This window comes from Nocardiopsis sp. NRRL B-16309 (assembly GCF_001279585.1).
Taxonomy (GTDB): Bacteria; Actinomycetota; Actinomycetes; order Streptosporangiales; family Streptosporangiaceae; genus Nocardiopsis.
In genome coordinates, this window is the sequence record NZ_LGEC01000027.1 from 115,036 (window position 1) to 171,071 (window position 56,036).

54 protein-coding genes (2 of these 54 only partly in view) are annotated in these 56,036 nt (G+C 72.5%); 28 read left to right on the forward strand and 26 right to left on the reverse strand.

Features of this window, described 5'->3' with window-relative positions; all coding sequences use genetic code 11:
• The 4 genes from ADL05_RS05155 to ADL05_RS05170 all read left to right on the forward strand — a co-directional run.
• Positions 1 to 882 carry the 3' portion of a hypothetical protein gene (locus ADL05_RS05155; RefSeq protein ID WP_231640600.1) on the forward strand. The gene continues 135 nt to the left of window position 1, outside the view, so only the last 882 of its 1,017 coding nucleotides appear in the window; the start codon falls outside the window, past its left edge; its stop codon occupies positions 880 to 882.
• Between the two features lie 17 nt (positions 883 to 899).
• Positions 900 to 2,225, forward strand: coding sequence for a histidine--tRNA ligase (gene hisS, locus ADL05_RS05160; protein ID WP_231640601.1), 1,326 nt, complete (start codon positions 900 to 902; stop codon positions 2,223 to 2,225).
• An 888-nt stretch (positions 2,226 to 3,113) separates the two neighbouring features.
• Complete coding sequence (locus tag ADL05_RS05165; protein ID WP_053615705.1) at positions 3,114 to 3,542, forward strand: hypothetical protein; 429 nt, start codon at positions 3,114 to 3,116, stop codon at positions 3,540 to 3,542.
• Entirely contained in the window at positions 3,539 to 4,009 is a 471-nt protein-coding gene (locus ADL05_RS05170) for an ATP-binding protein (RefSeq protein ID WP_053615706.1), read from the forward strand. Before ADL05_RS05165 ends, ADL05_RS05170 begins: the two co-directional genes overlap by 4 nt.
• A gap of 69 nt (positions 4,010 to 4,078) precedes the next feature.
• On the opposite strand, the gene ADL05_RS05175 is transcribed toward ADL05_RS05170, so the two are convergent.
• From ADL05_RS05175 to ADL05_RS05190, 4 genes are all read right to left on the reverse strand, one after another.
• The gene (locus ADL05_RS05175) at positions 4,079 to 4,870 is read right to left on the reverse strand and encodes a succinate dehydrogenase/fumarate reductase iron-sulfur subunit (protein WP_053615707.1); all 792 of its coding nucleotides are present in this window, start codon (positions 4,868 to 4,870) and stop codon (positions 4,079 to 4,081) included.
• Complete coding sequence (locus ADL05_RS05180; RefSeq protein ID WP_231640602.1) at positions 4,867 to 7,047, reverse strand: fumarate reductase/succinate dehydrogenase flavoprotein subunit; 2,181 nt, start codon at positions 7,045 to 7,047, stop codon at positions 4,867 to 4,869. The genes ADL05_RS05175 and ADL05_RS05180 overlap by 4 nt, the downstream gene beginning before the upstream one ends.
• Positions 7,048 to 7,073: 26 nt before the next feature.
• Positions 7,074 to 7,886, reverse strand: a complete 813-nt coding sequence (locus ADL05_RS05185; RefSeq protein ID WP_053615780.1) for a hypothetical protein — start codon at positions 7,884 to 7,886, stop codon at positions 7,074 to 7,076.
• Positions 7,887 to 8,257: 371 nt separating this feature from the next.
• Entirely contained in the window at positions 8,258 to 9,340 is a 1,083-nt protein-coding gene (locus ADL05_RS05190; RefSeq protein WP_231640603.1) for a LysR family transcriptional regulator, read from the reverse strand.
• A gap of 131 nt (positions 9,341 to 9,471) precedes the next feature.
• Between ADL05_RS05190 and ADL05_RS05195 the strand changes: the two genes are divergently transcribed.
• Genes ADL05_RS05195 through ADL05_RS05205 form a run of 3 tightly spaced genes read left to right on the forward strand, consistent with a single transcriptional unit; the run spans position 9,472 to position 12,818 of the window.
• The gene (locus tag ADL05_RS05195; protein WP_082376124.1) at positions 9,472 to 10,128 is read left to right on the forward strand and encodes a succinate dehydrogenase cytochrome b subunit; all 657 of its coding nucleotides are present in this window, start codon (positions 9,472 to 9,474) and stop codon (positions 10,126 to 10,128) included.
• A complete protein-coding gene (locus ADL05_RS05200; protein ID WP_053615709.1) occupies positions 10,129 to 12,075 on the forward strand; it encodes a fumarate reductase/succinate dehydrogenase flavoprotein subunit in 1,947 nt (648 codons plus the stop codon).
• Complete coding sequence (locus tag ADL05_RS05205; RefSeq protein WP_053615710.1) at positions 12,072 to 12,818, forward strand: succinate dehydrogenase/fumarate reductase iron-sulfur subunit; 747 nt, start codon at positions 12,072 to 12,074, stop codon at positions 12,816 to 12,818. Before ADL05_RS05200 ends, ADL05_RS05205 begins: the two co-directional genes overlap by 4 nt.
• A 50-nt stretch (positions 12,819 to 12,868) precedes the next feature.
• Here ADL05_RS05205 and ADL05_RS31550 read toward each other — a convergent pair whose 3' ends face one another.
• The 5 genes from ADL05_RS31550 to ADL05_RS05225 all read right to left on the reverse strand — a co-directional run bounded on the left by ADL05_RS31550 (position 12,869) and on the right by ADL05_RS05225 (position 15,798).
• Positions 12,869 to 13,063: a hypothetical protein gene (locus ADL05_RS31550; RefSeq protein ID WP_231640604.1), complete on the reverse strand. Its 195-nt coding sequence runs from the start codon at positions 13,061 to 13,063 to the stop codon at positions 12,869 to 12,871.
• A 149-nt stretch (positions 13,064 to 13,212) separates the two neighbouring features.
• Positions 13,213 to 13,350 (reverse strand): hypothetical protein, encoded by a 138-nt coding sequence (locus ADL05_RS31555; RefSeq protein WP_231640605.1) that lies wholly within the window; start codon positions 13,348 to 13,350, stop codon positions 13,213 to 13,215.
• On the reverse strand, positions 13,347 to 13,547 hold the full coding sequence (locus tag ADL05_RS05215; protein ID WP_053615711.1) for a hypothetical protein: 201 nt from the start codon (positions 13,545 to 13,547) through the stop codon (positions 13,347 to 13,349). The genes ADL05_RS31555 and ADL05_RS05215 overlap by 4 nt, the downstream gene beginning before the upstream one ends.
• Positions 13,548 to 13,570: 23 nt before the next feature.
• Entirely contained in the window at positions 13,571 to 14,269 is a 699-nt protein-coding gene (locus ADL05_RS05220; RefSeq protein ID WP_053615712.1) for an MBL fold metallo-hydrolase, read from the reverse strand.
• Positions 14,266 to 15,798 carry an FAD-dependent monooxygenase gene (locus ADL05_RS05225; RefSeq protein WP_053615713.1) on the reverse strand — a complete coding sequence of 511 codons (1,533 nt, stop codon included), beginning with the start codon at positions 15,796 to 15,798 and terminating at the stop codon, positions 14,266 to 14,268. The genes ADL05_RS05220 and ADL05_RS05225 overlap by 4 nt, the downstream gene beginning before the upstream one ends.
• Positions 15,799 to 15,888: 90 nt before the next feature.
• Between ADL05_RS05225 and ADL05_RS05230 the strand changes: the two genes are divergently transcribed.
• Positions 15,889 to 16,485, forward strand: coding sequence for a TetR/AcrR family transcriptional regulator (locus ADL05_RS05230; RefSeq protein ID WP_053615714.1), 597 nt, complete (start codon positions 15,889 to 15,891; stop codon positions 16,483 to 16,485).
• Between the two features lie 12 nt (positions 16,486 to 16,497).
• Here the strand turns inward: ADL05_RS05230 and ADL05_RS05235 are convergent, their stop codons facing one another.
• The 5 genes from ADL05_RS05235 to ADL05_RS05255 all read right to left on the reverse strand — a co-directional run bounded on the left by ADL05_RS05235 (position 16,498) and on the right by ADL05_RS05255 (position 19,447).
• A complete protein-coding gene (locus ADL05_RS05235) occupies positions 16,498 to 17,157 on the reverse strand; it encodes an N-acetyltransferase (protein WP_053615715.1) in 660 nt (219 codons plus the stop codon).
• 105 nt (positions 17,158 to 17,262) lie between these two features.
• Entirely contained in the window at positions 17,263 to 17,898 is a 636-nt protein-coding gene (locus ADL05_RS05240; RefSeq protein ID WP_053615716.1) for a GNAT family N-acetyltransferase, read from the reverse strand.
• Between the two features lie 51 nt (positions 17,899 to 17,949).
• The gene (locus tag ADL05_RS05245) at positions 17,950 to 18,618 is read right to left on the reverse strand and encodes a TrmH family RNA methyltransferase (RefSeq protein ID WP_053615717.1); all 669 of its coding nucleotides are present in this window, start codon (positions 18,616 to 18,618) and stop codon (positions 17,950 to 17,952) included.
• Between the two features lie 10 nt (positions 18,619 to 18,628).
• Entirely contained in the window at positions 18,629 to 19,024 is a 396-nt protein-coding gene (locus ADL05_RS05250; protein ID WP_053615718.1) for a hypothetical protein, read from the reverse strand.
• A 48-nt stretch (positions 19,025 to 19,072) separates the two neighbouring features.
• The gene (locus tag ADL05_RS05255) at positions 19,073 to 19,447 is read right to left on the reverse strand and encodes a DUF3054 domain-containing protein (RefSeq protein WP_053615719.1); all 375 of its coding nucleotides are present in this window, start codon (positions 19,445 to 19,447) and stop codon (positions 19,073 to 19,075) included.
• 141 nt (positions 19,448 to 19,588) lie between these two features.
• On the opposite strand from ADL05_RS05255, the gene ADL05_RS05260 reads away from it, so the two are divergent.
• Both ADL05_RS05260 and ADL05_RS05265 read left to right on the forward strand, forming a co-directional pair.
• Positions 19,589 to 21,442, forward strand: coding sequence for a serine/threonine-protein kinase (locus ADL05_RS05260; RefSeq protein ID WP_231640606.1), 1,854 nt, complete (start codon positions 19,589 to 19,591; stop codon positions 21,440 to 21,442).
• A gap of 23 nt (positions 21,443 to 21,465) precedes the next feature.
• Positions 21,466 to 23,430, forward strand: a complete 1,965-nt coding sequence (locus ADL05_RS05265; protein WP_053615781.1) for a serine/threonine-protein kinase — start codon at positions 21,466 to 21,468, stop codon at positions 23,428 to 23,430.
• A gap of 65 nt (positions 23,431 to 23,495) precedes the next feature.
• On the opposite strand, the gene ADL05_RS05270 is transcribed toward ADL05_RS05265, so the two are convergent.
• Entirely contained in the window at positions 23,496 to 25,703 is a 2,208-nt protein-coding gene (locus ADL05_RS05270) for a prolyl oligopeptidase family serine peptidase (protein ID WP_053615721.1), read from the reverse strand.
• A 102-nt stretch (positions 25,704 to 25,805) separates the two neighbouring features.
• On the opposite strand from ADL05_RS05270, the gene mshB reads away from it, so the two are divergent.
• Complete coding sequence (gene mshB / locus ADL05_RS05275; protein WP_197285690.1) at positions 25,806 to 26,672, forward strand: N-acetyl-1-D-myo-inositol-2-amino-2-deoxy-alpha-D-glucopyranoside deacetylase; 867 nt, start codon at positions 25,806 to 25,808, stop codon at positions 26,670 to 26,672.
• A 32-nt stretch (positions 26,673 to 26,704) separates the two neighbouring features.
• The gene (locus ADL05_RS05280; protein WP_231640607.1) at positions 26,705 to 27,187 is read left to right on the forward strand and encodes a hypothetical protein; all 483 of its coding nucleotides are present in this window, start codon (positions 26,705 to 26,707) and stop codon (positions 27,185 to 27,187) included.
• Positions 27,188 to 27,359: 172 nt separating this feature from the next.
• On the opposite strand, the gene ADL05_RS05285 is transcribed toward ADL05_RS05280, so the two are convergent.
• On the reverse strand, positions 27,360 to 28,457 hold the full coding sequence (locus ADL05_RS05285; RefSeq protein WP_053615723.1) for a site-2 protease family protein: 1,098 nt from the start codon (positions 28,455 to 28,457) through the stop codon (positions 27,360 to 27,362).
• Positions 28,458 to 28,644: 187 nt separating this feature from the next.
• Here ADL05_RS05285 and ADL05_RS05290 point away from each other — a divergent pair, with 187 nt between their 5' ends.
• Positions 28,645 to 28,941: a DUF4287 domain-containing protein gene (locus tag ADL05_RS05290; RefSeq protein WP_053615724.1), complete on the forward strand. Its 297-nt coding sequence runs from the start codon at positions 28,645 to 28,647 to the stop codon at positions 28,939 to 28,941.
• Between the two features lie 295 nt (positions 28,942 to 29,236).
• Here the strand turns inward: ADL05_RS05290 and ADL05_RS05295 are convergent, their stop codons facing one another.
• Positions 29,237 to 30,598: a hypothetical protein gene (locus tag ADL05_RS05295; protein WP_053615783.1), complete on the reverse strand. Its 1,362-nt coding sequence runs from the start codon at positions 30,596 to 30,598 to the stop codon at positions 29,237 to 29,239.
• A 101-nt stretch (positions 30,599 to 30,699) separates the two neighbouring features.
• The gene (locus tag ADL05_RS05300; RefSeq protein ID WP_053615725.1) at positions 30,700 to 30,957 is read right to left on the reverse strand and encodes a hypothetical protein; all 258 of its coding nucleotides are present in this window, start codon (positions 30,955 to 30,957) and stop codon (positions 30,700 to 30,702) included.
• 181 nt (positions 30,958 to 31,138) lie between these two features.
• Between ADL05_RS05300 and fdxA the strand changes: the two genes are divergently transcribed.
• Together fdxA and dapC are read left to right on the forward strand one after the other, a co-directional pair.
• Entirely contained in the window at positions 31,139 to 31,459 is a 321-nt protein-coding gene (gene fdxA, locus ADL05_RS05305) for a ferredoxin (RefSeq protein WP_053615726.1), read from the forward strand.
• Between the two features lie 140 nt (positions 31,460 to 31,599).
• On the forward strand, positions 31,600 to 32,706 hold the full coding sequence (dapC, locus tag ADL05_RS05310) for a succinyldiaminopimelate transaminase (protein WP_053615727.1): 1,107 nt from the start codon (positions 31,600 to 31,602) through the stop codon (positions 32,704 to 32,706).
• Positions 32,707 to 32,923: 217 nt separating this feature from the next.
• On the opposite strand, the gene ADL05_RS05315 is transcribed toward dapC, so the two are convergent.
• Positions 32,924 to 33,799 carry a hypothetical protein gene (locus ADL05_RS05315; protein ID WP_053615728.1) on the reverse strand — a complete coding sequence of 292 codons (876 nt, stop codon included), beginning with the start codon at positions 33,797 to 33,799 and terminating at the stop codon, positions 32,924 to 32,926.
• A gap of 162 nt (positions 33,800 to 33,961) precedes the next feature.
• On the opposite strand from ADL05_RS05315, the gene ADL05_RS05320 reads away from it, so the two are divergent.
• The 7 genes from ADL05_RS05320 (at position 33,962) to ADL05_RS05345 (ending at position 40,485) form a co-directional block, all read left to right on the forward strand.
• On the forward strand, positions 33,962 to 34,798 hold the full coding sequence (locus ADL05_RS05320) for a 2,3,4,5-tetrahydropyridine-2,6-dicarboxylate N-succinyltransferase (RefSeq protein WP_053615729.1): 837 nt from the start codon (positions 33,962 to 33,964) through the stop codon (positions 34,796 to 34,798).
• A 121-nt stretch (positions 34,799 to 34,919) separates the two neighbouring features.
• On the forward strand, positions 34,920 to 35,984 hold the full coding sequence (gene dapE, locus ADL05_RS05325) for a succinyl-diaminopimelate desuccinylase (protein WP_053615784.1): 1,065 nt from the start codon (positions 34,920 to 34,922) through the stop codon (positions 35,982 to 35,984).
• 115 nt (positions 35,985 to 36,099) lie between these two features.
• Complete coding sequence (locus tag ADL05_RS05330) at positions 36,100 to 36,885, forward strand: TIGR00730 family Rossman fold protein (protein ID WP_053615730.1); 786 nt, start codon at positions 36,100 to 36,102, stop codon at positions 36,883 to 36,885.
• 42 nt (positions 36,886 to 36,927) lie between these two features.
• A complete protein-coding gene (locus ADL05_RS32370; protein ID WP_369800891.1) occupies positions 36,928 to 37,686 on the forward strand; it encodes a hypothetical protein in 759 nt (252 codons plus the stop codon).
• A 140-nt stretch (positions 37,687 to 37,826) separates the two neighbouring features.
• Positions 37,827 to 38,426 carry a hypothetical protein gene (locus ADL05_RS05340; RefSeq protein WP_053615731.1) on the forward strand — a complete coding sequence of 200 codons (600 nt, stop codon included), beginning with the start codon at positions 37,827 to 37,829 and terminating at the stop codon, positions 38,424 to 38,426.
• Positions 38,427 to 38,720: 294 nt separating this feature from the next.
• On the forward strand, positions 38,721 to 38,888 hold the full coding sequence (locus ADL05_RS29385) for a DUF3117 domain-containing protein (protein WP_017596980.1): 168 nt from the start codon (positions 38,721 to 38,723) through the stop codon (positions 38,886 to 38,888).
• A gap of 97 nt (positions 38,889 to 38,985) precedes the next feature.
• Positions 38,986 to 40,485: a leucyl aminopeptidase gene (locus ADL05_RS05345; RefSeq protein WP_053615732.1), complete on the forward strand. Its 1,500-nt coding sequence runs from the start codon at positions 38,986 to 38,988 to the stop codon at positions 40,483 to 40,485.
• A gap of 259 nt (positions 40,486 to 40,744) precedes the next feature.
• Here the strand turns inward: ADL05_RS05345 and ADL05_RS05350 are convergent, their stop codons facing one another.
• Complete coding sequence (locus ADL05_RS05350; RefSeq protein WP_053615785.1) at positions 40,745 to 41,335, reverse strand: O-methyltransferase; 591 nt, start codon at positions 41,333 to 41,335, stop codon at positions 40,745 to 40,747.
• A gap of 316 nt (positions 41,336 to 41,651) precedes the next feature.
• On the opposite strand from ADL05_RS05350, the gene sigE reads away from it, so the two are divergent.
• From sigE to ADL05_RS05370, 4 genes are all read left to right on the forward strand, one after another.
• Positions 41,652 to 42,269 carry an RNA polymerase sigma factor SigE gene (sigE, locus tag ADL05_RS05355; protein WP_053615733.1) on the forward strand — a complete coding sequence of 206 codons (618 nt, stop codon included), beginning with the start codon at positions 41,652 to 41,654 and terminating at the stop codon, positions 42,267 to 42,269.
• A complete protein-coding gene (locus tag ADL05_RS05360; protein WP_053615734.1) occupies positions 42,266 to 42,949 on the forward strand; it encodes an anti-sigma factor in 684 nt (227 codons plus the stop codon). Before sigE ends, ADL05_RS05360 begins: the two co-directional genes overlap by 4 nt.
• Complete coding sequence (locus ADL05_RS05365; RefSeq protein ID WP_053615735.1) at positions 42,946 to 44,028, forward strand: transcriptional regulator; 1,083 nt, start codon at positions 42,946 to 42,948, stop codon at positions 44,026 to 44,028. The genes ADL05_RS05360 and ADL05_RS05365 overlap by 4 nt, the downstream gene beginning before the upstream one ends.
• Before the next feature lie 316 nt (positions 44,029 to 44,344).
• Entirely contained in the window at positions 44,345 to 45,916 is a 1,572-nt protein-coding gene (locus ADL05_RS05370) for a S1C family serine protease (RefSeq protein ID WP_231640608.1), read from the forward strand.
• Between the two features lie 80 nt (positions 45,917 to 45,996).
• On the opposite strand, the gene ADL05_RS05375 is transcribed toward ADL05_RS05370, so the two are convergent.
• Positions 45,997 to 47,136: an Mrp/NBP35 family ATP-binding protein gene (locus ADL05_RS05375; RefSeq protein ID WP_053615736.1), complete on the reverse strand. Its 1,140-nt coding sequence runs from the start codon at positions 47,134 to 47,136 to the stop codon at positions 45,997 to 45,999.
• 632 nt (positions 47,137 to 47,768) lie between these two features.
• Between ADL05_RS05375 and ADL05_RS05380 the strand changes: the two genes are divergently transcribed.
• Positions 47,769 to 48,782 carry a type II CAAX prenyl endopeptidase Rce1 family protein gene (locus tag ADL05_RS05380; protein ID WP_053615737.1) on the forward strand — a complete coding sequence of 338 codons (1,014 nt, stop codon included), beginning with the start codon at positions 47,769 to 47,771 and terminating at the stop codon, positions 48,780 to 48,782.
• 36 nt (positions 48,783 to 48,818) lie between these two features.
• Here the strand turns inward: ADL05_RS05380 and sph are convergent, their stop codons facing one another.
• The 3 genes from sph to ADL05_RS05395 form a co-directional block, all read right to left on the reverse strand.
• Complete coding sequence (gene sph / locus ADL05_RS05385) at positions 48,819 to 49,766, reverse strand: sphingomyelin phosphodiesterase (RefSeq protein ID WP_231640609.1); 948 nt, start codon at positions 49,764 to 49,766, stop codon at positions 48,819 to 48,821.
• Between the two features lie 311 nt (positions 49,767 to 50,077).
• Positions 50,078 to 51,736 carry an amidohydrolase gene (locus ADL05_RS05390; protein ID WP_053615738.1) on the reverse strand — a complete coding sequence of 553 codons (1,659 nt, stop codon included), beginning with the start codon at positions 51,734 to 51,736 and terminating at the stop codon, positions 50,078 to 50,080.
• On the reverse strand, positions 51,736 to 53,346 hold the full coding sequence (locus ADL05_RS05395; RefSeq protein ID WP_082376118.1) for an APC family permease: 1,611 nt from the start codon (positions 53,344 to 53,346) through the stop codon (positions 51,736 to 51,738). Before ADL05_RS05395 ends, ADL05_RS05390 begins: the two co-directional genes overlap by 1 nt.
• 123 nt (positions 53,347 to 53,469) lie before the next feature.
• Between ADL05_RS05395 and ADL05_RS05400 the strand changes: the two genes are divergently transcribed.
• On the forward strand, positions 53,470 to 54,183 hold the full coding sequence (locus ADL05_RS05400; protein WP_053615739.1) for a TetR/AcrR family transcriptional regulator: 714 nt from the start codon (positions 53,470 to 53,472) through the stop codon (positions 54,181 to 54,183).
• Positions 54,184 to 54,303: 120 nt separating this feature from the next.
• Here ADL05_RS05400 and ADL05_RS05405 read toward each other — a convergent pair whose 3' ends face one another.
• Entirely contained in the window at positions 54,304 to 54,984 is a 681-nt protein-coding gene (locus ADL05_RS05405) for a TetR/AcrR family transcriptional regulator (RefSeq protein ID WP_053615740.1), read from the reverse strand.
• A 29-nt stretch (positions 54,985 to 55,013) separates the two neighbouring features.
• A protein-coding gene (locus ADL05_RS05410; protein WP_156365720.1) for an ABC transporter ATP-binding protein crosses the window boundary here: on the reverse strand, positions 55,014 to 56,036 show its 3' portion. 738 nt of this gene lie beyond the right edge of the window; the window shows 1,023 of its 1,761 coding nt (coding positions 739-1,761); the start codon falls outside the window, past its right edge; its stop codon occupies positions 55,014 to 55,016.

The window sequence follows — 56,036 nt, forward strand, 5'->3', positions numbered from 1 at the left end:
GATCAGCTCCGCGAGATCGTGTTCACCAAGATCGCCGATTTCCTGAGCGTGTACCGGGTAACGCCTCCGCTCGTTGCGGGGATCTCCGGGGGCGGGGATTCCAGCAGCATCGTGCGCGGCCTGGTCCGCTACGTCTCCGCAGAAGAGCTTTGCTCTGACCAGGTGCTGTGTTTCACGGTGGTCCTGGACCCCCTGTGGCGAGGGACCGCCGCCAACCGGGCTCGTGACCTGTGTGAGGGGTACGGGTTCGGCCACCGAGTGCTCCACCCCGAGGACATCGCCTCCCTGTTGGGCATGTCCGCTTCCCCCGAGGCCCTTTGGCGTGAGATCAGGTCCACCTACGGCGCGGACGCCAGTCATTTCTTCGGGACCTGGTTGCTCAACCTGGTCGGACGGGCATTGAACCGGGAAATCGGCGGTAGTTCTCTGCTGATGGGCTACAACCGGGAGGACGTCATGGCGGAGCTTCTGTTCTGTCTGATGAACGGCCGCCGCCCACTGCCGTACCCCAAACGCCGTACCGGTGACGTGGACTGTCTCATGCCGGTCTGGGACGTGCCCAAGGTGCTGCTGGACTCCTGCTACCCCCAGGTGAGCGAGGTGAACTACTCCGAGCGGATCGACAGCACCGCCCCGCGACGGTCCTCGATCTACTACCAGGCCCACGCCCTGGACGCGATCGTCCCCCAGATGTCCATGTCGCTGATGACTGGAGTACGCGACCTCATGGACTCCCTCAACGGCTGGGAGACGTTGGAAGCGATTGACGGCACACCTCTGCTGCACACCGGTCATGGAGATCCTGAGGAACGGAAAGCGCTGGTGAACATGCTCGTCCGGTACTTCCCGGACTGGTCGGTCGGCGAAGCGGACCCGCAGTAGTCTGGCGCTGTCCAAACATGCACGACGGCACGGGAAGCGGCATCAACATGGCTAAGGCGCAGGCACCCTCAGGAACGCGGGACTTCCTCGCGGACGACCTGAGGCGCAGGAGGGCGGCCATCGCCGACGTCTCAGAGGTCTTCGAGCGTTACGGGTTCGACCCGTTGGAAACCCCCGCGTTCGAGCGGATCGAGGTGGTCACCGGCAAGTACGGTGAGGAGGCGTCCAAGCTCCTGTTCAAGATCCTGCGCCGGGGCGTTCACGAAGCCAGCGGTCAACCCGACCTGGCGCTGCGTTACGACCACACTGTGCCGCTGGCCCGCGTCATCGGCACCCACGGCTCCAAGCTCCCCTCGCCCTTCAAGCGGTACGCGATCGGGCCGGTGTGGCGGGCCGACCGCCCCCAGGAGGGTCGGTTCCGCGAATTCGTTCAGTGCGATGTCGACACGGTGGGTTCTACGTCCCCACTGGCTGATGCCGAGGTCGTGCGCGCCATCGCCGATGGCCTCGACGCCTTGGGAGTAGAGCGCTTCCGGTTCCTCGTCAACAGCCGCGAGGCCCTGCGCGGCTTGTTGGAGGTCTACCAGGTGGAGGAGAACCGCGGGGACGGGGTCCTGGCAACACTGGACAAGCTCGACAAGGTCGGTGTGCAGGCCGTCGCCAAGGAACTCGTTGACGAACGCGGCCTGGACATGTCCACCGCTGAGAACCTGGCCGAAGACGTGGCCGCCGACGACGCGGACCTGATCCGCGCCAAGCTCGCCACCACCGAACGCGGACAGCGGGGCCTCACCGAGATCGACAGCCTGTTGGAACTGACCGCAGACCTGGGAGGTCGTGTCGTCTTCGCCCCGCGCATGGTGCGCGGTCTGGACTACTACACCGGTGCCATCTGGGAAGTCGAAGCCGAAGGCTTCCCCGGTGCGATCGCGGCCGGCGGCCGCTATGACGGCCTGGTGGCCTCCCTCGGCGGTCCCGACACACCCGCCTGCGGTGGCTCTATCGGAATCGAACGCATCCTGGCCATGCAGGGCCCGGAAGACACCGAGCCGCGCGGTCTGGACGTAGCCCTGACCGTGTTGGGCGGCGAATCCGATCTGATGCGTCTGGCGGGCGAGCTGCGCTCACACGGTCGGCGCGTGGGCCTATTCCTGGGGTCGTCACGCAAGCTCGGCAAGCAGCTCCAGTGGGCCAACGCTCAGCACGCCCGGTTCGCCATCATCTACGGTGCCGACGAACAGGCCGCCGGCGAGGTGACCGTCCGCGACATGGAATCCGGCGAACAGACCCGCAGCCCCATCGCCAATGCCTCCTCGTACCTCCAGGAGCTGATCGAGAGGTAGGCCCCTTGGCCGCGCCCGCCCTCCACCCCGCACGGTCACCTTCACCGGCATTCCGGCGCGGCCTCTTGCATGAGGCCGCAGCGCGACTCGGGGCCGATCTCATCGAATCGAGGCAGGCTCCTGCGGGAACACGCCCCTCGTTGGGGATGCCGACAGATCGAGGCACGTGGGCGCGGATCAGTTGGCACCGCCCCGGCGACATCTTTCCGCGCGAGTTCAGCGGTCTGGAAGCGTCCACGGCCGTGGATAGCTGGGGGCGCATGCCCAGAGGATTGGATGCGGCGAAGCTCTGGGAATCGGCTTACCCCGTTCCCGAGTTGGCTGTCGAGATTACGGGGCGATTGCACTCCCTGTCCACCCGTGACGGGATTATCAGCCGTGTGTGGGTGTGCGCGAACCGCGTGCTGGGGGCGCGCAAGCGAGGTGAGAGTACCGCTCAGGCGGACCACGCTCATCGTTCGGGCAGGAGACTTCTGCAGGACTTGGCTGTCTGAACCGACAGAACAGCCCACACGCACGAGCATTTGCACGCCCTCAAGTTCCACCGCTAACGTCCGCACGCGTCAGGGCAGTGTCTCCATGGGAAGCACTGCCTTTACTCGTGTCTGTGGCGGTGTGAGCAAATGATTTCGAATCGGGCGAAGAGGATACTTCTGGCGGGCCCGCGATTAGAAGCGCATCCATTATTCTGTGGGCTCTGAGCTGGGGTGATGCCTACCCCATGAACTTTTTTCTTCCCGGGTTCGAAGAATAGTTCGCCTTGGCGTCCCGCGTGCCCTACTCTTCTACCCAAACACACAAGTTCATACACGGAGACCCCGCGACGGTTGATTGCCGTCCGGGGTCGTGGCCAGCAATTTCAAACCTTTAACCACAAGGATTGCCAGCATGCGCGATTATAGCGCGGCCTTCCTCGCCCTTGTCATGGGCACCGTGAAGGCCCTCCTCACCCCTGCTCGCGGTCGGCACGCCGCCGCCCGCCGACGCCGCTCTACCCGGGTCCGTCGGTACGCTCCGCTGCCCGCTGTCGAGTCGGCACGGAAGCAGGAACTCCGCACTCCCCGCCTCGCCCGTCCGAGCGAAACCCTCCCCGCCGACGACGTCGCGCTCGTGCGCCCCTCCTATCTCGTCCAGGAACGCCGCCGCGCGCGGGAACGCGACCTCGACCGGATCCAGGCGCAGGCGAACGCCCGCCTCCAGGCGTGGATCCCGCAGCAGCGCTCCGCTCCTTCGACCCCCGGCGACCTCCTCGCCGCACCGAGCGCCCCCGTGTTCACCGCTCCGAGCGCGCGAGTGCGAGTGGGGGCGGCCGTATGAGCACGGCGATGATCACCCTCCCGGCCTACCTGTGGCCCCACCGCTCCTACCCGGGCGACCTGCGCGAACTCTCCCGGGTCCGGGCGGACCTCGCGCGGGACCTGTGGGGCATGGGAGGGGCCGACCTCATCGACACCGTGCGGCTGGTGACCAGCGAACTCTTCGCGAACGCCGCCAAGTACGCCCGACCGGGCGCACGCGTGGACCGGGTCATGTCGCTCTCCCAGGGCCGGAGACTGCGCATCGGGATCTTCGACGCCGGTGACGGCCCCACACGTCCCCGCATCCCGACCGAGCGCACCGACGCCGCGTGGGACTGGGCCGAGGGCCAGCGCGGCCTGCTCATGGTCTCCCGGCTCGCTGACGGCTGGGGCTGCCATGCCGTTCCGGAATGGCCGGGCTTTCGCACCCAGGTCTGGGCGACCTTCGACGTCTGGGCGGGCGACGAACCACCGGTTCACGAGTAGTGACCCCGCACAAAGGCCCGTGGCCGGAGGGGGAACTCCGGCCACGGGCACCGGGGGTGGGTCCCCGGGTCAGGCCCCCTCGGTGGGGCGCCGGGTGTTCGGCGCGATGGGGGTGTCCTTCGGCCGCCGCCCGATCTTCGAGCCCAGCCACACCAGCGGGTCGTACTTGCGGTCGGCCACCCGCTCCTTGAGCGGGATGAGGGCGTTGTCGGTGATGTGGATGTTCTCCGGGCACACCTCCGTGCAGCACTTGGTGATGTTGCAGTAGCCCATGCCGAAGTCCTCATCGGCGGCCTTGCGCCGGTCCTCGGTGTCGTAGGGGTGCATCTCCAGCTCCGCCACCCGCATGAGGTAGCGCGGCCCCGAGAAGTGCTCCTTGTTCTCCTCGTGGTCGCGGATCACGTGGCAGACGTTGTTGCACAGGAAGCACTCGATGCACTTGCGGAACTCCTGCGAGCGCTCGACGTCCACCTGCTTCATCCGGAAGTCCCCGGGCGAGGTCGCCGGGTCCGGGGTGAACGAGGGGATCTCCCGCGCCTTCTGGTAGTTGTACGACACGTCGCACACCAGGTCCCGGATCACCGGGAACGTGTGCATCGGCGTCACCGTCACCACCTCGTCCTCCTCGAAGACGCTCATGCGCGTCATGCAGGAGAGCCGGGGCCTGCCGTTGATCTCCACCGAGCACGACCCGCACTTGCCCGCCTTGCAGTTCCACCGCACGGCGAGGTCGGGGGTCTGGGTGGCCTGGAGCCGGTGCAGGACGTCCAGGACGACCTCGCCCTCGTTGACCTCCACCTCGTACTCGGTCAGGGCGCCTTCGCCCGCACCCCGCCACACCCGGAACGTCCGCTTGCTCATGACCGGTCCTCCTCGGTCGACCCTTCCGTGCCGTCTGTGTCGTCCCTGTCGTCCGCCCCGTCCGTGCCGCGCGCCTCGCTCGTGCCGCCCGCGCCGTCCGAGGCGACCCGCTCGCTGGTCTCGCCCGCCTCGTCCGCTGTGTCCACGGCCCCGGTCGAGGCCGCGGCCGTCCCCGGGCCCTCACCCGGCACCTCGCCCGGGCCCTCACCGCCCACGGCACCGGGTTCGGCGTCCGCGGGAGCCGTGCCGTCCGGCGTCCCGGCGGCCTCGGCGGCGACCTCCTCGGGCAGTTCCTCCTTGGTCAGGTACTTGGCCAGCTCGTCGTGCCCGAACCCGGACATCAGCTCGGCCGGGATGTCGGCGACCGGGCGGCGCGACAGCTCCACGCCGCCGTCCGGGCCGACCCGGACCTGCAGGTTCACCCGCCGCCACTCCGGGGACATGTCCGGGTGGTCCTCGCGGGTGTGGCCCCCGCGCGACTCGGTGCGCTCCAGCGCCGACCGGGCGATCGCCTGGGAGACCAGGAGCATGTTGGGCAGCGCCAGGGCCAGGTGCCAGCCCGGGTTGTACACCCGGTCGCCGGGCGCGCTCAGCAGCCGCGCCCGCCGCACCATCGCGTCGAGCCGCTCCAGCGCCCGCTCCATCTCGCCCTCGCGCCGGATGATGCCGACCAGGTCGTTCATCGTGTCCTGGAGCTCGCCGTGCAGGGTGTACGGGTTCTCGCCGTCGCCCTGCTTGAGCAGGGCCAGCGCGTCCGAGACCGCCCGTGATGCGGCTCCGTCCAGCACCTCGCCCGGGGCCCGCGCGTCCAGCCCGTCGACGTAGGCGGCGGCGCCCAGACCGGCGCGGCGTCCGAACACCAACAGGTCCGACAAGGAGTTGCCGCCGAGCCGGTTGGACCCGTGCATACCGCCCGCCACCTCGCCGGCGGCGAAGAGCCCGGGCACGTCCGAGGCGGCGGTGTCGGCCTCCACCCGCACCCCGCCCATCACGTAGTGGCAGGTCGGGCCCACCTCCATCGGCTCGGCGGTGATGTCCACGTCCGCCAGCTCCTTGAACTGGTGGTGCATCGACGGCAGCCGCCGCCGGATCTCCTCGGCGGGCATGCGCGTGGACACGTCCAGGAACACCCCGCCGTGCGGCGACCCCCGTCCGGCCTTGACCTCGGCGTTGATCGCCCGGGCCACCTCGTCGCGGGGCAGCAGCTCCGGCGGCCTGCGGTGGCCGGACGGGTCGGTGTACCAGCCGTCGGCCTCCTCCTCCGACTCCGCGTACTGCGCGCGGAAGACGTCCGGCACGTAGTCGAACATGAAGCGGCGGCCCTCGGAGTTGCGCAGGACACCGCCGTCGCCGCGCACCGACTCCGTGACGAGGATGCCCTTGACCGACGGCGGCCAGACCATGCCCGTGGGGTGGAACTGCACGAACTCCATGTTGATCAGTCCGGCCCCGGCACGCAGCGCCAGCGCGTGGCCGTCACCGGTGTACTCCCAGGAGTTGGACGTGGTCCGGAACGCCTTGCCGATGCCGCCGGTGGCCAGGATGACCGCCGGTGCCTCGAACAGCACGAACCCGCCGTCGGCCCGGCGGTAGCCGAACGCCCCGGCCACCGCTCCGGAGGCGTTGGTGACCAGCTCGGTGACGGCGGTCTCGGCGAACACCCGCAGCATCGCGTCGGGGTCGCCCGTCTCGGCTGCGTCCGCCTGCTGGAGGGCGACGATCCGCTGTTGCAGCGTGCGGATCATCTCCAGGCCGGTGCGGTCGCCCACGTGGGCGAGCCGGGGGTACTCGTGTCCGCCGAAGTTGCGCTGGCTGATCCGCCCGTCGGGGGTGCGGTCGAACAGCGCTCCCCAGTACTCCAGCTCCAGGATGCGTTCGGGAGCCTCGCGGGCGTGCAGTTCGGCCATCCGCGGGTCGTTGAGGAACTTGCCGCCGCGGATGGTGTCGCGGAAGTGCACGGTCCAGGTGTCGTCGGCGTTGGCGTTGCCCAGCGCGGCCGCCGCGCCGCCCTCGGCCATGACCGTGTGCGCCTTGCCAAAGAGCGACTTGGAGATGACCGCCGTCCGCTTTCCCTGCTCGCGTGCGGCGATGGCGGCGCGGAGCCCGGCTCCGCCCGCCCCGATCACCACGACGTCGTAGGAGTGGCGGGTGATGTCCGGTTGCGTGGTGGGGGGCATGTCTGGCTGGTGTCCTTCCCCGGTGCTCAGTTGATGATCCTCAGGTCGGTGATGGTGCCGCTGGCGACCAGCGCGATGTAGGCGTCGGTGATCATCAGGGACGCGATGCTCAGCCACCCGAACCACATGTGCCGGTTGTTGAGCACCGACACCCGCGACCACAGCCAGTACCGGACGGGACGGCGGCCGAAGCTGCGCAGCCGCCCGCCGAACACGTGGCGGCACGAGTGGCAGCTGAGTGTGTACCCCCACAGGAGCACCACGTTGGCGAGCATGACGAGGTTGCCGACCCCGAGGCCGAACCCGCCGTCGGTGCCGTGGAAGAAGGGCACCGCCATGTCCCAGGTGTTGATCAGTGAGATGGCGAAGGCGGCGTAGAAGAAGTACCGGTGGCCGTTCTGCGGCAGCATCAGCGGCCGGGTCTCGCCGGTGTAGGCGCGGTGCGGCTCGCGCACGGCGCACGCCGTGGGCGCCTGCCAGATCGAGCGGTAGTAGGCCTTGCGGTAGTAGTAGCAGGTCACCCTGAACAGCAGCAGGATCGGCAGGCTGACGAAGGCGTAGGGCAGGAAGAACGGGAACTCGAAGGGCAGCCGTCCGAAGAGTGCCGCGTCCGGCGCGCACTGCTGTGCCAGGCACGGTGAGTAGAACGGGGTCAGGTAGTGGTGCTCCTGGACCCAGTAGTGGTCCTGCTGGAAGACCCGCACCGCGCCGTAGACGAGGAAGGCGGCCAGCCCCAGGGTCGTGAGGACGGGCCCCAGCCACCACTGGTCGGTGCGCAGTGTGCGTTGGGGGATGCGCACCCGGCCGCCGCCGGGGCGCGTGCTGTCAGTCGAGGTCACCGTGGTCTCCACCTCCTGTGGAGAGTGCCTCGGCCATGCGGGCGGGACGCGGGACCGCTGCTGGTGGCCGTGGCTGCTCTCCGCGTGTGCTGGACGGCTGAGGGAGAAGCAGAAGCGAACCGGTCTGCAACGCAACGCTAGGGCGTTGTGATCACGGTCACGTCCCGTTGGAGGGGGAACGGGAGAGATATGAATGTGAAATAGGCCACTCTTGCACGTTTATTTGTCGGCAAGAGTCATTGTTCGTGGCGGTATTTCACGTTCTGAGTGTTTTGTGGCAATGGGGGGCGAATGGTAATGGATGTGGCCGTTGGGATTCGGTCCGTCGCGCCGGGGAGGGCGTCCGCGGGCCCGCCCCCGGGTCGACGGCCTCAGGAGCCCGCCGACCCGGCGCCGCCGCCCGCGCCGCTCGTCCCGCCGCCCGTGCCGGGTTCACCGCTCGTGTCACGGGTGCCGGACCCTCCGTCCGCGCCGGACGCGTCGCGCTCTCCCAGGGGGCCGTCGCCGCCCCTGGCGTCGGCGCTGGTGATCAGCACCTCCAGGTCCGGGCCCAGCTGCTCCGGGGTCAGCCCCAACAGGTACTCGTAGAGGTGGCGCTGGAACGCCTCGGCCGAGTGCGAGGGGACCACGTCCTTGCGCCGCGCCAGCGCGACCGTCCTGAGCAGGCGCGGGCGCGCCAGCGGGGTGCCGCGCAGGCCGTGGCGGTTCTTCAGCACCATGCTGGGGACCACGGCCAGCCCCAGCCCCGCCTCCACGAACCGCAGAACCGCGTCCATCTCCCCGCCCTCGACGGCCAGCAGCGGCTCGAACCCCGACGCCCGGCACGCGCGCAGCGTCGCCTCCCGCACGTCGTAGCCGCGCCGGAACATCACCAGCGGACGCCCCTCCAACTCCGTGATCCGCATCGACGCGCGGCCGTTGGGGGAGGGCTGGGACTTGGGGCTGGCCACCACGAGGTTCTCCCGCAGGATGGGCGTCGTGGAGAAGTCCGGGTCACTGCTCTGCAGGGGCAGGATGATCAGGGCCAGGTCCAGCTCACCGCGCCCCAGGTCGCGGACGAGATCGCGCGACCCGCTCTCCTCCACCTGGAGTTCGATGCCGGGGAAGCGGGTATGGAAGTCCGAGAGCACGTCGGCCAGCAGCCCCGCGCACAGTGACGGGGTCGCGCCCAGGCGCACCCGCCCCCGGCGCACGCCGGCCAGCTCCGCCACCTCGCGGCGGGCGGTCTCCAGGTCGGTGAGCATGCGCTGGGCCAGCGGCAACAGCGCCTCGCCCGCCGGCGTGAGTGTGATATTCCCCCGGGCACGACTGAATAACGGCGCGCCCAACTCGCGCTCAAGGCTGCGGATCTGTTTGCTCAAGCTCGGCTGGGCGACGCGCGAAAGCTCGGCTGCGCGGGTGAAATGGCGTGTGCGGGCCACAGCGACGAAGTAGGCGAGCTGCTGGAACTGCATGCTTCATAGCCTACGGCTATGGACACCAGGGTCCTGATGACTTGGACGTCGGACTTAACTCAAATTTAAAGTGGCAGACTGTGGCGAACAGTACCTTGACCAAGAAGCGGTCTACGGCCTACGGGTCCACGGTGGCGCTCAAGTCAGCAATGGCGGTCACCGGGGCGATCCTTGTGCTGTATTTGATCGCGCACATGTACGGCAACCTGAAGGTCTTCTCAGGCCAGGAGGCCTTCGACGGCTACGCGCACTCGCTGCGCGAGCTCGGATACCCCCTCCTGCCCGAGAGCGGATTCCTGTGGATCTTCCGTCTCGTCCTCCTGGCGAGCGTCCTGATCCACATCTACGCCGCGGTGACGCTGTGGGGCCGCGCCCGCAGGGCACGTCCCGCGTCCGAGCGCTACCAGGTGAAGAAGCGGGTGCAGCGCACCTACGCGTCCTACACGATGCGCTGGGGCGGTGTGCTCGTCGCGCTCTTCGTGATCTTCCACATCCTGCACCTGACGACGAACGACATCGCGCCCGGCGGGCGGTCCGACAGCGCCTACGAGCGGCTCGTCAACGGCTTCCAGCCCGAGTTCTGGTACGTGACGCTGTTCTACGTGGCGTCCGTCATCGCGGTCGGCTTCCACCTGCGGCACGGCATCTGGAGTGGCCTGGCCACGCTCGGTGTCAACAAGGCCGGCCGGCAGGGGACGATCAACGCGATCGCCGTGGGCATCTCGCTGGTCGTGACCGTCGGCTTCCTGCTCCCGCCCCTGGCGGTCACCTTTGGACTGGTGAGTTAATTGTCTGACAACGATCTCTACATCGAGGGCGCCCCGATCCGGGACGAGAAGGCCCCCGAGGGGCCGATCAACGAGCGCTGGGACAAGCGCCGCTTCTCGGCCAAGCTGGTCAACCCCGCGAACCGGCGCAAGCTCTCCGTGATCATCGTCGGTACCGGCCTCGCCGGTGCCTCCGCCGCCGCCACCCTGGGTGAGGCCGGCTACAACGTCACGTCCTTCTGTTACCAGGACAGCCCGCGGCGCGCGCACAGCATCGCGGCCCAGGGCGGCATCAACGCGGCGAAGAACTACCGCAACGACGGCGACAGCATCTACCGGCTGTTCTACGACACGGTCAAGGGCGGTGACTTCCGCTCCCGCGAGTCGAACGTCTACCGCCTGGCCCAGACCAGCGTCGAGATCATCGACCAGTGCGTGGCCCAGGGCGTGCCCTTCGCCCGTGAGTACGGCGGCCTGCTCGACAACCGCTCGTTCGGAGGCGTGCAGGTCTCCCGCACCTTCTACGCGCGAGGCCAGACGGGCCAGCAGCTGCTCATCGGCGCCTACCAGGCGCTGGAGCGCCAGGTCGCCGCGGGCACCGTCCAGATGAACACCCGCCACGAGATGCTCGAGGTCATCGTGGTGGACGGCAAGGCGCGCGGCATCATCGCCCGCGACATGGTCACCGGCGAGATCGAGACGCACTTCGCCGACGCGGTGGTCCTGGCCACCGGCGGCTACGGCAACGTCTTCTTCCTGTCGACCAACGCGATGGGCTGCAACGTCACCGCCGCCTGGCGCGCGCACCGCAAGGGCGCGCTCTTCGCCAACCCCTGCTACACGCAGATCCACCCGACCTGCATCCCGGTCAGCGGCGAGTACCAGTCCAAGCTGACCCTGATGAGCGAGTCGCTGCGCAACGACGGCCGCATCTGGGTGCCGAAGAAGGGCGGGGACGACCGCGACCCGCGGCAGATCCCCGAGGCTGAGCGCGACTACTACCTGGAGCGCATCTACCCGGCCTTCGGCAACCTGGTGCCGCGTGACATCGCCTCCCGTGCCGCCAAGAACGTGTGCGACGAGGGCCGCGGCGTGGGCCCCGGCGGTCTGGGCGTCTACCTGGACTTCGCCGACGCGATCGAGCGCATGGGGCGCAGTGCCGTCGAGGCCAAGTACGGCAACCTGTTCGACATGTACCAGCGCATCACCGGCGAGAACCCTTACGAGGTTCCGATGCGCATCTACCCGGCCGTGCACTACACCATGGGCGGGCTGTGGGTCGACTACGACCTGCAGAGCTCCATCCCGGGCCTGTTCGTGACCGGTGAGGCCAACTTCTCCGACCACGGCGCCAACCGCCTGGGCGCCAGCGCGCTGATGCAGGGTCTTGCGGACGGCTACTTCGTCCTGCCGAACACCATCAACGACTACCTGGCCGCCGGTCCCTTCGAGGCGATCGACGAGGCGCACCCCGAGGCCGTCGCGGCCAAGGAGCAGGTCACCTCCCGCATCGACAAGCTGCTCTCCATCCAGGGCTCCCGCACGGTCGACTCCTTCCACAAGGAGCTCGGCCACATCATGTGGGAGTACTGCGGCATGGAGCGCAGCGAGGAGGGCCTGTCCAAGGCCATCGAGCTCATCCGCGCGCTCAAGGCGGAGTTCTGGCGCGACGTCAAGGTGCTCGGTGAGAACGAGGAGCTCAACCAGGCCCTGGAGAAGGCCGGCCGGGTGGCCGACTTCCTGGAGCTCGGTGAGCTGATGTGCATCGACGCCCTGCACCGCCGCGAGTCCTGCGGCGGCCACTTCCGCGCCGAGAGCCAGACCGAGGACGGCGAGGCGCTGCGTCACGACGACGAGTTCGCCTACGTCGCGGCCTGGGAGTTCGGTGGCGAGGACAGCAAGCCCGTACTCCACAAGGAAGACCTGGAGTACGAGTACGTCGAGATGAAGCAGCGGAGCTACAAGTGAACATCACCCTGCGCGTGTGGCGCCAGAAGGGCCGTGACGACGAGGGCCGGATGGTCACCTACAAGCTCACGGACGTCTCGCCGGACATGTCCTTCCTGGAGATGCTCGACGTTCTCAACGAGAAGCTCACGCTGGAGAACGAGGACCCGGTCGCGTTCGACCACGACTGCCGCGAGGGCATCTGCGGTGCGTGCGGCGTCGTGATCGACGGCGAGGCGCACGGCCCGGAGGTCACCACCACCTGCCAGCTGCACATGCGCAGCTTCAAGGACGGCGACACCATCACCGTGGAGCCGTGGCGGGCCAAGGCCTTCCCGGTCATCAAGGACCTGGTCGTGGACCGGGGCGCGTTCGACCGGATCATCCAGGCGGGCGGCTACATCAGCGCCCCGACGGGTACCGCCCCGGACGCCCACGCCAACCCGATCCCGAAGCCGGACGCCGACCGCGCGTTCGACGCCGCGACCTGCATCGGCTGCGGCGCCTGCGTGGCGGCCTGCCCCAACGCCTCCGGCATGCTGTTCACCGCCGCGAAGGTCACCCACCTCGGCATGGTCCCCCAGGGCCAGCCGGAGCGTGCCTCGCGCGTGGTGAAGATGATCAACCAGCACGACGAGGAGGACTTCGGCGGCTGCACCAACATCGGTGAGTGCGCCGCGGTCTGCCCGAAGGGGATCCCGCTGGACACGATCTCCCAGCTCAACCGCGACCTGCTGGGTTCGCTCAGCAAGGGCGTCGGCTGACGCCCACCCGTCGCACCGGGGCCGTCCTCCTTCGGGAGGGCGGCCCCCGCTCATTCCTCCCGGGGCCACTCCGCCAGCTTCCTGAGCTGTTCGGCGATCTCCCGGACTTCGACCAGTTCACCTGTCGTGGCGGCGATGACCAGGTCGTAAGCGGAATCCTCGTCGGTGTAGTCGAAGTCCACCCCGTTGAGGCTGAGAAAGGCGTCCGTGCTCAGCCAAGCGAGGCGCTTGTTTCCGTCGACCAACGGATGGCCGATGGTGATGGCCTGCAGAAGGCGGCAGCCTTCTCCCATACGTCCGGGTAGGCATCCTCCTCGAACGCGGAAGCCCGTGGGCGCTGCAAGGCAGAGAGGAGTTGCGTCTCATCACGTAGCTCCACCGAGGGTAGAGCGTACTAGGCGATCTGGAGGACGTTCTCCCGGGTGAGGTAGACGATCATGCCGCTGCCGCTGCCGCTGCCGCTGCCGCTGCCGCTGCCGCTGCCGCTGCCGCTGCCGCTGCCGCTGCCGCTGCCGCTGCCGCTGCCGTTCACTCGGCCAGCCGTGCCAACAGGGAAGCATCGCGCTCAGTGGTCATCTTCACGCGTTCCAGGACCCTCTGAGCCTGGCGACGCTCAAGGAAGTCCGTGACGGCGGTGACCAGTTCTGTATCGACAGTGTTCCCGTCTTCCATGGCTGCCGCTTCGAGCGCGGCACGCACGTCTTCGGGGAGCTGAAGCTGCGTGTCCATGTCCCTGATGGTACCGAGAAAGGCTAACTTCTGGTCGGCGCTTCGGGCGGGTGCGCGATCCTCTCGATCCGGCGGCGCGACGCGGGGAGGGCGGCGGGGCGGCCGTGGCCGAAGTGCAGGCGCCGGGGTCCCTCGCCCAGCAGGCGGCGCACGCTGTCCCTCAGCTGTTCGATGTCCTGGGCGAGGAAGGGGAGGCCGGGGCGGTCCCGGCGGACCATGCTTCCGGCCAGGAGGTCCCCGACCAGGGCGTCGCCGCTCTCGCGGTGCAGCAGCGTGATCGACCCGGGGGTGTGGCCCGGGGTGTGCAGGACGTCGAGCGGCACCCCGTAGCGGTCCAGGGCCGTGCCGTCGGCCAGGACCAGGTCCGGGGTGAAGGCGGGGAAGCGCGTGTCCAGGGTGCGGGCGAGCAGCCGCCCGAACGTGTTCAGGGGATGGTAGAGCACGCTGTTCCCGGCCTCGGCCCAGTGCGCCTCGGCCTCGTGGACCGCCACCGGGACCCCGAGTTCGCGCCCGAGCCGGGCCGCGCCGCCCGCGTGGTCGGGGTGGCAGTGCGTCAGCACCACGAGCGAGACCGAACCCGGGTCCACCCCGGCGCGGGTGAGGCGGCCGAGCAGGCGCCCCTCCCCGCCCGCGAACCCGGTGTCCACGAGCACGGTGCGCTCGCCGCGCACCGCGTAGGCGGTGGAGGCGCCGAGCGGGAGCGTCACGACGGGGGCCCTCATCGGACCTCCCCGAGACGCGCGAGCGGGGCCAGGGCCGCCGACAGCCCGGCGGCCGGTCCGGCGTAGGCGAGGTGCCGGTCGGGGCGGACCAGGTAGGCGGCGCCGTACAGCCGGGCCGCCTCCCGCCCCCGGTCCAGCGCGGTCGGCACGCCTCCGGTGGATTCGGCCCGCGCCCAGTCGGGGGTGAGCACGCGCACCGCGCAGGAGTCCGGCACGGCCAGCCCCTCGGCCTGGGCCGGATCGGTGAGCAGGACGGTGTGGCGGTCGTCCGGCAGCAACGCGTGCAGGCGCCGGGGGCGGTTCGCTCTTCCGTCGAAGAACGCCAGGTCGGGCAGCCGGTCGCCGCCCGCCAGGCCGCGGACCCGTCCGCTGGTGCCGGAGGCGCGCCGGTATCCGTGGTCGAGTTGCGAGAAGCGCCGGGCCAGCGCGCGCCGGGCCCGCGGCGAGGACCGGAGGACCGTCAGCGCCGCGTCGCGCACGTGGCGGCGCGGGTCGCCGCGCAGCAGCATCATCTGGGCGCCGCGGTGGGTGAAGGCGATCACCTGGGCGGCCACGGGGTGGCGCTCGTCCTGGTAGGAGTCGAGGGCGCCGGCGTCGCCGCGTGCCGCGGCGGCCAGCCGCCAGGCCAGGTTCATCGCGTCGCCGATCCCGAGGTTGAGGCCCTGGCCGCCGAAGGGCGTGTGGACGTGTCCGGCGTCCCCGGCCAGGAAGACGCGTCCGCTCCGGTAGCGGACGGCCTGCTCGTGGGCCAGCGAGAAGGTCCAGAACTGGTCGACCGAGCGGATCGTGCCCTCGATGCCGGTGCGGGCCATGGCGTTCTGCGCGTCGCGCAGGTCCGGCTCGACGCCGGGGGTGGCGGTGTAGGCCAGCCGGTAGCGGCGCTCGCCCGGGAGCGGGAAGACGCCGAAGATGCCCTCGGTGTCGCCGGAGAAGGTCATCTCGTTGCGGGGCAGCGGCCAGTCCACGACGGCGTCGCACAGGACCCAGTCGTCGGCGTAGGGGGCGCCCACGCGCTCGATCCCGAGGAGCCCGCGCACGGTGCTGTGCGCCCCGTCGCAGCCGACCAGCCATCGCGCACGGACGGTGGCCGTGCGTCCACCGGTGACGACCGTGGCGCGGACCCCGTCCGCGTCCTGCTCGACGCCGGTGCACTCGGTACCGCGCTCGACCCGCACGCCCTGGTCCGCGAGCAGGTCGATGAGCAGGTGCTCGGTGCGCGCCTGCGGGATGTCGACCATGAACGGGTAGGCGGTGTCGGCGAGCGTGCGGAAGTCCACGGCGAGGCGGTCGCGGTGCCCGGTGCGCAGGCACAGCACGTCGACGCGCCGGCCCTCGGCCAGGACGGCGTCGACCACGCCGAGGTCGCGCAGGTGCTCCAGGGTGCGGGCGTGCAGGGCGGCGGACTTGGTGAGTTCGAGGACGCCCGCGTGCTTGTCGATGACGCGGACCCCCACCCCGAGGCGGTGGAGCCGGGCGGCGAGGGCGAGTCCGGTCGGGCCGGCCCCCACGATGAGGACGTCGGTGTCCATCACATCTCCCAAATCGAATGTTCGTTCTTTTTCAGCATCCTGGCGCGCCGGACGTCTGTCAAGACCGAACGTTCGTTCTATGATGTGGGCATGCCACGAGTCACCGACGCCTACCTGACCGAGCGGCGCGAGCACATCCTCACCTCGGCCGCCGCGTGCTTCGCCCGCGAGGGCTTCCACCGCACGTCCATGCGGGACGTGATCACGGAGGCGGGCCTGTCCCCGGGCGCGGTCTACCACTACTTCCGGGGCAAGCACGACATCATCGCCGCGATCTCCCTGGACGCGGTCACCGCCGTCGGCGAGGCGGTGCGCGCGTCCGTCGGGCGGGGCCAGACCCTCCCCGACCTCGTGGCCGGACTGCCCGCCGCGATCGAGGCGCTGGACCGGGCCGACGACCGGACCCGCCTGGCCGTGCAGGCGTGGGGCGAGGCCCTGAGGGAGCCGGTCCTGGGCGAGGCCCTGCACGAGGGGGTGGAGGTCGTGCTCACCGCCCTGCGCGAGCGCGTCGACCTGGCGCGGGCCGCCGGAGAGGTCTCCGCCGACGTCGACTCCCCGGCGGTCGCCCGCGTGGTCCTCGGCATCGTGCAGGGATTCATCCTGCAACGGGCCTGGGACCCCGGGCTGAGCGCCGCCGACTACGGGCGGGGCGCGGCGGCCGTCGTGGGCGGCCGTCTCGCCCCGTGACCGTCGGGGTGCTCAGGCCGCCGAACCGCGCATCAGGCAGTAGGTCGACGGGTAGCGCGCGTCGTTGAGCACGCGCACGACCCGGAAGTCGAACTTCTCGTAGTAGCCGAGGTTGGCCGAGTTCATCGTCTCCAGGTACACCGGCACGCCGTCGGCGTCCGCCCGGGCCAGGCCCGCGCGCAGCAGCCGCGAACCCACGCCGGTGCCGCGCGCGACCGGGTCGGTGCCGAGCATGGACAGGTACCAGTGCGGTTCCTCCGGCCTGCTGTGCGCCAGTTCGCCGAGGTAGCGCACCACCTCGGGGACGCGGCGCAGGCCGACCAGCGCGGCCAGGTGGGGGAGCGAGCGCACGAGGAAGGAGGTGACCTCGGAACCGCCCTCCGGCGGGTTCCACAGCGCGGCGCCCCGGATCACCGGGGCGGCCGTGGCGCCGGAGGCGTCCGTGGTGCCCTCCCGGGCGTCCACCACCGAGGCGTCGGCGCGGGGGACGTGGCCGAATCCGGCGACGATGGCGCTGAGCCTGACCGTGCGGGCCATGCGCGTGTCGTCGTCCGGGAACAGCCAGCGTGGGAGCGGATCGTTGGCGAAGGCGCGGCCGAGCACCCGTGCCACGCCCGGCACGTCGTTCATGGTCGCGGTGCGGACGGCCTCGGCCGTCGACGTGGGGGGCATACGCGATGCCTCTTCCCTTGGTCCATGGGCTGCTGGGTCATCGCTCATGGTAGATCACGGAATCATCACGAGAGGGCGGAATTCCCGGATCCGCCCGGACGGGCGTCAGGCGGGGTCGCGGCGCAGGAACGTCGTGGTGCCCAGACCCGGGTGGTCGACCTCGCGCACCACGTCGAAGCCGAAGCGCTCGTAGAAGCCCACGCACGTGGCGTCGAGCGTCTGGGTGAACACCGGCAGCGACTCGGAGTCGGCCCGGTCCAGTTCGGCGTTCAGCAGGGCGCCCGCGACGCCCCGCCCCTCGACCGCCGGATCCACGCCGAGCGCGGCCAGGTACAGGTGGGGCTCCTGGGGTGCGGCGAGCTTCCACTCGGCGAACACGCGCACGAACGACGCCAGGTTCCCGCGACCGACCAGGGACGCCCAGTGCGGCCACGCGCGCATCGCCACCAGCCGGCCCTCGGGGTTGCTGTTCGGCGGTGCCCACAGCGCCGCCGCGCGGATGGTGGGGGAGTCCTCGGGGCCGTCCGACATCGTGGTCACGCGCGTCTCGCCCGCGGGCACGTAGCCGAACCCGGACACCAGGGCGAAGAAGCGGCGCGTGCGGGCCATGCGCAGGTGGTCGTCGGGGAACAGCCACCGCAGCAGCGGGTCGTCGTGGCAGCTCCGGCTCAGGACACGGGCGATCCCGGGCACGTCGTCCATCGTGGCGAAGCGGGCTGTGGACGTGACGGTCGAACTCATCCGAGCACTCTCTGGTAGGGGGCCTTGCCCACATCGTAGATCACGGCGCGGTTACGGAACCGGGGTCGCGGGGGTGGCCCTCGTCATGTCCGCGACCGGTTGGTCGAACACGTGCGCGCGGACCCAGGCGTGCATCGCCACCGCCGCGGCCGCCCCGGCGTTGATAGAGCGGGTCGACCCGAACTGCGCGATGGACAGGACCGCCTCGCACACCTCGCGCACGCCCTCCGAGAGCCCGGGGCCCTCCTGGCCGAACACCAGGACCGCCTCGCGGGGCAGTGCGTAGGTCTCCAGCGGGACCGCGCCCGGCAGGTTGTCGATCCCGATCAGCGGCAGGCCCGACGCCTCGGCCCACGCCACGAGCGCCGCGGGGTCGGGGTGGTGGTGGACGTGCTGGTAGCGGTCGGTGACCATGGCGCCCCGCCGGTTCCAGCGCCGCCGTCCCACGATGTGCACGGCCGCGCACCCGAAGGCGTTGGCGGTGCGCACGACGGACCCGATGTTGAAGTCGTGCTCCCAGTTCTCCACCGCGACGTGGAAGGGGTGGCGCACGGCGTCGAGGTCGGCGACGATCGCCTCGCGGCGCCAGTACCGGTAGCGGTCGACGACGTTGCGCCGGTCGCCCTCGGCCAGCAGGACGGGGTCGTAGTGGTCGCCGTCGGGCCAGGGACCCGCCCAGGGGCCCACACCGACCTCGCGGGTCTCGTCGTGCTCGTTCATCCCGTCCAGCTTACGTACGCCTCATGTCGATGTGCCCGATGTCGCCCGCCTGGACGACCTGCGCGTGGCCGCCGACATCGCCCACGTGGTTGGTGACCGACGACCCGTCCTGGGCGCTGACGAGCGGGCGCAGCCGGGCCACGAGGTCGGCGATCTCGGAGTCGGACCGCTCCGCCCGCTCCAGGTGCTCGGCGACGGTCTCGATGGCCCGCGCCTGCTCCGGGCCCTCGAAGCGCGCGGCCACCAGCGCCTCCTGGGCCTCGGGACTGTCGCCGAAGCGGCGGGACAGTGCCAGCGCGAGCTTGTTGACCAGGTTCATGGTGGCGTCGGTGGCCCTCTGGCCGAACACGGTCGCCAGACCCGTGGCGGCGGCGGTGGCGATGGCGATGGTGGCGGGGTCCGCCATGGCGACTCCTTGGTGGGAGGAAAACAGGGGCCGCCCCAGTCTTCCCCCTCAGCCGGTGCGTTGTCGCGTCCTGCGCGCCAAGAGCAGACCCGCCCGCCAGCCCAGCATGGTCGCGGCGAGGAACACGGACGTGACGACGACGAAGCTCAGCGGCGCGTTCTCACCGGTGGCCAGGCGCAGGGCCATGGCGCCCGCCACGGTCACCGCCCACACGAAGACCCCGGTTGGCCAGATCCGGTCAGGCAGCCGCCAGGCCTGGGTGACGAGCCACCCCAGCACCAGGGCCGCCGCGAACGGCCACGCGGTCCCGGCGATCCCCGCCAGGGCGGTCCCGGTTCCGTGGTCGGCCCGGCCGATCACAACGAAGGCCAGGACGCAGAGCAGGTCGGCCGCCAACGCGAGCGGCACCGCATACGAACGCATGGGCCCAGGCTAGGGCGCGGTCCGCCGATCGCCGCACCGGGGCGCGGCTCCGCGGTGCCCGAATCCGAACCGATCGGCTACCGCGGGTGTCCTATACGGTCGATGGGCACCGATCCCCCCCGAACAGAACAGGGTCGCACCATGAGCGCCTCCCCTTCGCCCATGGCTGCCGTGCTGCCCGAGGGCCTGCTGGCACTCGAACCCGCCGACCCCCGCCACCTCGGCCCCTTCCGTCCGGCGGGCCGGCTGGGTTCCGGCGGCATGGGCGTGGTGTACGCGGCCGTCGACGACCGCGGCCGGCCGGCGGCGGTCAAGTGCGTGCACCGCGTCTTCGCCTCCGACGCCGAGTTCCGCGCCCGGTTCGCGCGGGAGGTGGACCTGGTGGGCCGCGTCCGCTCTGCCTGCGTCCCCCGCTTCCTGGGCGCGGACACCCGGGCGGACGTGCCCTGGCTGGCCACGGAGTACGTTCCCGGGCCCACCCTGGCCGCGTCCGTGCGAGAACGGGGACCGCTCACCGGCGCCGCGCTGACCGCCTTCGCGCTGGGGGTGGCGGAGGCCCTGGCCGCGATCCACGCCCAGGGAGTGGTGCACCGCGACCTCAAGCCGGGGAACGCCATCCTGGGGCCGGTCGGGCCCCGGGTGCTGGACTTCGGCATCGCCCGAGCGGTCGAGGAGACCGCGCTGACGACGACCGGCGGGCTGGTCGGCACCCCCGGATGGATCGCTCCGGAGCAGTACCGGGGCGCGGCCGCGACGGACCGCTCCGACGTGTTCGTGTGGGCCGGGCTGGTGGCCTTCGCCGCGACCGGCCGGGGCGCGTTCGGGGTGGGCACCTCCGACGTGCTGGCGTCGCGGGTGATCTCCGAGCCGCCCTCGCTGGAGGGGGTGCCCGAGTCCCTGCGGGGTGCGCTGGAGCGCGCGCTGCGCAAGGAGCCGGGGGACAGGCCCTCGGCGCGGGAGCTGCGCGACTCGCTGGCGGGAATGCTCGCGCCAGCGGGGGCGGCGCCGGGCGGTGTGCCGGAGCTGCTGGCGGCGGCCTGGCCCGGAGGGTCCCCCGACCGTGACACGCACCGGGAGTGGGCCGCGCTGGCCGCGCCCCGGAAGCCGTGGGTGGTCCGGCGCCGCCGTCCGCTGGCGGCCGTCGGCGGTGTGCTCGCCCTCGCCCTGGTGGCCGCGTCCGGAGCGGCCGTCCTGCTGCGGGAGGACACGGCGGACGGCGGTACCGGCGGCGAGGACGCGACCGCGCAGGCCGGGGACGGGACGGCCGGGGACGCGGCGGACGGGAGCGGGACGTCCGGGGACGTGGCGGACGGGAGCGGGACGTCCGACGCGGCCAACGGCACCTCGGCCGCCACCGTGCCCGACGACGTCCCCGAGGAGTACCGCGACCTCTACGAGACCGGCGTGGTCGCGGTGGAGCCGGTCGCGGCCGAGGAAGGCCCGGCCGTGGTGCGCGGCCTCGCCCCGGCGGAGGGCGGGGCGGGGGCAGCGGGCCTGGACCAGCTCCGGCTCACCTTCCTCGACGCCCGGGAGACCGGCAGTGAACTGAACGCGATGGAACTCACGATCCGGGCGGAGTACCTGCCCGGTTTCGGCGAACTGCGCCTGCACAGCAGCGACTTCGCCCTGGTGACGGCGTCCGGCCCGCCTGAGGCGTCCGCACTGCGACGTCCGGGCAGCACGGGGGTGCTCGCCGCCCTCGGTCCGGAGGAGCCCGACGCCGAGTTCACGGTGACCTTCCTGGACACCAACCGGGACGCCGACCCCACCTCCTCCCTCCCCTCGGCGACCCGAGGAGTCGTCTTCTACCTCCCGGGCGAGGCGGTGCCCGACGACGGTCCGGCCGTCCCCGAAGGCCTCGGCGGAGTCTGCTCCGAGAGCGACGGAGAGTCGGCGGTCGGGCAGGCCCCCGAATTCCGGTTGAGCGCCTATGACCCCGTCGCCGCCGCCGGAGTCCCCGTGGACGGCTGCGACTTCACGATCACCGGGCAGTGAACATCGGCCAGGAGAGGAACCAGGTGACCCCCACACGTCCCCCGTTCGACAGAGACCACCTGCCGCCGGGCATCGACCCGCCGAGCCCGCAGGACCCCGAGGCGTTGGGCCGGTACCGCGTCGTCGGCCGGATCGGCGCGGGCGGCATGGGCGCGGTCTACGCGGGTGTGGACGAGGCGGGCGGCTGTGCGGCGGTGAAGGTGATCCACCCGCAGTTCGCCGCCGACGCCGAGTTCCTGGCCCGCTTCGCCCGGGAGGTGGACCTGGTCTCCCGGGTCCGGGGCACCTGCACGGCGGCGTTCTACGAGGCCGACGTGAACGCCGGGACCCCGTGGCTGGCCACCGAGTACGTGCGCGGCCTGCCACTGCGCGGCCACGTGCGGGAGAACGGTGTCCTCACCGGCGGCGTCCTGCTCGCGCTGGCGGTCGGGCTCGCCGAGGGACTGTCCGCGATCCACGGGGCCGGGGTGGTGCACCGCGACCTCAAACCCGGCAACGTCATCATGTCCCCGACCGGCCCCAAGGTGCTGGACTTCGGCATCGCGCGCACGGTCGACGGCACGGCCCTGACGAAGACGGGCGGGCTGGTCGGCACACCCGGCTGGGCGGCGCCCGAACTGTTCGACGGTGTCGAGGCCACGGACCGCTCGGACATGTTCGCCTGGGGCGGCATGGTGGCCTTCGCCGCCACCGGCCGCAACCCCTTCGGCACCGGTGCCGCCGACGCCCTCGTCCACCGCACCCGCCGGGAGCAACCCGACCTCGACGGCGTGCCGCCGGAGCTGCTGGGCCTCGTGCGCCGCTCGATGGACAAGGACCCGGCCCGGCGCCCCACGGCGGAGCGGGCCCTCGCCGAACTCACCTCGCGGTGGAGCGCGACCCGTGTCCAGCCGCTGCCGCACGACCTCCCGGCTCCCCACCGGCCGTCGCCCCAGGGCGGCGGAGCGGAGGGGGAGGCCCCACCGGCTCCGACGGCGGGCTTCGGCCCGGTCCCGCCCACCGAGATCGTTCCCGCCCTGCTGGCGACCGAGTGGCGCGGGATCACCGCGCCCGAACCCCGCCGGATCCGCCGCGGTCGCCGGTGGCCGGTCGTCGCGGCCGCCGCCACGGCCGCCGTCCTGGTCGCGGCCCTGGTGGCGGTGTGGCTGGTCGCGGACCCGACGATCCCCGGCGCGGACGACCCGTCGGCCGCGGTGACGGACACGGGGCAGGACGGTGGTGACGGCGGTTCGGACGGCGGTTCGGACGGCGGCGATGGTTCGGGCGAGGCGGCGGTGGACGACGGGGCGGCCCGTGTCGCGCAAGCGAGGCGGCTCGCCCTGGACGCCACCAGCTTCGAGGCCTACTACGGCATGACGGTCGGCGGCGACGGGTCGGAGGTCTACCAGCTGTACCGATACGAGGAGGAACCCGAGCCCGTCTACCTCCAGACCTCCCCGGCCGGCCCGGCGACCTCGGAGGTCATGTACCTCGGTGCGGGGCTGGACGACACGGTCTTCCGGACCATCAGCAGCCTGACCGGGGATACGGAGGTCGGCCCGTACTACCGGAACCCCGGCGCGGACCCCTCCATGACCGAGCACGCCTACCGTGAGCGGCTCGTCGACGACCTCGATCTGGCGGCGGAGTCCGGGAGCGGCGTCGAGTACCTCGGTACGAGCGGCGCGCCGGTGACGCTCCAGTACCCGCCGGAGGAGATGGGCGGCATGGCCGGTCTGGAGGGGATCAACGGGCACCACTACACCGGCGCCTACAGCAAGGAGGTGTCCGGCTCCGGGGACACGAGCGTGGGGATGGTCGAGCACACCTTCGACCTGTGGCTCGACGAGGAGGGGTACCCCCTGCTGTTCACCGTCTACTCCGAGCCCGACTTCGGCAGCGGTCCGGTGCCCGGCACCGACACCACGGTCTACGTGAGCTTCAACGAGGACGTGGACATCGAGGTCCCCGACGAGTCCGAGATCGAGCCGGACCAGCCCGGTTTCTGATCCGCCGACCGGTGCCGGGCGCGCCCCCTCGCGCCCGGCACCGGCCCGGGACCGCCTCCGCGTCCCTACTCGCCCCGCAGGCCGTCCTTGAGGAACCGCACCTGCAACAGCAGCAGGTTCTCCGCCACCACCGGGTCCGACGGCGAGTGCGTCACCCCCGACAGCGGCAGCACGGTGTGCGGCTTCCCGGCCGCCAACAGGGCCGAGGACATCCGCTGCGTGTGCGCGAACACCACGTTGTCGTCGGACAGCCCGTGGATCATCATCAGCGGGCGCTCCAGCTTGCCCGCGTCCTCCAGCAGCGAACTGCGTTCGTAGGCCTCCGGCTCCCCCTCCGGGGTGCCCAGGTAGCGCTCGGTGTAGTGGGTGTCGTACAGGCGCCAGTCGATCACCGGCGCGCCCGCCACCGCGGCGTGGAACACGTCCGGGCGGCGCAGGACCGCCAGCGCCGCCAGGTAGCCGCCGAACGACCAGCCGTGGATGCCCACCCGCGAGGTGTCCAGGCAGTCGAACCGCTCCGCCGCGTCCCGCAGCGCGTCCACCTGGTCCTCCAGGACCGGGGCGGCGAGGTCCAGGTGCACGGACTGCTCCCACTCCACGCCCACGCCCGGGGTGCCCCGGCCGTCGGCGATGAGGACCGCGAACCCCTGCTCGGCGAACCACTGCGCGCTCAGGTATGCTCCGCGCGCGTTGAGCACCCGCTGCGCGTGCGGACCGCCGTAGGGCGCCATCAGCACCGGCAGGGGGCGCCCGCCGTCCTGGTACCACGACGGCAGCACCAGCGCGCAGGGGATCTCCCGCGCGCCCGCGCGCCACGTGGTCACCCGCGGGTCCGGCAGGTCCGGGGCCTCGGCCAGGCTGGCGATCTCGGTCACCGCCCGCCGGGTCTCCGTGCTCGCGTTGCGCAGCACCAGCGTGCGCACACCCGGGAAGTCCATCGACCGGTGCTGCACGACCAACGTGTCGCCCCGCAGCCGCCCCGACCGCAGACCGCTGTGCGCCACGGCGTCCGTGGACTGAGAACAGCCGTGGCCGGGCAGCTCCACCGGCGCCGACAGCCCCGTGCCCAGGTCCACCAGCCACAGGGACACGTCCCCGGGCCGCCCCGCGGGCGACCCCGAGTACAGGATCCGGTCGCCGTCCACGTCCACCACGCCGCGCACGTACACGTCGGCCGGGCTGACCGCACGCCCGTCCGCGTACACGCGGCGCGCGCCGCCGTCGGCGTCCCGCGCGATCCACACCAGGGCGCCGCCGGAGGTGTGGGCCGGGACGCCCGGCATGATCTCCACCCACACGTCGTCGGTGTCCGTGCGGACCTCGGCCACCAGCCCGGTGTCCGGGTCGGCGCTGAACAGGGTGAGGGTGCGCTGGTCCCGGCTCTGCCCGGTGAACACCACGGTCGCGTTGCCGTCCGGGCCCGTGGTCCATCCGGCCGTGGGCAGGTAGGGCAGCGCCTCGTGGTCCCACTCCACCCACACCGGAGCGGGCGGCCCGGACGTGCGGTGGGCGGCGGAGGACGCCACCGGCAGCACCGCCAGGCGCACGGCCGGGTTGTCCGTGCCCGCCGCCGGGTAGCGCAGCGCCGTGGGCTCCTGCTCGGGACTGGCCGGGTCGTCCACGTACCAGCGCCCGACCGCGGACTCGTCGACCCGGGTGGCCAGCAGCGCCGAGCCGTCCGGTGCCCACCAGAACCCGCGGATCCGGTCCATCTCCTCGGCGGCGACGAAGTCCGCCAGACCCCACGTCACGTGCTCGCCGTCGTCCTGCGCCAGGATCCGGTCACCGTGGTCGTCCGCGGCGCCCGCGATGTCGATGACGCGCAGCGCTCCGCCGCTGACGTAGGCCACGCGGTCGCCTCGGGGGGAGATCCGGGGGTCGACGACGGGTGTGGTGGCGGGCAGCTCGCGCGGGTCGGCGTCGTCGCCCACCAGGTCGACGTAGAACAGCCGCCCGGACAGGGCGAAGACCGCGCGGGTGAACGCCTCGTCCACGGAGTAGGACACGATGCCGCCGCCGCTCTCGCGCAGCCGCTCCCGGCGGGCGCGCTCCTCGGGCGGCAGGTTCTCGTCGTCCGCGCCGAGCGCGTGCGGGTCGGCCAGGACGGCGTCCGTGCCGCGTTCGGCGTCGTGGACCCACAGGCAGGTGGCGGTGTCGACACCGTCGCGTCCCCGGAGGAAGGCGACGCGCTCCCCGTTCGGGGAGATCTGGAAGGCACGCGGCACACCGGTGGTGAAGCGGCGGGTTCGGGCGAGTTGGCGAGGAAAGCTCATGGCCCGATTGTGGCCCAGATCGGCGGCGGCCGGCGCACGCGGTCGCGGCGGGCGGGGGCGGTGACGAGGGGACACGCCCGTGTGGCCGGTATTGTTCGCTACGTGATGGACAGGCGACTCATGATGGTGCACGCGCACCCCGACGACGAGAGCATCGTCACCGGTGCCACGCTGGCGAAGTACGCGGCAGAGGGGGTCGGCGTCACCCTGGTGACCTGCACCCTGGGTGAGGAGGGCGAGGTCATCCCCGACGACCTCGCGCACCTGGCCGCCGACCGCGAGGACGCCCTCGGGGAGTACCGCGTCGGCGAGTTGGACAAGGCCTGTGTCGCGCTGGGCGTGCGCGACCACCGCTTCCTCGGCGGCGCCGGCTACTACCGGGACTCCGGGATGATGGGCGGTCCGGCCAACGACCACCCCCGGGCGTTCTGGGGCGCCGACGTGGAGGAGGCCGCCCGACTGCTGGCCGAGCTCATCCGCGAGGTCCGCCCGCACGTGGTGGTCGGCTACGACGAGCACGGCGGCTACGGCCACCCCGACCACATCCAGGCGCACAGGGTGACCCGCCGCGGCTGTGTCAAGGCCGCCGAGCGCGCGATGCCGGGCACGCCCTGGCAGGTCCGCAAGCTCTACGCGATCGCCCAGCCGGTGTCGCGGATCGAGGCGGTCATCGAGCGCATGGCGGAGGAAGCCGGCCCGTTCACACCGCCCGCCCAGGTGTCCGACATCGCGCGCGGCACACCGGACGCGCTGGTGACCACGCAGGTGGACGCCACCGACCACTGGGCCGCCAAGACCCTGGCGATGCGCGCCCACGCCACGCAGATCTCCGTGGACGGTGAGCGGTTCGCGCTGTCCAACGGCATCGCCCAGGAGATCGACGCCGTCGAGTACTACACCCTCCTCCTGGGGCCGACGCCGCGCCTCCACCCGGGTGAGTACGAGACCGACCTCTTCGCGGGCCTGTGAGCCGCCCGGTGAGCGGTGCCGTGGGAGGTCCGGTGGGTTCCGGGGACGCGGGCGGTCCGGCCGCCGCCGCGCCCGCGACCGCGACGTCCGGTCGTCTGTCCGGGGTCCTGTCAGCGGTCCTGACCGTCCTCACCTGCGCCGTCCTGTTGGCGCTCGGGGTCGGGGCCGGGCTGCTCGGCTCGTTCGGCGCGGGATGGCTCACCCGCTACTGGGACGCCGGGGCGGTCCCGCAGGCCCTGGCGGGAGCCGGGCTGCTCGCCTTCGTGGCGCTGCTCTACGGGGTCTGCCGCCTGGTGGCCTGGGGGAGCCGGCGCCAGTCGCCCGCGCTGGCGTTCGCCGTCGGCTACCTGGCCGCGCTGGTGGCCCTGGTCGCCTACGTCCCCGGCGGTGACGTCGTCATCACCGGCCACCTCCTGCACTACGGGTACCTGTTCGGCACCATGCTGGCGCTGGTGATCGGCGTCGTGCACAGCGGGCTGAGCCGGTTCCCGAGCCGTCCGGCGCCCGCGCGGTAGCGCGCCCGCGCCCGGGTGGGCGGCGGCGCGCCGGGGGCGGAACCGAGTTCGCGGAATCTCGGCCGTGGGATCCGGACCACAGAGCGGAACCCCAGATCTCGGGATCCGGTCCGCGCGATCCGGACCACAGAATCGGCCCGCAGGGCCGGGCCGCGGGATCCGGGCCGCGCGGTCAGCCCCAGAAGCGCAGCAGGAGCTGGCCGTGGAAGACCATGCCGGACACGGCCGGGTTGGGCAGGATCCTCTCCAGCAGCGTGTACAGCAGGCCGAAGAAGCCCTGGTTGACGACCGGGAACCAGAGCACCGCGAAGACGGCGACCGAGCCGAACAGCGCGTTGGTCCGGGCGGTGCCGATCCAGCGGCCCCGGAGGAACGCCGCCAGCACCTCGAACCCGTCGAGTCCGGGCACCGGGAGCAGGTTGACCAGGGCGGCGGTGAGGTTCGCGAAGCACAGGAACGCCATGGCGGCGATCGCCCAGTTCGTGGTGTCGTTGCCCGGAGGCACCAGGACCGACACGGTCACCGCGAGCACGGCCGCGAGCAGCAGACTGGCCAGCGGACCGGCGAGCGCGACCGCGACGCGGCGGCCCGGTGTGCGGATCCGGTCCCAGTCGACGTAGGTGGGCGGACCCGTCATGCCGAACGCGCCTAGCCCGAGGTAGAGCACCGGCAGGACCAGTCCCGCGAAGGTCTCGCGGTAGGTGAAGGGGTTGAACCGGAGGTAGCCGCCGCCGCGCAGCGAGCGGTCCCCGGCCAGGTGGGCGGCGAGCGCGTGCGCGAACTCGTGCACCGCGACGGAGACGATCCAGCCCAGCAGGATGAGCAGCGGCGGGATCAGCGGGGTGACGGGGGTGCCCTCCTCGACCCAGTCCAGCTCGACCGCGGTCCAGGACAGCCACCCGGCGAACCCGGCCAGGCCCAGCAGCAGGACGAACACCGGACTGGGCAGGAAGTCCGCCCATCCGGGGGTACGCCCGGACGCCTCGGCGCCGTTCTCGGTGTCCGTGGCGGTCCCGTCGCCTTCCGCCGCGCCGCCGTTCTCGGCTACCTCGGTGGTCGCGCCGCCCTCGCGGCGCTCGGCGTCCTCGGCGGTCGCCGTCGCCCCGTCCGCGGACGGCTCCTCCGCGGAGTCGTCGAGGTGGGTCCGGCTCGGCACGTTCAGCGCGTCCTCGGGCATCTTCTCCCACGGGTCGACGCCGCGTGCCTGGTCCGGGGCGGGCTCGGACGCGTCGGTCGTCTCCGCCGGGTGCGGCGGCTCGGGCGTGGGCATGGTGCTCCTGCTGGTCGCGGGTCGTTCGCGCTCCAGAGTAGGCCCTGGTGCGCACCCGACCGCAGCGGGTCGTCGTTCGGCGGGGCGGCGGGTCGGCGGCGAGATCGGGCGGCGGTTCGGCGGGGCCGCCGGAAATGTCGTAGGCCGCCGGGAGAATGGGGATCACACCGCAGCGAAGGAGATTCCCATGTCGTTCCAGGCCTACCTCGACACGATCGAGGACAAGACGGGACTCGTCCCGCGCGCCCTCGTGGACCTCGCCAAGGAGCGGGGCTACGACGCCCCGTCCGTCAAGGCGGGCACCATCGTCCAGTGGCTGGCCGACGACTACGGGCTCGGACGCGGCCACGCGATGGCACTGGTCCACGTCATCAAGAAGGGTCCGCGGATCAGCGCCAAGCACGTGGGCACCGACGGCACCCACCGCGACGAGTCCACCGAGCTCTGGCTGGACGGGAAGGCGACCCGCCCGAGCCCCGCGTAGGCAGGGGCCCCGCCCGGGGGCCCGCCGACACCGCCGGGGGAACCGCACCCGACGTCGCGTGGACCGGGGCCGACCCGGCCCGGGGCCCGCGTGGTCCGGGGCTGATCGCTCCGGGGGTCCGCGCAGGCAGGGGCCGACCCGGCCCGGGTCCGCCGAGGGAACCGTGCCCGAGGTTCCACCGGAGCGGCGCGCGGCGCTCCGTCCGCGCGCGACCCGGTCCTCCCGTCACCCGAGGAGAACGCGCGGCACGACCGCCGGGGCGACGCGTGTCCGGCGGCTACCCGCCGGGCACGCCCTAGACGACGGCCCGGGGCGCCACGGCGGACTGGTGCAGGCAGGCGATCGCGAACGCCCGGCCCGGGACGGTCAGTTCGCGGTGCCCGTCGCCGTCGTCCTCGGTGAGCAGCCCCAGCGTCTCCAGCAGCCAGCCCACCGCCATCACCATCGCGCGCAACTGGTCCGAGGCGGCGTCGGCGGTCCGGCCGTGCGCGGCCGCGTGCCGGCCCGCCGCCACCGGCGGCTCCACCGGGACCCAGCCGTACTCGGTGAGCGTGCGCTCGGCCGCGGACACGTCGGACTCGCCCCGCCGGGCGTGCGACCCCGCCCCCTGCGGCGAACGCGTGAGCAGCAGGCCCAGGAAGGTCTCCGCCGCGGCCTGCTCCACTCCTCCGGTCCGGCACAGCGTCTGGGTCGCGGCCCGCCACAGCGCCTCGGGGTCCTCCCGCAGCTGGCGTCCGCGCCGGGTCAGGACCAGCCTGCGGCCCGACCGGCGCACCGCGCGCATGGCGCGCAGCACCTGGTGCAGGGTGATGAGCTGGGTGGCGTCGGTCTCACTGCGCGGCGGGTCGGGCGAGGTCCGCCAACCGAAGTCGGCGCACATCTGCCGCACCACGCCGGGCGCGATGTAGCCGATCTGGGTGAGCACGATCCCGTCCGCCGCCAGGTCCAGCAGCTTCTGCAGCGGCGCCATCGCCCGTTCGGCGGAGCGCGGCGCGTCCGCCCCGGCGATGATCTCCCCGACCAGCGGCCACAGGCGCTCCCGGTGCGGGTGCGCCGACGAGCCCAGCCAGGCGCGGACCCGCTCCTCGCGGACGCGGTCCAGATGGCTCAGCCCCTGGTGGTCGGGCCGGGTCAGGAACGACCGGGTGAACCGCTCCTGGGCCGGACGCCATCCGAGCTTGCCCGGGCGCACGTCGCCCAGCGAGATCGCCAGCTCCAGCGCGGCGGCGGTCTCGCGCCTCGCCAGGATCTCGGCGTCGCCCACCGCCGTGCCCCACGTGAGTTCGGGCAGGTCGGGGGGCTCCACTCCGGACTCCCACATCAGCCGCTCGAACATGGCCAGCCCCGCGTCGTGGTCGCGCGCGTAGACGGTCAGGACGGTCGTCGTCTCCGCCGACTTGCAGATCTGTGCGTAGCGGTGCAGCTGGAGGAGGTCGAAGAGCTGGCTGAGGGAGCGCGCGGCGAGCCGCTGGTCCTGTGCCGAACCCTGGAACCGCACGGGCAGCTCGAACCAGCAGAACCGCTGCACGGCGTGCTGGTCGATCCGTTCCAGTTCCTGCCCCGGCGCCAACGCGTCCAGTGCGAGCCGGGCCATGCCGGCGGACCGCTCGTCCCTGCGCGCCAACTCGGCGAGGGCGGACGCGACGGCTTCGCGCATGATGGCGCTCACCACCTCCTGAGGGGAATCGAGCTGAGGCTGAGCCGACTCTTACCCCGGACGGGCCGAAAAATGCCTGTGTTCAGGCACGACATGAGCTCTCAGGGGGTCTCGGGCGGCCGTCCGCCACGCCGCCGCGGGGGGACGGGGGGAACGACGCGGCTCGCGGCGATGTCGGACTCGGCGATCTCCACCGACGACCCGTCGCGGCGCCGCAGTGTGAGGACGTGGTCCGCCCAGGACTCCACGACTCCGACGATATCGGTGAAGCCGCCCTCGGGGAGGCGGATCCGCACCGACACGCGGTGACCGACGTCGTCCGGAACGATGCGATGGACGAGTCGTCCTCTCATGTGCATGGAACCGGACCCCCGATTGTGCGCTGGCAGTTCTTCGACGCCATACTAGGAGGACGACATCTGTGCCATTTGCTTGCAGAGCCCGGAGCAGCGCGGACGGCGCCCGCACGCCGCTCCGTCCCGAGGCCCTGAAGGTCCCCGCCTCCCCCGTGGACCGCGGGGGTGAGACAAGGAGTACGACGTGACCTACGTCATCGCGCAGCCCTGCGTCGATGTGCTGGACAAGGCGTGCATTGACGAGTGCCCCGTGGACTGCATCTACGAGGGCGACCGGATGCTGTACATCCACCCGGACGAGTGCGTCGACTGCGGTGCGTGCGAGCCGGTCTGCCCGGTCGAGGCCATCTACTACGAGGACGACCTGCCCGAGCAGTGGTCGGACTACTACAAGGCCAACGTCGACTTCTTCGACGACCTCGGCTCGCCGGGCGGCGCCTCGAAGGTCGGCAAGATCGACCGCGACCACCCGCTCATCGCCAAGCTCCCGCCGCAGGCCGAGTAGCGGGCGCAACGTCCGGCTCCCCACCCCACTGGCGCAGAGGGTGCGCGGACGCGCGGATCAGAGCGTGACGTGTCGCGCCGACCCCCGGGCGGGGTCGGCGCGACGCTTGTCGTGAGCAACCGACACTGGAGTGTGCACCGATGGCAGACCGGCGACCCGTGACCGACCGGCTCCCCACCTTTCCCTGGGACCGGCTGGCGCCCTACAAGGCGACGGCGGCCGCGCACCCGGACGGCATCGCCGACCTGTCGGTGGGCACCCCCGTCGATCCGGTGCCCGCGTCCGTCCAGAGCGCCCTGGCAGCCTCCGCCGACACGCCCGGCTACCCGCTCACCTGGGGTACCGCCGAGCTGCGGGCGTCGATCGCCGCGTGGCTGGAGCGCCGCCACGGGGTCCGTGTCGCCGAGGGCGCCGTCCTGCCCACAGTGGGCTCCAAGGAACTGGTCGCCTGGCTGCCGACGCTGCTCGGACTGGGCGTGGGACACACCGTCGTCCACCCCGAACTCGCCTACCCCACCTACGACATCGGCGCCCGCCTGGCCGGGGCGGCCCCCGTCCCCGCCGACGGCCTCGCCTCCCTGGGCCCCGCGCCCGTCGAACTGGTGTGGGTCAACTCGCCCAGCAACCCGACCGGGCGCGTCCTGGGCGCCGCCCACCTGCGCAAGGTCGTGGAGTGGGCCCGTGAGCGCGGCGCGATCGTGGCCTCCGACGAGTGCTACCTCGATCTCGGCTGGGACGGTGCCGAGCCGCTGTCGATCCTGCACCCCGACGTGTGCGGCGGATCCCACGACAACCTGCTCGCCGTGCACTCGCTGTCCAAGCGCTCCAACCTCGCCGGTTACCGCGCCGCGTTCGTGGCGGGCGACCCCGCCCTGGTCGGTGAGCTGCTGGCCGTGCGCAAGCACGCGGGCATGATCGTCCCGGCCCCGGTCCAGGCGGCCATGCGGGCCGCGCTCGACGACGACTCCCACGCGGCCGAGCAGAAGGAGCGCTACCGCGCCCGCCGCGACCGGCTGCGGGCCGCCTTCGAGGGCGCGGGCTGGCGGATCGAGCACTCCGACGCGGGCCTGTACCTGTGGGCGAGCCATCCCGGCCACGACGCCTGGGGCGCGGTCGCCGAGCTCGCCGAGCGCGGCGTCCTGGTGGCGCCCGGCGAGTTCTACGGCGCCGCCGGGGCCGGGCACGTCCGGGTGGCCTTCACGGCCACCGACGAGCGCGTCGAGGCCGCGGCCAAGCGCCTGTCCTGAGCCCCGGCCAGGGGACGGCGGGTCCCGCACGATCCGTCGGCGCCTCCGCCGCGTTCCCGGCGCTCTCGCCCGAGGGCTCGGGGGCACTTCACGCCGGGGCCTTCGCCGCCGCTCGTGCCCGCGCCGTCGCCCGCCACCCCTGTGGTCAGGGTGAACGGGACCGCTTCGATCGGGCGCCGGGGCCGCGCGGACCCCGGCGCCCTCGCGTGGGACGTCCCTACTTGAGCAGCAGGCGGCCCTCGGTGTCGACGTCCTCCAGGGCGACCCACCCCGCGGTGCCGGGACCGCCGTCGGTGGCGTGCCAGCGCTGGTCTCCGTAGGTGACCGTGCTCAGCCCGTACTCGTCGGCGTGGGTGACGGCCCAGATCGCCATCGCCCAGCCGAGGTCCCCGGTCTCGTGCCCCTGCACCTCGGGCAGGGCCGTGGGGTCGGTGCCGAAGACCCGGGTCATCTCCGCCCGCACGTCCTCGGTGCCGGAACCGGCGTCCCGGATCTCGGCCAGCCCCTCGGCGTCGAACCAGCAGGTCACGGCCGGTCCGCGATCACCGGTGAACACCTCGGCCATCCGCTCGGACAGCCCCTCGTGCTGGTCGTAGGCGAAGCCGTCGGCACTGCGCTGGACCGCCTGGGCGGCCTCGAACACCGGAAGCTCCTGCCAGCCGTCGACCTGGACCAGCTCCTCGTAGAACGCGGCGCTGGAGGTCACCGGGTCGAGGATCTGGTCCGGCTCCCCCCACTCCTGGGACGGGCGCTGCTGGAACAGGCCCAACGAGTCGCGGTCGCCGTACTCCAGGTTGTAGAACGTCGACTCCTGCCAGACGGTCGCGTAGGCGATGGTCACCGCCTCGTCCGGCAGGTTCCGGCTGAAGGCGACACCGCCGACCGTGGCGGCGTTCACCGCCTGGTCGATCTCCATGTCGTACTTGCCGTCGGACAGCTCCAGGCGGCAGCCGGGCTCGACCTCGGGCTCGGAGTCGATGGGCTCGATCGTGGTCAGCACGTAGTAGGCCCCCGCGACGATCACGCCGCACGCGAGGGTCAGGGACAACAGGATCTTGACGAATGCGGAGATCCTTCGGCGTTTACTGGGCACGGGCGTACCATCGGCTAGGCAACGGGTGGGGTCGCGCCACGGGAGGCTGGCTCCGTCGGCGCACGGGACGCGCAGGCGCCACGGCCCGCATTGTAGTCGGCGCGCCGGACCGCACCAGGGCGGCGGCGTCGCACTCGCCGGAAGCGGCTAACGTGGGTGCACATGACCAGCTCGTACACAAGCCCGCTGCCCGACCAGATCGACGAACTCTGGGAGCAGCGCTCCACGCTGACACCCGACCACTCCGAGGCGCGCTCCGTCATCACCGGCGCCATCGACCAGATCGACGAGGGCAAGGCCCGCGTGGCCTTCGTCGACCCCACCACGGACGCCGTCGTGGTCGACGAGCGCGCCAAGCGCTCCATCCTGCTCGGCTTCAAGGTCCTGGACATGAAGGAGTCGCACGTCGGCGACTTCTACCACCACGACCGCATGCCGCTCAAGACCCGTTTCGACGGTGTCCGCGTGGTCGCCGGCGCGATCGCCCGCTGGGGCTCCTACCTCGCCCCGGGCGTCGTGCTCATGCCGTCGTTCACCAACATCGGCGCCTACGTCGGCTCCGGCACGATGGTCGACACCTGGGCCACGGTCGGCTCCTGCGCGCAGGTCGGCGAGAACGTCCACCTGTCCGGCGGCGTCGGCGTCGGCGGCGTCCTGGAGCCCCCGCAGGCCTCCCCGGTCATCATCGAGGACGACGCCTTCCTGGGCTCGCGCAGCATGGTCGTCGAGGGCGCCCGCGTGCGCACCGGCGCCAAGCTGGGCGCGGGCACGATCCTCACCTCGTCCACGCGCGTGTTCGACGCGGAGACCGGCGAGGAGCTGGCGCGCGGCGAGGCCCCCGCCTGGTCGGTGTGCGTCACCGCCAACCGCGCCAAGAGCTTCCCCGGCGGCGAGTTCGGCATGCCGGTGCTGCTCGTGCTCAAGCGCCTCCAGGAGGGCGAGGAGCACGACAAGCTGGCCCTGAACGACCTGCTGCGCGAGCACGGCGTCAACGCCTGACCCGGCACCGCGGCCACCGGGGCGCCTCTTCCACACCGGAGGGGGCGCTCCGCCGTTTCCGGGCCTACGCTGGTCATCGCGCGGGCACCGCGCCGTGGACGACGACCTGACCGGAGAGACCATGCTGGACCTGACCTCGGACGCGGCCGACCTGACCGCCGCCCTCGTCGACATCCGTTCCGAGAGCGGTGACGAGAAGATCCTGGCCGACGCGGTCGAGGACGCCCTCTCCGCTCTGGACCACCTCACCGTGACCCGGGACGGTGACGCCGTGGTCGCCCGCACCAACCTGGGCCGCCCCCGGCGCGTGGTGGTGGCCGGGCACATCGACACCGTCCCCATCGCGGACAACGTGCCCTCGTACGTCGCCGACGGCCGCCTGTACGGCTGCGGCACGAGCGACATGAAGGCCGGGGTGGCCGTCCAGCTCAAGCTCGCCGCCCTGGTCTCCGAGCCCGTGCACGACGTCACCTACGTCTTCTACGACAACGAGGAGGTCGACGCCTCGCGCAACGGCCTCCTGCGCCTGGCCCGCAACCACCCCGAGTGGCTGGCCGGGGACTTCGCCATCCTGATGGAGCCCACCGACGGCGTCATCGAGGGCGGCTGCCAGGGCACCATGCGGGTGGAGGTCGTGGCCACGGGCAAGCGGTCGCACAGCGCCCGCTCGTGGATGGGCGAGAACGCCATCCACGGCGCCGGGGCGATCCTGGACGTCCTGCGCGCCTACACGCCCCGTGAGCCCGAGGTGGAGGGCCTGCGCTTCCACGAGGGCCTCAACGCGGTGTTCGTCCGCGGCGGGGTCGCGGGCAACGTCATCCCCGACGAGTGCGTGGTCACGGTCAACTACCGCTTCGCCCCGGACCTGTCGCTGTCCGACGCCGAGGCGCACCTGCGCGAGGTCTTCGACGGCTTCGAGGTGCGGGTCGTGGACGCCTCCGCCGCCGCCCGGCCCGGCCTGGACGACCCCTCGGCCGCGGCGTTCGTCGACGCGGTCGGGGAGGGGCGGGCGCGGGCCAAGCTCGGCTGGACCGACGTGTCCCGCTTCTCCGAACTGGGCGTGCCCGCCGTCAACTACGGTCCCGGCGACCCGACGCTGGCGCACACCAAGGACGAGTACTCCGAGATCGCGCCGATCCGCGAGGCCGAGAAGCGCATGGTCGACTGGCTGACCGGCGACCGGTGAGCGTCCTCCGGTCGGCGGGCGGGTGCCCGCTGACCTCGAACGGGCCGCATGTGGCCATCGGCGTGTCACATGCGGTTCAGGTGTGAGTGCGGCGGGCGCGGATAGGTTGACGGGCATGACGGAAGAAGAGCAGTACAGGCACGTCGGTCCGCTCACCTACCGCGGCCGTGCCGTCCCCAACACCACCACCGACCAGCGCCTCCTCGACGCCCGCGGCCCGAGCGACTGGGTGCACACCGACCCCTGGCGTGTGCTGCGCATCCAGTCGGAGTTCGTCGAGGGCTTCGGCCTGCTGTCGGAGCTGCCGTCGGCGGTGAGCGTGTTCGGATCGGCGCGGATCCGGCCCGGTTCGGAGTACTACGAGCTCGGGGTCACCATGGGCGCCAAGCTCGCCGAGGCCGGGTACGCCACCATCACGGGCGGCGGCCCGGGGATGATGGAGGCCGCCAACAAGGGGGCGCAGGACGCGGGGGGCATGTCCGTCGGTCTGGGGATCGAGCTGCCGTTCGAGCAGTCCCTCAACCCCTACATCGACGTGGGCATGACCTTCCGCTACTTCTTCGTGCGCAAGACGATGTTCGTGAAGTACGCGCAGGCGTTCGTCGTGCTGCCCGGGGGCTTCGGAACGCTGGACGAACTCTTCGAGGCCATCACCCTCGTCCAGACCAACAAGGTCACCCGGTTCCCCGTGGTGCTGGTCGGCCGGTCGTTCTGGGCCGGGATGCGCGAGTGGATCGAGTCCAGCCTCCTGGAGAACAAGCTGATCAACCCCGGTGACATGGACCTGCTGCAGATGACCGACGACCCCGACGAGGTCGTCGACATCATCCGCAAGTCCCACCTGGACATCGCCCAGCAGCAGAGCGAGGCCGCGCGGCGGGCTCCGGGCCCCCAGCAGTAAGGAGGGGACCGGGTCGGGGGAGGCGTGTGGCACGATCGGACCGTGCCTGTCTTCATCATGATCCTGGTTGCCCTGGCCGCTCTGGCCGTGCTCGTCGGCGTGGTCTACGTCGTGCTCGGCAAGGGTGGGCGGCTCGCCCGCGTCGAGGCCGACTACCCCCCGCTGGACCTGCCCGAGGACGGCGCGATCAGGCCGCCGGACCTGAACCGCCTGGTGCTGCCGCTCGCCATGTGGGGCTACCACGTGCGGGCGGTGGACGAGCTGCTGGTGCGGCTCGCCGCGACGCTGCGCGCCCGGGAGGAGCGGATCCAGGACCTGGAGTGGCGCCTCTCCCGCCTGGACCCCTCCTACGTCCCCGAGGGGACGGGTCCCGGCCGGACCACCCGCCTTCCGGGGGACGCGTACGCGCCGGAGCGGGGCACCGGCTCCGAGCCCGGCAACTGGTCGGAGCAGGCGTCGCCGACCTGGCCGGGCGCCGCCGCCGAGCCCCGGTCAGAGGGGCGAGCGGAGGGACCGGCCGGTGCCGATTCGGTGTTCGAGTCCCGAGCCGAGGGGTTTTCGGACGGACCGGCCCGCGGGGATTCCGTGTTCGAGCCGCGGTCCGGGGGCCGCGCGTACGGACCGCCTCGCTCGGATTCCGCCGCCGGGTCCCGGTCCGGGGGGATTTCGGACGGACCGGCCCGCGCGGACTCCCCACCGGAGCCGGGCGGCACACCGCGGCCGGACGACGCCTCCCCACCGGAGGCCGCCTCGGAGCCGGAACCGCGGGAGGCCGCGGGCGACCGCCGCGAGCAGGGCTGACGCCGCCGGATATGTCACGCATCACACCGTAGGTCTCGTCGGGGCGGGTTGGCCCGGGTGCGCGTGCCCTATTCTCGTTCGCTGTACATGCGTTGCCCCCGTTCCGCCGGATCGGGCGGATCGTCGTGAGGATGGCGAGGATGGACACAGCAGCCGAACTGGAATCGGGTTCCGGGGACGAGAGCGGTACCACCCCCACTCCCACGCCGGCCTCTCCCGTGACCCAGCTGTCCCTCTGGCCGCCGCCGAGGTCGACCCGGCACAGCGCCCGCCGCCGTCGCCAGGTGATCGTGGTGTCCGCCGCCGTGGCCGCCGTGCTCGCGCTCGCGGGCGGGATCGCGGCCGCGTTGACCTTTTCCGCCGACGAGTCCGGGGAGGACGCCGCCGGGGCCGGTCGGACGCACCTGGACGTGTTCGTGGGCTCCTGGTCCGGGGAGATGGTCCAGGTCGACACCGAGGGCGACTACGTCGCCGACTGGCACGCCGAGGTGCGCATCGAGGACGGCGCCGAGCGCGGCAGTACCGCGTGGACGACGTTCGCGTGCTCGGGGACGCTGGTGCAGACGGCCGCCGAGGGCGACCGGCTGGTCTACACCTACACCGAGACGGCCGACCCGCAGGACCGGTGCGTCGACGAGGCCGAGCTGACCGTCCTGCCCGACGGCGAGGGGCTGGCGGCCGAGTGGTCGTCGGTGACCCGCGAGGGCACCAGGATGATCTCCACGGGCCAGCTGGAGTGATCGCCGCCGCGCACGCGCCCGCACCGAACGGGTTTCGGTCAGGACCGATATAAGCTAACTGACCAACGATTCCTCGCAGGAGAGCGTTCGAGGCGACGGCCCGGCCGTCGCCTCGCGCACACGCAGGGGTCAACCTTCCGAGATAATGGTCGAAGGGTGATTCATGTCCCTCACGTCACACGGACACGACTCACACGGAGCCTGCCACGGTTTTCCGAGCCGAGACGACTCAGCTGACCTGCGCCGGTGCTGTGACTCGGTCACCCGCGAGGAACACCAAGAAAGGGGAATGGCATGGCGGCGATGAAGCCGAGGACCAGCGACGGGCCGATGGAGGTCACCAAGGAGGGTCGCGGCATCATCATGCGAGTCCCGCTGGAGGGCGGCGGACGCCTGGTCGTCGAGCTGACACCAGACGAGGCGGTCGAGCTCCGGGACGCGCTGAAGGGCGTCGTCGGCTAGCGGCCGGTACCGATACCGTCCCCCACCAAGGGCCGGAACGCCCTGACGACCCCCGAGGTAGACCACCTCCCGAAGAGTGAACGATTGTGAGCGGCCTGTGCCATTCGCCACGCAGATCCACCCTGTTGCGGGCAACCTCGCCGATTCCACCGCGGACCTGCTGGTCCTCCCCGTGCTCGCGGGGGACGACGGGCCCACGGCGGTCGACGGTGTCGCCGACGGCGGACTGACACAGGTGCTCCCTGCCGCGCTCCGCGATCTGTTCACGCACTACTCGCTGACCGGCAAGGCCGGTGAGCTGGTCCAGTTCCCGGTGGCCCGGGACCGCGGCCTGGTACGGCTGGCGCTTCTGGGGGTCGGCTCGGGTTCGCCCGACGACCTCCGGAAGGCCGGCGCCGCCCTGGCCCGGTCCGCGCGCGGCTCCGGGGCCGTGGCCCTGGCCTGGCCCGGGTCGGGGGAAGCGGCCGCGGTGGCCTTCGCCGAAGGCGTGCTGCTGGCCTCGTACACCTTCACGCTCAGGACCGGTGAGACCCCCAGGGCCAAGCGCCCGGCGGCCACCGTCGAGGTCGTCGGGGCCGGCGCCGCGGACCTGGCCGACGCCCTGCGCCGCGGCGGCGACCTGGCCTCGGCCACCGCCCTGGCCAGGGACCTCATCAACACGCCCTCCCTGACCAAGGACCCGGAGTGGATGGCGGGGCGGGCCCGCGAGGTCGCCGCCGAGTCCGGTCTCGACGTGCGGGTGTGGGACGACAAGGAGCTGACCGAGGACGGCTTCGGCGCGATCCTGGCCGTGGGCCAGGGCTCCGCGCGGCCCCCGCGGCTGGTGCAGCTCTCCTACACGCCCGAGAATCCGACCGCCCACGTGGTGCTGGTCGGCAAGGGCATCACGTTCGACACCGGCGGGCTCTCCCTCAAGCCCAACGACAACATGAAGCTCATGAAGACCGACATGAGCGGCTCGGCGATCGTGCTCGCCGTGCTCTCGGCGCTGCGCGCGGTCGGCGCGCGCGTGCGGGTCACCGGTCTGCTGCCGCTGGCGGAGAACGCCTTCTCCGGCGACGCCACCCGGATCGGCGACGTGCTGACCACCTACAGCGGCAAGACCGTCGAGGTGCTCAACACCGACGCCGAGGGGCGCCTGGTCCTGGCGGACGCCCTGGGCTACGCCGTCGCCGAACTCGGCCCGGACGTGATCGTGGACGTGGCCACCCTGACGGGCGCGGCCAAGGTCGCGCTGGGCACCGGCATCGGCGCCCTGTACAGCACCGACGACACGGTCGCGGCCGAGATCGAGCGCGCGGGCACCGAGTCCGCCGAGCCGCTGTGGCGGATGCCGCTGACCGAGGAGTACGTCGAGACGACGCACTCGCGGGTCGCGGACCTGGCCAACATCGGCACCCGCAAGGAGTTCGGCCCCGCGGGCGCCACGGACGCGGCGCTCTTCCTGCGCGAGTTCGTCGGCGATGTGCCCTGGGCCCACCTCGACATCGCCGGTCCCGGCCGCTCCATGAAGGAGGACGGCTTGCTCAGCAAGGGCGGGACCGCGTTCTCGACCCGGACGCTGCTGCGCTGGCTCGGGCGGTTCGGGCGCCCTTGAGACGGGGCCTTCGGTCCTTCCGGTGTGCCCGCTCGTTCCTCGCGGGCCCACCTTCAGGCCCTCCAGGACCCGTCGGCGCCCTCACTGTGCTTTCTTCGGGCCTCCGCTCGTGCCCACGCCGTCGCCCGCCACCACCCTCAACGGACGCCTACGGCGCGGACCTTCCTGCTTTGGCCCGGATCAACCCCCCTGTGGTCCCCGCGAGCGGAACCACTCACCTCTCACCCCCACGGGCCCCGCAGGCGAGCAGGTGCACGCGCTAAAGCGCGAGGGCGGCGAGGAGTCCCTGGCCGATGGGCAGCAGCAGCGGGATGAGCGACTCGTCCTCGCGGACCTGCTGGATCACTTCGCGCACCGCCGTCTCGGCGGGGTCGGGCACCCGCAGCGGGCCGTCCGGCTCGGAGGGGGCGGGCGTGGCGTCGTTGAACACGACCACGCCGCCCGGGCGCAGGAGCCGCCGTGCCTCGCGCAGGTAGCGCGGCGCGGACTCCGGGTCGGCGTCCACGAACACCATGTCGTAGCCGCCGTCGGTCAGCCTCGGCAGCATCTCCAGCGCCGAGCCCCGGATGAGCCGTGCCCGTCCGGCGCCGAAACCGGCGCGGGAGAAGGCGGAGCGGGCGAACTCCTGGAACTCGGCGCGCGTGTCGACGGTGGTCAGGATGCCGTCGGGAGCCATGCCCCGCAGCAGCCAGATCCCCGACGTCCCGCATCCCGTGCCGACCTCGACCACCGCGCGGGCGCCGATCGCCGCGGCCAGGAACCGCAGGGCCGCGCCCGTGGCGGCGTCGACCGGGGCGGTCGCCGAGCGCACGCCCGCGTCGTAGGCGTCGGCCAGCGGGCCGTCCTCCATCGCGTCCTGCTCGAACCTGGCCTGCTCGCGCACCCAGGTGATCTGGGCCGCGCTCTCATCTGGACTGGCGATGACGGCCTCCCACTGCCGTGGTCACGAATGGGCGGGGACGCTGACCGGGGATGCGTCACTCATCGTGCAAGGATGGTCGCCACCAGGTCATGTCCCCGGCAAAAGACTAGCGCGTGCGTCCGGCAAACTCCGCGTGTGGCCGCGGGAACTTCGCGGGGCCGGATAGCGTTGAATCCGGATGAACGTACGTTGATCGCCACGAAGCAACTCCCCCCGACCAGTCTTCGACGGACGGATCGACGGGATGAAGGGAGCAGCGGTGCCAGAGTCCGGCCCGGCCGTTGATTTCGAGGCATGGGAACCCCCGAGCTGGGACGAGGTCGTCCGCGTCCACTCTCCCCGTGTGTACCGGCTGGCCTACCGCCTGACCGGTAACAAGCACGACGCCGAGGACCTCACGCAGGAGGTCTTCATCCGGGTGTTCCGCTCCCTGGCCAACTACACCCCCGGCACGTTCGAGGGATGGCTGCACCGCATCACCACGAACCTCTTCCTGGACATGGCGCGCCGCAGGGCGCGGATCCGCTTCGAGGGGTTGGCCGACAACGCCGACGAGCGCCTGGAGGGCCGTGAGCCCTCACCCGCCCAGCGCTACGACGACCGGCACTTCGACGCCGACGTCCAGAGCGCGCTGGACGCCCTGCCCGCCGAGTTCCGCGCCCCCGTGGTCCTGTGCGACATCGAGGGGCTCTCCTACGAGGAGATCGCGGCGACGCTCGACGTCAAACTCGGCACCGTCCGCAGCCGCATCCACCGGGGGCGTGCCCAGCTGCGCCGCGCCCTGGAGCACAGGCGGTCGCTGGCCGCCGAGGCCGAGGGCCAGGCCGGCGCGAACGCCATCAACGGGGAGGCGCAGCAGTGAGCACGGAACACCTCGGAGAGCGCCTGTCCGCGCTCGTGGACGGCGAACTGGGCGCGGTCGAGCACGAGCGCGCGCTCATCCACCTCGCCAAGTGCGAGCCCTGCCGCGTCGAGGCGGACATGATGCGCCGGCTCAAGCGCCGCCTCACCGGCCTGTGCGAGCCCGAGCCGGACATGGACTTCCTGGGACGGCTCTCCAACCTCTCGCACGCCGCCTCCGCCAACGACGACGGCTCCCAGGGCCCCTCGGGGCCGACCGGCGGCTGGGGTTTCGGCTCCAGCCCGCCCCTGGGCTCCTCCCGTCCCATCGGGGGGTTTCCCTGGGGAGGCCCGCTCGCGGCCGAGTCCGTCGTTCCCGAGCCCGCCGCCGCGCCGGTGGAACCGACCCCGCCCGCCCGCCCCGAGCGCGCCCCGCGCCGCCGTGGCGAGCGCCTGGCCCAGTTCCTGCCGCCCTTCGGCGGCGGCCGCTACGCCGTCGCGGGCTTCGCTGTGGCCACGGCTCTGCTCGGTACCGCGTTCGTGGCGGGCGGTGACACCGAGGACACCCCGGTGGTGGAGCCGCGGCTGTCCGACTACGCCGTCGAGCACGCGGTGACCAGCCGACAGGTTCCGGCCGCCGAGGTCCGGCACGTCCACTCCCAGGGACCGGACGAGACCGGTTCCAGCGAAACGACCCGGTGAGCGCGGAGGACCCCTCCTCCGCCCCGCGCCCCGCCCCGGTGACACAGCTGCTCGTGGTGTTGCTGTGCGCCGTCCTGCTGACCGCCGCGACCCCTCCCGACGCCGACGAGGTCTCCGCGGACGGCGGTGACGACGGCATGGCCGTCCTCCGGGCGGCGGCAGCGGCGGACGACACGGTCGCCTACACCGGCGTGCGCGAGCTGCGCGGGCCCGAGGAGCTCGGCGGTGAGACCGTGCGGATCCGGGTCGTCAACCAGCCGGGGGAGGGCCTCGCCCTGGCCCCCGTCGCCGAGGACGGGACCGCCGGGGGCTACACCTTCGCCGTGGGCGACTCCTCGGCCCTGGTGGCGCTCGACGAACGCCTGCTGGCCATGCTGGAGGACACCTACGAGGTGGCCGACCACGGCCCCACCGAGGTCGACGGGCGCGCCGCCCGCGTGGTGATGGCCCTGCGCGCGGACGGCACGGTCGCCGGGCGCTTCTGGGTGGACGAGGAGTCCGGCGTCCTGCTGGGCCGGACCGTGTACGAGGACTCCGGACGCGCGGCCCTGAGCACCCGGCTGAGCGGGATCGAGTTCGGCGGCGGCCACTGGCCGTCCGACGCGGTCGGCGGCGAGCCCTGGGGCGACGCGCTGACGGCGGACGAGCGCGAGGAGCTGCGCGGCAAGGGCTGGGTCCTGCCCGAGCACCTGACCTGGGACCTGCGCCTGGTCGACGCCCGGTCCACCGAACACGGACGGCGGCGGGTGGTGCACCTGGTCTACTCCGACGGGCTGTCCCAGGTGTCGGTTTTCGCCCAACGTGGGAAGCTGGGGACGGAGCACCCGACTTCACTTCACAACGGATATGTCGGAACCGGGGAGGGGGGACGTGGCGTCACACCACAACATGACACGATCTTCGGCGGCGAGGTCGGGCAGTACCAGAGCATGTGGCAGGCGGACGGTTTCGTCTACACGGTGCTGGCCGACGCCCCCGCGGGACTGGCCTCCTCCGCGGTGAGCGCGTTGCCGGGACCCGAGGGTTCCGGCTTCTGGGCCAGAGTGCAGCGCGGCCTGTCCCGGCTGGGGTTCGTCTGAGATCTCCGGGTGGCCGCGCAGACCGAACGCCAAGCGATGTACGGAGCAGGTCTTGAGTGAGGACTTCGGTCGGCCGGACCACGGGGGAGACCCCGGGCGGGCGACCCCACCCCAGGGTGGAACACCCCCCGACGCAGGCGGGCCCCCCGGGCCGCCGGCCGGTCGTCCGCCGACCGGAGCGGCCCCGGGATTCGCCGCGCCCGCGCACACGGGCTCCTTCCCCGCCCCCGGGGCCGCCGGCACCGCCGCGCCATCGGCCGGGTCGGGGGCGCGGCCGACAGGAGCCCCGACGGAAGCGCCTGGCAACGTCAACCCCATGAACCCCACCGGACAACAAGGACCCCAGGGCCACCCCGCCCCCGCGGCCATGGGGCCCGGCGGACCGCCCCCTGGCCAGCAACCGGTCCAGGGAGGGCCCGTCGCCGGGCAGCCGCAGGGATCCGGCGGGTCCGGTACCGCGTCGCAGCAGGGCCCCGGCGGGTCCCCGTCCATGCGGTCACCGGGCTCGGGAGGCCCCAACCCCGGCCAACCCCAGGGCACTGGCGGTCCGACCCCCGGCCGACCCCAGGGCACCAACGGACCGCCCACCGGTCGGCCGCAGAGCCCCGGCGCGCCGGCCCACGGGCAGCCGCAGAGCTCCGGCGGTCCGTCCCACGGGCACCAGTCGGGTCCCGCGGGCCCCAACCCCGGCCAGCCGCAGGGCCCCGCGGGACCACCGGCCGGACAGCCGCCGGGTCCCGGCGGCCCGCACCCCGGCCAGCAGCCGGGCCACTACGGCGCCCCGGCGCCCCGGCGCCGCGGGATCCCCGCCTGGATGGCGCTGTCCGGCATGCTCGTCGTCGCCCTCGTCGCGGGCGGCGCCGGCGGTGTGGCGGGCGCGTTCCTCAACCGTCCGGCCGAACCGGCGGCCGAGGCCGAGGAGCAGGGCGCCAACCTCAACGAGCCCCCGCCCGAGGCCCCCGAGCGCGACCCCGACACGATCGCGGGCGTGGCCCAGCGGGTCAGCCCGAGCGTGGTCTCCATCCAGAGCGCGGACTCCCGGATCGGTGGCGGCGGCTCCGGGTTCGTCATCAGCGGCGACCGCATCGTCACCAACGACCACGTCTCCTCCGTGCTGGAGGAGGACGGCATCCGGATCGAGTACAGCGACGGCACCCTGTCCGACGCCACGGTCATCGGCTCCGATCCCAGCTCGGACCTGGCCGTCCTGGCGCTGGAATCCCCCAAGGACGACGTCGAGGCGCTGGAGTTCGGCGACTCGGACCAGGCGCTCGTGGGCGACGAGGTCATCGCGATCGGCGCGCCGCTGGGGTACGCGGGTACCGTCACGCAGGGCATCATCAGCGCCGTCGACCGCCCGGTCAGCTCCGGTGAGGGCCCCAACGCCAGCCGGTTCTACGCCATCCAGACCGACGCGGCGATCAACCCGGGCAACTCCGGCGGTCCCCTCGTGGACTCCGAGGGCCGGGTCATCGGCGTGAACTCGATGATCGTGAGCATGGCCGGCTACATGGGCGAGTCCACGGGCAACATCGGACTGGGCTTCGCGATCCCCTCCAACGAGGCGGAGCGCGTGGTGAACCGGCTCGTGGACCACGGCGAGACCAGCTACGCCGACATCGGCGCGGAGATCGACCTGGAGAGCCCGATCGCCGGTGCGGTCGTCGCCGAGGGCTCCTCGGCCGTCGAGCCCGGCGGACCGGCCGACGAGGCGGGTCTGCGGTCGGGTGACGTCATCGTGTCCCTGGACGGCCGCCGGGTGCAGTCCGGATCGGAGCTGATGGCGATGCTGCGCGACCGGACCCCGGGGACCGAGGTCGAGCTGGAGTACGAGCGCGACGGCACCCGCGAGAGCACCAGCATCACCCTGGGCGCGACCGCCGACTGACGCGGCGAGGGCCCCGGGAGCGGTGCGGAACGCTCCCGGGGCCCTCGTCGTACGTCGTGCGCGGTGTTCCCGCGCGACCGTCAGCGGCCGGCCGGGGAGATGCCCAGCTGCATGCCCGCGAGTCCGCGCGGCTTGCCCGCCAGGGACTCGGCGATCGAGGTCATGATCTTGCTGGCCTCGGCGTCGGGGTCGCTCAGGACGAGGGGGTTGCCCTCGTCGCCGCCCTCGCGCACCCGGGTGTCCAGCGGGATCTGTCCCAGCAGCGGGATGGTGGTGCCCAGCGTCCGGCTCAGGGCGTCGGCGACCGTCTGGCCGCCGCCCTCGCCGAAGAGCCGCAGCGGCTCCCCGCCGCCCGGGGGAACGAAGTACGACATGTTCTCGATGACGCCGGCGATGCGCTGGTGGGTCTGCGCCGTGATCGCCCCGGCCCGCTCGGCGACCTCGGCCGCCGCCATCTGCGGGGTGGTCACCACGAGCAGCTCGGCGTTCGGCAGCAGCTGCGCGACCGAGATGGCGATGTCGCCGGTGCCCGGGGGCAGGTCCATCAGCAGGACGTCGAGGTCGCCCCAGTACACGTCCGACAGGAACTGCTGGAGCGCGCGGTGCAGCATCGGGCCGCGCCACACCACGGGCTGGTTGCCCTGGGTGAACATGCCCACCGAGATGACCTTGATGTCGTGCGCGGTGGGCGGGAGGATCATGTCCTCGACCTTGGTCGGGTAGTCCGCCGCGCCGAGCATGCGGGGCACCGAGTGGCCGTAGATGTCGGCGTCGACGACGCCGACCTTGTGGCCCTGGGCCGCCATGGCCGCGGCGAGGTTCACCGTGACGGAGGACTTGCCCACCCCGCCCTTGCCGGAGGCGACGGCGAAGACCTTGGTGAGCGAGTTCGGCTTGGCGAAGGGGATCTCCTTCTCCGCCTGGCCGCCGCGCAGCTGCGTCTGCAGCTCCTTGCGCTGCTCGTCGCTCATGACGTCGAGTTCGACGCTGACGGAGGTGACCCCGGCGACCTTGGTCACCGCTTCGGTCACGTCCTTCTCGATGCGTCCCTTCATCGGGCATCCGGCGACGGTCAGGTAGATGCCGACGCGGACGGCACCGTCGTCGGCGATGTCGACGCTCTTGACCATGCCGAGGTCGGTGATGGGGCGGTGGATCTCCGGATCTTGCACCGTGGCCAGGGCCTTGCGCACCTGCTCGGTGGATGGTGTGGAGGACATGTACTCAATCGTAGGTCAGTGGGATGAGGTACTCGGCCTGTGGAGTCGGACCCACGCGACCACCTGTCACAACGGGCCGCGGGGCGCCGACTATTCCGCTCGGGGGGTGGCTCGGGCCACGGAGGGGGCCGTCCGCGGCGCGGGCCGCCGGAGAACCGACGCCGACCGTTCGGAGACCGACGCGGACCGCCCGAGGATTCGGAGGGCCGTTCCGGGAACCGGGGCCGAGCGCGCGGGGCCCGGCGGGAGCGGCCCAGAGGGCCGGCGCGGACCGCCCGGGAACCGGTTCGAGAGGCCCCGGGAACCGGCGCGGGCGGCCCCCGGGAACCGGCGCCGGCAGCCCCCGGACCACGCCTTTTGATCCGCACGGTGATCGTCCGATAACGGCAGGTCCTTAACGCGGGCAATACAGGGCCGGATAGTAGTCTCGGCGCACCATGGGAAATGTTCCACCGCCGCCTGGTTCGTCCTGGCCCGCCGCGCCCGAGGGGTCGGAGGGACGGGCTCTCGACGGCTACCCGCACGAGCAGGACTGGGCGGGCCCGCCCGGGGGCGGGCGGCTCACGCCGCCCGGGGGACAGCCCGCGGTCAGCGCCGAGGCGTCCGTGTGGGCCTGGCCCCCGCCGCGTCCGGTGCGCACCAACGAGTTCGCCAGCGCGGGCCTGCCGGAGGGTGAGCCCTACCACAGGCTCGGGCGCAACTCCCGGTTCCGGTGGTGGACGCCACTGCTGTCCCTGCTGGTCTTCGGCGTCCTCCTGGTCTTCCTGTGGATCGGCATCGTGCTCGCGATCACGATCGTCGCGGTGATCGGTGGGAGCGGCCTGGCCCCCGACGCGATGAGCGTCGGGGAGGTGGCGGGGCTCGCCTTCGGGCTCGCGCCGACGGCCCTCCTGATCCCCATCGTGCTGTTCGTGGTGCGCGTGGTGCAGTGGCGCCGTGTGGGAACCCTGATGTCGGTGGAGGGCCGGTTGCGCTGGCGCTGGCTGCTCCGCTGCCTCACCGTCGCGGTCGTGCCCGTCGCGATGTGCCTGATCGCCTTCCTGTACCTGGTGGACAGCCTGGCCCCGGGGACAGGGCCCGTGCGGGCGACCGGGGGAGCGGAGGTGTTCGCCGCGGCGGTGGTCGTCATCGTCCTGCTGGTGCCGTTCCAGGCCGCCGCCGAGGAGCTCACCGTGCGGGGGCTGATGATGCAGCTCGTCGGTTCCCTGGGCGCCGGCCCGGGCGAGCGCCGGGGCCGGAGCGCCGCCTCGCGCGTGCTGCGCTCGCCGGGAACGGCGGTCCTGGCCGGCGGCACCCTGGTCCCGGTGCTGTACGCGGCCACGCATCCCGACGACCCGTGGGTGACGTCCTCGCTCACGGTCATGGGGCTGGGGATGGCCTGGCTGACCTGGCGCACGGGGGGCGTGGAGGCCGCGATCGGCCTCCACGTGGTCAGCAGCCTGGTCCAGTTCCTGCTCACGGCCTACGAGGGCCGGTTGTCGGAGGTCGGCACGGGGGCCGTCCTCGGCGCCGGACTTCCGCCGGCCGCGGGGACTCCGCTCGGACTGGCGCTGACCGCGGTCCAGGTGGGGGCGTACGTGCTGGGGGTGACCTGGCTCGCCGGCCGCGGGGGCGTACGGCGAGCCAGCGCCCGGGCACGGTACTGACGGCACCGCGCCCGGGCCCGTGAAGCGGCCGAGGCCTCAGCCGGCGGTGCCGAAGACCGGGTAGTGGTCGGAGTAGTCGTCGTAGGTGTAGGTCCGGCCCCAGGACGACACGGACCACGGTTCGCTCTTGACGTCGCGCGTCTCGTTGGTGAACGACGGCGGGGCCGCGGCGCCCCGGATCGGCAGGACGTAGTCGAGTTGCTGCGGTCCCCAGTCGGGGTAGTTGTACTCGGCGATGGAGTTGGTGCCGGTGTCCCACGAGTAGGGGGCGCCGGTGAAGGCCGGCTCGACCGCGTCGAGCACCTTGAGGGCGCGGTCCCACTCCCCGCCGCCGCCGACGATGTTGAGGTCGCCCGCCACGTAGACGGGTTCGCCGTCGGGGATCCCGTCGACGGCGGCGCGGATCTGGCCGAGCTGGTGGGTGCGGATGTCCTCGTCCTCGCCGTCGGCGCAGGAGCCGTCCTCGGACTGCATGTGGGTGCCGATGACGTGCAGCGGACCCTCGGGGGTGTCCAGCTCCACCAGGGCGAAGCCCTTGTTGGCGAACCAGTCGGAGCCGCAGGAGCGCGTGAAGATGTGCTGTTCGCGGCGGACGATCGGCCAGACGCTGTGGACGCTGACACCGCCGTTGGTGGTCGTGTGGCCGCGGTAGCCGGTGGTGGCGTCCCATCCGGAACGCGAGCGCCCCACGACGGGCGTGCCGTGGGGGTACTCGTCGGCGATCCCGGCGCGCAGGACGTCGGCGGAGGCGTTGTCGAAGAGCTCCTGGAGGACCACGACGTCCTGTCCGGACACGACGCCGTCCCGGGCGATGAGGTCGGCGCGGATCTCCTGGCCCCAGTTGGGGTAGAGCACGCGGGGCAGCAGGTAGGCGTTGTAGGTGGCGATGCGGGGTGGTCCGGAGTCGGCGGCCACGGGTCCCACGGCCACGAAGAGGGGGAGGATCAGGGCGACGATGAGGGCGGGGGCAGTTCGTCTGTACACGACAGCACAGCCTGTCCAGTCGAGGACACCGCCCGGGCACCATGGGGTTACCGGTTGGTAGCGACCACGTGGACGTTCCCGCCCGTGCCCCGGGGCTCGCGCTCGCTCCCGCGCTTCCTTGCGCTCGCTCGCGTTTGTCTGTCCGCTGTCCGAGCTGCGGGACTTGCTCATCAGAGTGGCGCAGGCGGGGCTCGTCCAGGCGGACCGGCCCCATGGGATCCTCGACGAGGTCTTCGACAGCCTCAGCGGGAACCGTCCGGACCTGTCGGACGGGCCCACCGGGGGCCGCTCCCCGGTGGGCCCGAGCGGGGTCAGGCGCTGGACGCCTCGTGGACGGCCTCCCCCTCCACGAGGGTCAGCACGACGCGGGCCTCGTGGATCCCCTCCGGCGGGCCCGCGAACGGGTCGCGGTCCAGGACCACCAGGTCGGCCAGCGCGCCCGGGCGGACCGCGCCCGTGTCGTCGAGCCGGTTCACGTACGCCGAACCGGCCGTGTACGCCGTCACCGCCGTGCGCAGGTCCAGGCGCTCCTGCGGGAGGAACACCGGACTGGACGAGCCCGGCAGGACCCTGTTGACCGCGACGTGGAGGCCCAGCACCGGGTCCGGGCTGCTGACCGGCCAGTCGCTGCCCGCCGCCAGGACGGTGCCGGCCCTGTGCAGTGAGCCGAACGGGTACTGCCACCCCGCGCGCTCGGGACCCAGGAACGGAATGGTCAACTCGTCCATCTGCGGCTCGTGCGCCGCCCACAGCGGCTGGAGGTTCGCGGTCGCTCCCAGGGCGGCGAAGCGGGGCACGTCGTCGGGGTGGACCACCTGCAGGTGCGCCAGGTGGGGCCGGTTCGGGGAGGGCCCGTTGGCCTCGCGCGCCGCCTCCACGGCGTCCAGGGCGTCGCGTACGGCCCGGTCGCCGAGCGCGTGGAAGTGCGTCTGGAACCCGGCCGCGTCGAGTTCGGTGACGTAGTGGGGCAACCGCCTCGCGTCCACGAAGCTCGTCCCCCGGTTGCCCGTGGGGCACCCGCAGCCGTCCAGGTACGGGTCGAGCATCGCCGCCGTGCCCGTCTCGGCGATCCCGTCGAGCATGATCTTCACGGTGTCGGCGCGGAACCGGCCGTGGCTCAGGGCCGCGCGGCGTTCGACGAGTTCGGGGATCTGCTCGGCACCGCGTTCCCGGTCCCACCACAGCGCGCCGACGACCCGGGCGGTGAGTGCTCCCTCCCGCGCGAGCGACGCGTAGGCCGCCGACACGTCCGGCATGCCGGGGAAGTTCCCCACGATGGCGTCCTGCCAGGCCGTGATGCCCAGCGCGTGGAGGTGCCGCTGGGCCCGCAGCAGCGCGGCGCGCAGGTCCGCGGGGGAGGGCTCCGGGACCAACCGTCCCACCAGGCCCATGGCCCCCTCCTGGAGCAGCCCGGTGGGTTCGCCGTCGGCGTCGCGCTCGATCCGGCCGTCCGCAGGGTCGGGGGTGCGGCGCGTGATGCCCGCGAGCTCCAGCGCCCGGCTGTTGACCCAGGCCCCGTGGTGGTCGCAGTTGGGCAGGTACACCGGGCGGTCCGGGACCCTGGCGTCCAGGGCCGCCCGGTGCGGTGCGCCGCCCTCGAAGGCCTCCATGGACCAGCCGCCGCCGGTGATCCACTCCCGGTCGGGGTGCGCGGCGGCGTAGGCGGCCACGGCGGCGACGGTCTCCTCCGCGGTCCCGGCACCGGTCAGGTCGCAGTGGACCATCTCCAACCCGGCGGTGACCGGGTGCACGTGGGCGTCCTGGTAGCCGGGCAGCAGGAGCCGTCCGGCCAGGTCCACGACCCTGGTGGAGGGGCCGACCAGGTCCAGGACCTCCTCGCGGCCGACGGCGGTGACGCGGCCCGCGGTGACGGCGACGGTGTTGGCGCCGCCGGGTGCTCCAGGGTCCCTGGAGTCCGGGGTGAGGACGGGGCCTCCGGTGAGGACGAGGTCGGCGTGGCGGACGTTCATCAGTGGGTCAGTCCTTCCGGTTCGGGGGAGGTGGGTTCGCTCAGGGAGGGCTCGGCAGACTTGGCAGGCTCGGAGGGCTCGGAGGGCTCGGAGGGCTCGGAGGGCTCGGCGGGCTGGTACGGATCGGCCGCCCGCAGGAAGTAGGGGGACCTGCGCACCCAGCGGGCCCAGGCGGCGGCCGCCAGCCCCGAGGCGAGCATGACCGCCGGGACCGTCAGGAGGAACCAGCCGTTGTTCGGATCCACGGCGAAGTGGTCGGTGCCGGTGGCGAAGAGCCAGCACAGGTACCCGGTGATCACGAGCAGGACCGTCCCGCCCAGCAGTGGCAGGACCACCGCCACGAGCCCGGCCCGCCACGAGGTCCGGAACAGGCCGAGGAACCGCACGGCCGCGGCCAGCGCCGTCAGGACGTAGATGAGCGCGATGAGCAGGCCGACCGAGTTGACGGTCGCCAGGATGACGTCCGAGAGCCGGGGGATCGCCAGCGACAGCACGGCGACGGCCGCCGCCAGCGCGCCCAGGGCCACGGTTCCCGCGGCCGGTGTGCCGAAGCGCGTGCTGACCCGGGACCACAGCGGCCCCAGGGTGCGGTCCCGGCTCATGGCGAACATGGCGCGCGCGGTCGGGATCACCCCGGACTGGAGGGAGGCCACGGCCGAGAACATCAGCGCCACCAGCGGAAGCGCCGCCCACGGCTGTCCGGCCAGGTGGCCGGCGAAGACGGCGAGCCCCTGCTCTCCGCTCTCGGTCAGCTCCCGGTCCGACAGCACCCGCTGGAAGGCCACCGAGCCGAGCATGAACAGGACCAGCACGCTGAGCAGCGTGATCACCCCGGCGCGGGAGGCGTCGCGCGGGTCGCGGACCTCCTCGTTGACGCTGAAGGCCGCCTCGAACCCCCAGTAGCAGAACACCGACAGCAGCAGGCCCTGCGCCAGCACCTGGGCCGAGGGCAGCGCGAACGGGTTGAACCAGTCCCAGCTGAAGGGGTTGGGCCCGGTGACGGCGCCGTAGCCGAGGAACCCGAGCAGGACCGCGTACTCGAAGACCAGGAGCGCGATCTGGAACCGGGCCGCCGTGCGCAGCCCGACGACCGCGGTCAGGGTGACACCGACGAGGACGAGGACGCCCACCGCGACCGTCTGGGCGGTGGAGCCGGGGTCGAAGTCGAGCCCCGCGACACCGGTCACCCCGAACACCAGGGCGGTCTGGAGGATCGCGGACCCGGTCACGGCCGTGGTGTAGGCCAGGAAGGCCACCGTGGCGACGATGAGGGTCCACCCCACCAGGAAGCCCAGCCAGGGGCTGAGGGAGCGGCCGACCCACACGTAGGTGTTGCCCGCGTTCGGCTCCACCCGGTTGAGCTGGGTGTACGCCCCCGCGATGCACAGGATGGGCAGGACGCCCAGCAGCAGGACGGCGGGCAGGTGGGGGCCGACGGTGAGGGCCATCGCGGTCAGGCCGATGCCGATGGTCGTGGTGGCCGCCGTGCTGGAGGCCGCGATGGCGACGCCGTCCAGGACGCCGATGGACCGGCGCAGCGGCTCGGTCGTCGGGACGGGCGATGGGAGGGGAGGCGGGACGGCCGGGGTCGGGGGAGGCGTCGCTGTCACGGTGGGCTCCGTTCGCTGGGGGGCTGGTCCGGTGAACCGAAATCAAACAGCTCGGCCTCTTCACAGGTCAATGCTGTTGTCATAAGCTTCGCCACCCGGGATCCCACGACCTTCGAGGTGCCGATGACCGAGCGAGTGGTGCCGCCCGCGCGGCGGCGGCGCCGACGTCCGACCAAACAGGGTGTCGTGCTGTCGGAGGAGCTGATCGTCGCGACGGCCCTGCGGCTGATCAGCGAACACGGGGCCGAGGCCCTGACGGTCCGGCGGTTGGGGCACGCGCTCGGCGCCGACCCCAGCAGCCTGTACCGCTATTTCCGCAACGCCGACGACCTGATGCTGGCGGTGGCCGACGAGATGATCGGCCGTGTCCTGCGGGAGTGGCGACCAGGCGGTGACTGGCGTGCCGACCTGCGCGATCTGGGGCTCAGGATGCACGCCGGGGCCCTGTCACACCCGCAGGCGACCGTGTTGAGCGCGTACCGGGTGACCGGCCGCGTGCACGAGATCGGGGCGGTGGAGGCGATCCTCGGGGTGCTGCGCGGGGCGGGCTTCCCCGACGCCGAGGCGGTACGGATCTACCACGCGTTCATCGACACGACCCTGGGCTTCGCGGCCCTGGACGCGGGGAACGCGGCGCTGCCCAGGGCCGCCCGCGAAGCCGAGCAGCGGGTGTGGCGGGAGACCTACGCCGGCCTGCCGGAGGAGACCCACCCCCACATCGCCGCGACCGTCCCGCTGCTCGCGGCCAGCATGCGGGGGAGCGCCTATCCGACGGCCCTGGACATGCTGCTGGCGGCGGCCGCGGCGCGCCTGGCCCGCGTCACCCGGGAGCCGTGAGCCGGACGGGCATCGTTCCTGCGGGGCCCCGCCCCCGCCCCGCACCCGCCTCGGATCTGCCGCGCGCCCCCGCGTCCGTACCGGCGGACCGGATGTCCTCCGATGCTCCGGGCGCGGTCCTCAGCGGGGGGCGAGGCGGGCGCCGATGCCGTCCAGGCACACCTGCAGCTTGCGGTCGAACCACTCCCGGGGAGGTCCGGCGAGCATGTCGTGCACCGCCTCCCGCAGGGGCGGGTCCAGCAGCGCCAGCATGCCGGGCGACGACATCCGGTCGCGCAGGCTGTCCTGCCCGTCCGCGTCGTCCATCAGCTCCCAGCCGTCGTGGCTGTCGAAGGCCAGGTCCATGACGATGTCGCAGGCCAGGAACGCGTCGGAGGGCGTGAACCCGTACTCGGTGAGGCCGCGGGCGGTGAGGTTGACGTGCCGGACGAACTCCTTCGAGGTGGGGACCGCCTCGTTCACCTCACCGGCGAGCCCCGGGTGGGCGTCCAGCAGGTCCCACACCGTCCACACCGTGGCCTCCAGGTACTCGCGCCACGTGCGCCCCTCCGGGCCGGGCCACTCGCCGCCGCCCTCCACGACGCGGTCCAACGCCAGACCCGCCAGGTGGGCCCGGCTCTCGACGTAGCGGTACAGCGTGGCGTGGTTGACTCCGAGGTCGCGCGCGACGGCGGAGACCGACAGGGAACGGAAGCCCACCCGCAGCGCGGCCGAGGTGACGGCCTCGACCGTGAGCGAGGCGGGGCGTCCGGGGCGGCGCCGCCCGGTCACCGGGGACAGCGGGTTGCGCGGGCGTTCCATGACGGCGGAGTCTACCGCCGCCGCGCTCGCTACCGACCTCCGCCGCTGGTCCCCGCGCCGATCCGCCATCCCGAGGCCGCCCGGCGCCGCTCCCAGAACCGCGCGTACCGGCGCCCGCGCGCAACGAGTTCCTCGTGCGTACCGCGCTCCACCACCCGGCCCCGTTCGAGGAAGACGATCTGGTCCGCGCCCAGGACCGTCGCCGGACGATGGGCGATGACGACCATGGTCCGCTGACCGCGCAGGCTGTCGAGGGCGCCGGCGACGGCGGACTCGTTCTCGGCGTCCAGCGCGGCCGTGGCCTCGTCCAGCAGGACGATCGGGGCGTCCTTGAGCAGCGCCCGCGCCAGTGCGACGCGCTGGCGCTCCCCGCCGGACAGGCGGGCGCCGCCCTCGCCCACGACCGTGTCCCAGCCCTGGGGCAGGCGCCGGACGACCTCGTCGAGCCGGGCGAGCCGCGCCGCCTCGGCGATCGCGGCGCCGTCGGCGCCGGGGCGGGCGAGCACCACGTTGTCGCGGATGGTGCCCTCGAACAGGTACACGTCCTGGAAGACCAGGGACATCCGCGACATCAGCTCCTCCACGGCCACGTCGCGCACGTCCACGCCGCCGACCGCGATCCCGCCCGCGTCCGGGTCGAAGAAGCGGGAGATGAGCCGGATGACCGTGCTCTTGCCGGAGCCGGACGGTCCGACCAGCGCTGTCGTGGTGTTCTCGGCGACGGTGAGGGAGACCCCGTCCAGGGCCGCGGTGTCGGCGCCGGGGTAGGTGAAGCCGACGTCGCGCAGTTCGATCGCGGCGCCCCGCGGTGTCCGGGGATCGGCGGGTTCGGGGAGCGGCCGCGCCGCGAGGACCTCCTCGATCCGGTCCAGGCTGTTGCGGGTGATGCGTGTGGTCATGCCGACCTCGGCCACCGTCCCCAGCGGCTCGATGAACCTGTTGACCAGTACGAGAAGGACCACCGTCTCCACGGCCGCGAGCCGCCCGTCGACGGTGAGCTGGGCGGCGACCACGAGCAGGATGGTGAACGCCGCCTGCACGACCCAGGAGTT

Coding starts and splice junctions, on each gene's coding strand:
- hisS (WP_231640601.1), top strand. CDS start 900: ATGCACGACGGCACGGGAAGCGGCATCAACATGGCTAAGGCGCAGGCA.
- ADL05_RS05165 (WP_053615705.1), top strand. CDS start 3,114: ATGCGCGATTATAGCGCGGCCTTCCTCGCCCTTGTCATGGGCACCGTG.
- ADL05_RS05170 (WP_053615706.1), top strand. CDS start 3,539: ATGAGCACGGCGATGATCACCCTCCCGGCCTACCTGTGGCCCCACCGC.
- ADL05_RS05175 (WP_053615707.1), bottom strand. CDS start 4,870: ATGAGCAAGCGGACGTTCCGGGTGTGGCGGGGTGCGGGCGAAGGCGCC.
- ADL05_RS05180 (WP_231640602.1), bottom strand. CDS start 7,047: ATGCCCCCCACCACGCAACCGGACATCACCCGCCACTCCTACGACGTC.
- ADL05_RS05190 (WP_231640603.1), bottom strand. CDS start 9,340: ATGCAGTTCCAGCAGCTCGCCTACTTCGTCGCTGTGGCCCGCACACGC.
- ADL05_RS05215 (WP_053615711.1), bottom strand. CDS start 13,547: ATGGACACGCAGCTTCAGCTCCCCGAAGACGTGCGTGCCGCGCTCGAA.
- ADL05_RS05220 (WP_053615712.1), bottom strand. CDS start 14,269: ATGAGGGCCCCCGTCGTGACGCTCCCGCTCGGCGCCTCCACCGCCTAC.
- ADL05_RS05225 (WP_053615713.1), bottom strand. CDS start 15,798: ATGGACACCGACGTCCTCATCGTGGGGGCCGGCCCGACCGGACTCGCC.
- ADL05_RS05230 (WP_053615714.1), top strand. CDS start 15,889: ATGCCACGAGTCACCGACGCCTACCTGACCGAGCGGCGCGAGCACATC.
- ADL05_RS05235 (WP_053615715.1), bottom strand. CDS start 17,157: ATGCCCCCCACGTCGACGGCCGAGGCCGTCCGCACCGCGACCATGAAC.
- ADL05_RS05240 (WP_053615716.1), bottom strand. CDS start 17,898: ATGAGTTCGACCGTCACGTCCACAGCCCGCTTCGCCACGATGGACGAC.
- ADL05_RS05245 (WP_053615717.1), bottom strand. CDS start 18,618: ATGAACGAGCACGACGAGACCCGCGAGGTCGGTGTGGGCCCCTGGGCG.
- ADL05_RS05250 (WP_053615718.1), bottom strand. CDS start 19,024: ATGGCGGACCCCGCCACCATCGCCATCGCCACCGCCGCCGCCACGGGT.
- ADL05_RS05255 (WP_053615719.1), bottom strand. CDS start 19,447: ATGCGTTCGTATGCGGTGCCGCTCGCGTTGGCGGCCGACCTGCTCTGC.
- ADL05_RS05260 (WP_231640606.1), top strand. CDS start 19,589: ATGAGCGCCTCCCCTTCGCCCATGGCTGCCGTGCTGCCCGAGGGCCTG.
- ADL05_RS05270 (WP_053615721.1), bottom strand. CDS start 25,703: ATGAGCTTTCCTCGCCAACTCGCCCGAACCCGCCGCTTCACCACCGGT.
- ADL05_RS05285 (WP_053615723.1), bottom strand. CDS start 28,457: ATGCCCACGCCCGAGCCGCCGCACCCGGCGGAGACGACCGACGCGTCC.
- ADL05_RS05290 (WP_053615724.1), top strand. CDS start 28,645: ATGTCGTTCCAGGCCTACCTCGACACGATCGAGGACAAGACGGGACTC.
- ADL05_RS05295 (WP_053615783.1), bottom strand. CDS start 30,598: ATGCGCGAAGCCGTCGCGTCCGCCCTCGCCGAGTTGGCGCGCAGGGAC.
- ADL05_RS05300 (WP_053615725.1), bottom strand. CDS start 30,957: ATGCACATGAGAGGACGACTCGTCCATCGCATCGTTCCGGACGACGTC.
- dapC (WP_053615727.1), top strand. CDS start 31,600: ATGGCAGACCGGCGACCCGTGACCGACCGGCTCCCCACCTTTCCCTGG.
- ADL05_RS05320 (WP_053615729.1), top strand. CDS start 33,962: ATGACCAGCTCGTACACAAGCCCGCTGCCCGACCAGATCGACGAACTC.
- dapE (WP_053615784.1), top strand. CDS start 34,920: ATGCTGGACCTGACCTCGGACGCGGCCGACCTGACCGCCGCCCTCGTC.
- ADL05_RS05330 (WP_053615730.1), top strand. CDS start 36,100: ATGACGGAAGAAGAGCAGTACAGGCACGTCGGTCCGCTCACCTACCGC.
- ADL05_RS05340 (WP_053615731.1), top strand. CDS start 37,827: ATGGACACAGCAGCCGAACTGGAATCGGGTTCCGGGGACGAGAGCGGT.
- ADL05_RS29385 (WP_017596980.1), top strand. CDS start 38,721: ATGGCGGCGATGAAGCCGAGGACCAGCGACGGGCCGATGGAGGTCACC.
- ADL05_RS05350 (WP_053615785.1), bottom strand. CDS start 41,335: ATGGAGGACGGCCCGCTGGCCGACGCCTACGACGCGGGCGTGCGCTCG.
- sigE (WP_053615733.1), top strand. CDS start 41,652: ATGAAGGGAGCAGCGGTGCCAGAGTCCGGCCCGGCCGTTGATTTCGAG.
- ADL05_RS05370 (WP_231640608.1), top strand. CDS start 44,345: ATGAACCCCACCGGACAACAAGGACCCCAGGGCCACCCCGCCCCCGCG.
- ADL05_RS05375 (WP_053615736.1), bottom strand. CDS start 47,136: ATGTCCTCCACACCATCCACCGAGCAGGTGCGCAAGGCCCTGGCCACG.
- ADL05_RS05390 (WP_053615738.1), bottom strand. CDS start 51,736: ATGAACGTCCGCCACGCCGACCTCGTCCTCACCGGAGGCCCCGTCCTC.
- ADL05_RS05400 (WP_053615739.1), top strand. CDS start 53,470: ATGACCGAGCGAGTGGTGCCGCCCGCGCGGCGGCGGCGCCGACGTCCG.
- ADL05_RS05405 (WP_053615740.1), bottom strand. CDS start 54,984: ATGGAACGCCCGCGCAACCCGCTGTCCCCGGTGACCGGGCGGCGCCGC.